Genomic DNA, 56,550 nt, shown 5'->3' with positions numbered 1-56,550 from the left:
CGGCGACGACTACGCCAAGGGGCAGATCGTGCCGGTCCGGGGCGACGCCCCCGAGCACCCGGCCGTCCCCGCCGACGCCGTCACCGCCGGCGGCTCCGGCATCGACCCGCACATCTCCCCGGACTGGGCGCGGTTGCAGGCCGGGCGGATCGCCGCCGCCCGCGGCGTCCCGGTCGACCGGGTCGAGCGGCTGATCGGGGAGCACACCACCGGCCGCGCCCTCGGCTTCATGGGCGAGCCGGCGGTCAACGTCCTCACCCTCAACCTCGCCCTCGACGAGACCGCCCCGTTCCGGGGCTGAGAGAGGAGACAGCCATGGCCAGGGGACGGCTCCGCATCTACCTGGGGGCCGCCCCCGGTGTGGGCAAGACCTACGCCATGCTCTCCGAGGGCCGCCGCAGGGCCGAGCGGGGGACCGACGTGGTCGTCGGGTTCGTGGAATGCCACGACCGGGCCCGCACCCTCGCCCTCCTGGACGGCCTGGAGGTCATTCCCAGGCGCGTCGTGACCTACCGGGGCGCGGAGTTCACCGAGCTCGACGTGGACGCCGTCCTCGCCCGCGCCCCGGAGGTCGCCCTCATCGACGAGCTCGCGCACACCAACGTCCCGGGCGGCGCGGCGGAGAAGCGCTGGCAGGACGTCGAGCGCCTGCTGGAGGCGGGCATCGACGTCGTCTCCACGGTGAACGTCCAGCACCTGGAGTCGATGAACGACGTCGTCGAGAAGATCACCGGGATCCCGCAGCGCGAGACCGTCCCCGACGAGGTGGTGCGCCGCGCCGACCAGGTCGAGCTGGTCGACATGTCGCCCGAGGCGCTGCGCCGCCGCATGGCGCACGGCAACGTCTACGCCGCCGAGAAGATCGACGCCGCCCTGTCCAACTACTTCCGCGTCGGCAACCTCACCGCCCTGCGCGAGCTCGCCCTGCTGTGGGTCGCCGGCAAGGTGGACGACCAGCTCGCCCGCTACCGGGACGACCACGGCATCGCCGGGACCTGGGAGGCGCGCGAACGCATCGTCATCGCGCTCACCGGCGGCCCCGAGGGCGTGACCCTCATCCGCCGCGCCACCCGCATCGCCGCCCGCTCCAAGGGCGCGGACCTGCTGGCGGTGCACGTGACGCGCAGCGACGGCCTGTCGGGGTCCAGGCCCGCCCGGCTCGCCCGGCAGCGCGAGATCGTCGAGGGCCTCGGCGGCACCTACCACCAGGTCGTCGGCGACGACGTGCCGCGCGCCCTGCTGGAGTTCGCCCGCGCCGTCAACGCCACCCAGCTCGTCCTGGGCGTGTCCCGGCGCGGCAGGCTCGCCCAGATGCTGAGCCCCGGCGTGGGGATGGTCACGACGGCGATGTCCGGCTCGATCGACGTGCACATGGTCACGCACGAGCAGGCGAGGCAGGGGCACAAGCGCCCCGTCCGCGACCCGGGGCTGGCCCCGGGCCGCCGGGCCTGGGCGTGGACGCTGTCGGTGCTGGGCCTGCCGCTGCTGACGTTCCTGCTCTACCAGGCGCGGGACGGGCTGACGCTGCCGAGCGACATCCTGTTCTACCTGGCGGCGGTGGTCGGCATCGCGCTGGTGGGAGGCCTGTGGCCGGCGATGTTCACCGCCGTCATCGGGTTCCTGCTGCTCAACTTCTACTTCACCCCGCCGATCGGGCTGCTCACCGTCGCCGAGCCGGAGAACCTGATCGCGCTGGTGGTGTTCGTGCTGGTCGGCTTCGGGGTGAGCGCCGTCGTGGACCGGGCCGCCAGGCGTTCGCGGGAGGCGCTCCGGCTGCACGCGGACTCGGAGGTGCTGTTCGGCCTGGCCGGGAACGTGCTGCGCGGCGAGCACGCCGTGGGCAGTCTGCTGGAGCGGCTGCGGGAGACCTTTGGGCTGGTGTCGGTGACGCTGCTCGAACGCCCGGCCTCCGGATCGGGCTGGCAGGTCGTGGCGACCGTCGGCGGCCGCCCCTGCACCAGCCCCCAGGACGGCGACACCGAGATCCCGATCTCCGACGGCCTCGCCCTGGCCCTGCGGGGCCGCACCCCGGCCGCCGCGGACCGCAGGATCCTGGAGGCGTTCGCGGCCCAGGCGGCGGGTGCGCTGCGCCAGCAGCGCCTGGCCGCCGAAGCCGAGAGGACGCGGCCGCTGGAGGAGGCCGACCGCATGCGGACGGCGCTCCTCAGCGCCGTCAGCCACGACCTGCGCACCCCGCTGTCCTCGGCCAAGGCGGCCGTCGACAGCCTGCACGGCTCGGAGATCGACTGGTCGGACGAGGACCGCGCCGAACTCCTCGACACCGCCGCCCAGTCCCTGGACCGGCTGGACCGGCTCGTGGCCAACCTGCTGGACATGAGCCGGCTGCAGGTCGGCGCCCTGGGCATCGCGGCACGGCCGCTCGCCCTGGACGAGGTGGTGCCGCGCGCCCTGGACGAGATCGGGCCGTCCGCGGAGGGCGTCCTCGTCCAGGTCCCGCACGAGCTGCCGCCCGTCGAAGCCGACCCCGCGCTGCTGGAGCGCGTGCTCGTCAACGTCGTCTCCAACGCCCTGCGGTACGGGCCGCCCGGCCGGCCGGTCCTCGTCACCGCCAGCGCGCACGGGGACCGCGTCGAGCTGCGGGTGATCGACCGAGGCCCCGGCATCCCCCTCGCCGACCGCGACCGGGTCTTCCTCCCGTTCCAGCGGCTCGACGACCGCGACAACCACACCGGTGTCGGGCTCGGCCTCGCCCTGGCGCGCGGCCTGACCGAGGCGATGGGCGGCGAGCTCGTCCCCGAGGACACGCCAGGCGGCGGCCTCACCATGACCGTCTCACTCCACATCCACCCGGGGGACTAGATGATCCGCATCCTCGTCGTCGACGACGAACCGCAGCTCCTGCGCGCGCTGCGCGTCAACCTGCGCGCCCGCCACTACGAGGTCGCCGTCGCCGCCAGCGGCACCGAGGCCCTGCGGGAGGCCGGCGCCTGGCATTTCGACCTGGTCCTGCTCGACCTGGGCCTGCCCGACCTGGAGGGCGTCGAGGTCATCCACGGGCTGCGCGGCTGGACCCAGATCCCGATCATCGTGCTCTCCGGCAGGGCGGGCAGCATGGACAAGGTCGAGGCGCTGGAGGCGGGCGCCGACGACTACGTCACCAAGCCGTTCGGCATCGAGGAGCTCCTGGCCCGCATCAAGGCGGTGTCCCGCCGCGTCCACGTGCGGGACGCGGCACTGGTCGTCCAGGTGGGGGAGCACACCGTGGACCTGGTCGCCAAGCTCGAGCCCGAACCCGCGCGCCCGCGCCACCTCATCACCGAACCCGGCATGGGCTACCGCTTCCAGCCCTGACGGGCCTCGCGGTCAGGGGGCGAAGCGGTAGCCCATGCCCGGCTCGGTGATGAGGTACCGGGGGCGGGACGGGTCGGGTTCCAGTTTGCGGCGGAGCTGGGCCAGGTAGACGCGCAGGTAGTGGGTCTCGGCCGCGTAGGCCGGGCCCCACACCTCGTGCAGGAGCTGCTGCTGGCCGACCAGGCGGCCCGGGTTGCGGACGAGGATCTCCAGCACGTGCCACTCGGTGGGGGTGAGCCGCACGTCGGCGCCGTTCCGGGTCACCCGCTTGGCGGCCAGGTCCACGGTGAAGTCCGGGGTGGCGACGACGGCCTGCTCCTCGGCGGGGGCGGCGCGGCGGAGGGCGGCGCGCATCCGCGCCAGGAACTCGTCCATGCCGAACGGCTTGGTGACGTAGTCATCGGCGCCCGCGTCCAGGGCGGCGACCTTCTCCACGGCCGAGTGGCGGGCCGACAGCACGATGATCGGCACCCGGGTCCAGCCGCGCAGCCCGTGGATGACCTCGACGCCGTCCAGGTCGGGCAGGCCCAGGTCGAGGACGACGAGGTCGGGGCCGTGCCGGGCGGCCAGGTCCAGCGCCGTCCGGCCGTCGGGCGCGGTGTCGACCTCGTAGCCGCGGGCCTTGAGGTTGATGCGCAGCGTGCGGATGATCTGCGGCTCGTCGTCCACCACGAGGATGCGGGTCATCCCGCCTCCCCGGCCCGGGCCACCGGGAGGTCGAAGACCAGGGTCAGGCCCCCGCCCGGTGTGTCCTCCGCGGTGAGGGCGCCGCCCATCGCGCCGGTCAGGCCGCGGGCCACCGCGAGGCCGAGCCCGACGCCCGTGCCGCGGGGCGCGTCGCCGAGCCGCTGGAACGGGACGAAGAGGTGCTCCTTGTCGGCGTCGGACACCCCGGGGCCCCGGTCGGCGATCCGCAGCTCCAGCCGCGCGCCCAGCCCGCTGGCGGTGATGAGCACCGGGGCGCGGCCGTGCCGCAGCGCGTTCTCCACCACGTTGGCCACGGCCCGCTCCAGCAGGCCGGGGTCGGCGTCGGCCCACGGCAGGGTCTCGGGCACGTCCAGCTCGATCCGGTCGGGAGGGAAGGGGCGGACGGCCCGCAGCACGACCTCGTCCAGCCCCACGGGCCTGCGGAGCAGCTGGACGGCGCCGGTCTGCAGGCGCGTCATGTCCAGCAGGTTCGCGACCAGGCCGTTCAGCTGGTCGGCGGACTCCTCGATGGCGGCCAGCAGCTCCGCCTCGTCGCCGGGGTCCCAGACGACGTCACCGGAGCGCAGGCTGCTGACGGAGGCCTTGATCGAGGCGAGGGGGGTGCGCAGATCGTGGGAGACGGCGGCGAGCAGCGCGAGCCGCACCTCGTCGGCCTCCTCGAGCTCCTTCGCGCGCGAGGCCTCCCGGGAGAGCCGCTGGCGCTCCAGTGCGGCGGCGGCCTGGTGGGCGAAGGCCGACAGGACGCGCTGGTCGGAGGCCGGCAGCGTCCGGCCGCGCAGCGCGAGCGCGAGCCCGTCGTCGATCTTGACCAGCAGGTCCGCCCCGTCCGGCGCCGCGCACGCCGCGCCGGCGCGGCCCGCGACCGTCCAGCCGCCGGAGCCGCGCTCCAGCAGGGAGACACCGGTCAGGCCGAACGTCTCCAGAACGCGCTGGAGCAGCGCGGGCAGGGTGGACTCGCCCTTCAGGACACCGGTGGCCAGCATGCTCAGCGTGGCGGCCTCCGCCAGCGGCTCGGCGGCGGCCCGCCGGTCGCGCGCGGCCGAGGCGACCTCGGCGGAGACGGCGCCGCCCACCAGCAGGGACGACACCAGGGCGAGGACGTTCGCGCCGTCGGAGACGGCCAGGGTGCGGACCGGCGGGGCGAAGAACCAGTTCGCCAGCACGAAGCCCGCGACGGCCGCGGCCATCGCGGGCCACAGTCCTCCGATGAGGGCCGCGGCCACCGCCGCGCACAGGTAGAGCATGAGGCCGAAGGCCAGGGGGACGGCCTCGTCGGGCGCGTGCAGCAGCAGCGTCAGGAGGACCGGTCCGGCCAGCGCCACCGCCCAGCCCGCGCCCTGGCGGCGCCGGCCCAGCGCCGGCGCCTTCGCGGCACGCGGTCGTCCGCCCTGCCCGGCCTCCTCGTGGGTGACCAGGTGCACGTCGATGTCGCCGGACAGGTCGGTGACGACACGGCCGACGCCCGGCCCGAAGAGGTAGCGCCAGCTCGGCCTGCGGCTGGTGCCGATGACGATCTGCGTCGCGTTGATCCCGCGCGCGAACTCCAGCAGAGCGGCCGGGACGTCGTCCCCGGCGACCTGGTGATAGGCGCCGCCGAGGCCCTCGACCAGGGTGCGCTGCCGGGCCAGCGTCTGCGGAGACCCCCCGCTGAGGCCGTCGCCGCGGGCGATGTGCACGGCGGCGAGCTCGCCGTGTCCGGCGCGCGCGGCGATACGGGCCGCGCGGCGGATCAGGGTGTCCCCTTCGGGGCCTCCGGTGATCGCGACGACGATCCGCTCCCGCGTCTCCCAGGTGCTGTCGATGCCCTGCTGCTCGCGGTAGCGGGCCAGTCCCTCGTCCACGCGGTCGGCGACCCACAGCAGGGCGAGCTCGCGCAGGGCGGTGAGGTTGCCGACGCGGAAGTAGTTGGACAGGGCGGCGTCGATCTTCTCGGCGGCGTAGACGTTGCCGTGCGCCATGCGGCGGCGCAGCGCCTCGGGCGACATGTCGACGAGCTCGATGTCGTCCGCGTCGCGCACCACCTCGTCCGGAACGGTCTCGCGCTGCTCGACGCCGGTGATGTTGCGCACGACGTCGTTGAGGGACTCCAGATGCTGGACGTTCACCGTGGTCACGACATGGATGCCCGCTTCGAGCAGCTCCTCGACGTCCTGCCAACGCTTGGCGTTGCGGCTGCCGGGCACGTTGGTGTGCGCCAGCTCGTCCACCAGGACGACCTCGGGCGAGCGCCGGAGCACGGCGTCCACGTCCATCTCGGTGAAACAGGCGCCCCGGTACGCCATTTCCCTGCGCGGAACGACCTCGAGGCCGTCGATCAGCTCGCGCGTCCTCGGCCGGCCGTGGTGCTCCACGAGTCCGGCGACGACGTCCGAACCCCGCTCGCGGCGGCGCAGTCCCTCGCCGAGCATCGCGTAGGTCTTGCCCACGCCGGGAGCGGCGCCCAGGTAGATGCGGAGTTTCCCTCTTCCGGTCATGACAGGTCGATTCTTACAGTCGGCCGTGTTCGTACGCGTACCGGGCCGCTCCCGACGGGTTCCGCTCCCGCCGTCAGGCCAGGGCGAAGACCGCGAAGCCCGAGGCGAGCAGGACGGCCATGACACGGCGCGCGGTCCCCGTCCCGGTCCACGGGGTCTCCAGGCGCCGGGCGAAGCGGGCGATGCCGATCAGCAGCAGCGCGAAGAGCGGCAGCCAGGCCAGCCGGGCCGCGATCCAGCCGGCCGTCACCGGCGCCGTGGTCAGGCCGGCGACGGGACCGGCGAACGACGCGGGGATCGCGGCGGCCAGCATCGCGGTCTGGTGCCAGCACAGGATCGTCATCGCCGACAGGTTGACGACCACCACCAGGGCCCAGAGCGCGGGCCGGTCCAGCACGCGGGCGAGGCGGTCGCGCAGCAGGATCGCGGCGCCGGACTGGGCGGCGGCGAGGGCCAGGACGAGGAGCGACGGAGGGTGGGAGTTGGTCCTGGCCTCACCGGGCACGCCGACCATCGACGCCGGGTAGGCGAAGACGAAGACCAGCGCCGCGAAGAGCGCCGCACCGCCGATCAGCAGCACCAGGCCCTCGCGGCGGCCGATCCGCCTCTCCGCCCACCCGGTGCCGAGCTGGTAGGCGAACATCCAGCCGGGGAGGAGGTTCAGCACGCTCAGCCACGAGGGCATGGCGTCGGAGTAGGGGCCGTAGCGGAGGAGGTCGACCACGGCGACCGAGCCGAGCAGCGGGGCGGCGGCCCACGCGCCGAGGCGGCGGGTGGCGGCCAGGCAGTACGGGGTCAGCGCGGTGATGACGGCGTAGACGCCGACGAACCACAGGGGCTGGACCACCAGCGTCGAGGCGGTGTGCAGGGTGGCGACCGGAACGCCGAAGCCGTGGTGGAGGAGGAGCAGGAGCGGGGCCCAGACGGCGGCGACGCCGAGGACCGGGCGGCCCAGCCGCTCCAGGCGGCCCTTGATCCACTCGCCGGGGCGTCCCCGGTGGCGCCGGTAGGAGAGGGCGGAGGCGTAGCCGCCGACCAGGAAGAAGACGCCCAGCATCTGGAGGACCCAGGAGAGCGGGGCGAGGCCGCCGAAGGCGGAGAGCGGGCTGGCGTTGCGCAGCCCGCCGTCGGAGCCGAGGGTGAAGCCGCCGAGGAGCCAGTGGCCGGTGGGGACGCTGAGCAGGGCCAGGGCGCGGAGGCCGTCGACGGCGCGGTCCCGGTGGGCGGGGGTGCTCTCGGTGATCTTCCTGATCGTGCTGGACAGAGCGGTCATCGGGGGTCTCCTCCGGTGGCGATGGCGGCGAAGGCGGCCAGGGTCGTGGTGCCGGTGTCGAAATAGGCGCTGTGCAGGGGGACCCGGGAGGCGTCGAGCGTGCGGGCGCCGAAGGCCGGGTCGGTGGGGTCGGTACCGTGGCCGAGGCCGAGGAACTCGACGTGGGGGATGCGGCGGATCCAGTCCCTGGGGGACGTCGCCGCCCAGACGGTGGCGTCGGTGCGCAGGTCGGCCGCGGTGCCGGCGCGCATGCCGGGCGAGCCCAGCACCACGATGTCGGTGGCGTCGGTGCCGGCGGCGGCCAGCCCGCAGACGACGGATCCGTAGCTGTGGCAGAAGAGGACGGGGTCGGGGGCCCCGATGGCGTCCAGTCCCCGGGTGAAGAGGGTGAGGCGCTCGGCGCCGTCCTCGGCGAGGCGGCCGGTGGCCGCGTCGATGCCGAGCCCTTCGGGAGTGGTGTAGCCGGCCCACGCGATGACGGCGGTGTCCTCGCCCGCCTCCTTCTGGAGGCGTTCCGCCATGCGCTCAAGGCGCCCGAAACGGCTCGAGGCGGAGATGTCCGAACCGGGGACGACGATCGACACATGGGCGGCGGTGGCCAGGTCCCCGATGACGGTGGCGATCCGGCCGCGGCCGCGCGGGTCGTAGGCGAGGACGCCGTCCCGGCCGGTGGCCGCCTTGTTCGCGCGGTAGCGGAGCCCGATCGGCGCGCCGTCGAGGTTGCCGACCACGGCGGGGTGCTCTTCGGCGAGCCGGACCCGCTGCCGCTCCGTCGTCCCGTCGAAGAACGCGGCGATCTCGGCGGGCCCGGCGGTCGACGGGTCCGGGAGCGGGCGTCCCAGGGAGGTGTCGGCGAGCCATGCCTCCACGCCTGGAAGCGGTGCGGTGAGCAGGGTCTGCGCCGAGACCGGGGACCAGCCGAGGGTTCTTCCGACGGCGACGGCCACCAGGGCGAGGGCGGTCAAGGTCCTCTTCAAACGGCGCATCGAAGCCGTCCTTCTTCTCGTCTCACCGCGGGGTCGGTGATGAGAAAGAAGGTAGGAACGAGGGCCTCACGAGGGCATCACGCCAGGCGCCCAAGGTGGGAGTGGTACCCCGGTAGGGGGAGGAGGCCGCGGGGAGGCCCCGGGAGTGAGCGGAAGTCCCCCACCCTCCGGGGGTGACCGGTTCGTTCCCGGCGCTGTTCAGCCGACGCCGCGGCGATCGTGTGGCCGCGGGGGCCGGAAGGAGGGGCCTGCGGGACACCATCGTCCCGCAGGATCACGTAAGCAGCTCTCTGCGGTGTTTCCTGCCTTTCATGCGCCTTTATGGCGCTCAGGAGGGTGGTTCTGACGGGGGTTCACAGGTCCAGGGGATGCTCCCGGTTCACCGACTCGAAGTCCGGGCGGCGCTTCTCGCGGTGGGAGGCCAGGCCTTCGGCCACCTCGTGGCCGCCGAAGCCGAGGAACTCCAGGCCCAGGGAGGTCTCGAAGATGGGGGAGGCGACGCGGTACCAGTGGTTGAGGGAGCGCTTGGTCCAGCTGATGGCGGCGGCGGGGCCCGCGGCCAGGGACGTGGCGACGCGCAGCGCCTCCTCCTGGACCCCGTCGTCCTCGACGCACTTGGAGACCAGGCCGATGCGCTCGGCCTCCTCGCCGGTGAGGGTCTCGCAGGTCAGCAGGTAGTACTTGGCCTTGGCCATGCCGCACAGGAGGGGCCAGCAGAGGGCGGCGTGGTCTCCGGCCGCGACGCCGAGCCGGGTGTGACCGTCGACGATCTTCGCGGAGCGGGCGGCGATCGAGATGTCGGCGAGCATGCCGATGACGAGACCCGCGCCGACCGCCGGACCGTGCAGGGCGGAGACGACGGGCTTGGCGCAGTTGATGACGCCGTAGACCATGTCGCGGGCCTCGCGCATCACCCTGGCGCGCGTCGCGTAGTCCTCCGCCAGCCGTTCGATGAGGTCGAAGGTGCCTCCGGCGGAGAACGCCTTGCCCGCCCCGCGCACCAGTACGGCCCGGGTCTCCTCGTCTCGGTCGATCACCGGCCAGATGTCGGCCAGTTCGCGGTGCGCCTTCGGGTCGACCGCGTTGAGGTTGGGGGCGTCGAAGGTGAGGCGCAGCACGCCGGCGGCGGGCCGGTCGAACTTCAGGGAGGTGAACACCGCGTAGGGATCGGTCACGGGAAATCCTGTCTCACGACGAACAGGGACGGAAGAGATCTTTGCTCACCGCCGTCCGGGACGGGTTCCCGGGGTGGGCGTCGAAGGCGCCGGGGCGATGTCTACGCTGGAGGGGTGGACCAGGTCGAGGTGCGGAGCTCCGCGTCGGCGGAACGGGTCTTCGCCATGCTCACGGACTGGCCGCGGCACCACGAGTGGATGCCCTTCACCCGCGCCGAGGGCGGCACGGGTGTCGGCGCGACGGTCCGGGGCCGGACGGGCCTGGGGCCGGTCGGCTTCGTCGACACGATGGCGATCACCGAGTGGGAGCCGGGCCGCCGTGTGGCCGTGAGGCACACCGGGAGGCTCGTGCGCGGCGAGGGCTGGTTCACCACCGCGCCGCTGCCCGGCGGCGGTTGCACGATCGGGTGGGCCGAGCGGCTGGACCCGCCCCCGCTGGGACCGCTGTGGCCGCTGGCGGCGCCCGCCTTCCGGGTCTTCATGCGGGTGGGGCTGCGCCGCCTGGCCGAGCTGGCCGAGCGGGGATGACCCGGTGGCCGCCGCGGGCGGCGGCCGCCGGATTCAGTGCTGTGCGGAGGCCAGGTCCAGTCTGGCGGGGGTGAGGCGCCAGATGGCGGCGGCCGCCGCGAGGATGATGATCCCGCCGTAGAGGCTCGTCAGCTGCAGGGAGCCGGTGAAGGCGGCCTCGGCCTGGGCCGCCAGCGCGGGGGAGCCGGTCTCGTGGGCGACGGCCAGCGCGCCGCCGAGAGACTCGCGGACCGGGGCGGCGGCGTCCTCGGGCAGGTGGGAGCGGTAGAAGGCCGAGGCCAGGCTGCCCAGGACCGCGACGCCCAGGGTGGCGCCCAGCTCGTAGGAGGTCTCCTCGATGGCGGCGGCGCTGCCCGCCTTCTCCACGGGGGTGCCGGACATGATCACGGCGGAGGCGACGGCGAGCGAGCCCAGGCCCGCGCCGATGAGGAGGAGGGCGAAGGCGACCCACGGGTAGGTCAGGGGAACGGTCCACAGCGCCAGGAAGCCGAGGCCGCTGACGGCGAGGCCGCCCGCCAGCACCGTGCGCGCGCCGATCCGCGCCGCGATGGCGGGCGCCAGCGGGGAGACCACCCCGGCGGCGAGCGCCATGGGGAGCAGCGCCAGTCCCGTCTGGAGGGGGGAGTAGTCGTGGACCAGCTGCATCCACTGGACGAGGATCAGCAGCACGCCCGCCAGCCCGATCGAGCTGGTGAGCGCGGTCAGGGTGCCGGAGGTGAAGGCGCCGTTGCCGAAGAGCCGGATCTCCAGCAGCGGGTCGGGCCGGGTCAGGCACCGCCGGACGAACCAGGTCAGGGCCGCGGCGGCCAGCAGCGCCGCGGCGACGCCCGCGGCGGTCCAGCCGTCGGAGGCCAGGTGCTTGATGGCGTAGACGAGGGCGACCATGCCGGCGATCGACAGCGCCGTGCCCCAGGCGTCCCACCGGCCGGGTTCGGGGTTGCGGGACTCGGGCAGCAGGATCAGCCCGGCGGCGATGGCGACGACCATCACGGGCACGTTGACCAGGAAGGCCGCGTGCCAGCTGAAGTTCTCCAGCAGCAGCCCGCCGGCGATCGGGCCGAGCGCGGCGCCCGCCGAGGCCATGGTCGCCCAGATCCCCAGCGCGGTGGCCCGCTCGCCCGGGTCGGTGAACATGCTGCGGATCATCGACAGCGTCGAGGGCATGATCATCGCGCCGCCGATGCCGAGCAGCGCCCGCACCGCGATGACCTCGGCCGGGCCGTCGGCCCACAGCACCGCCACCGAGGCCAGCCCGAAGACGGCGAAGCCGGCCAGGAGCATGCGCTTGCGGCCCCAGCGGTCGCCCAGCGCGCCGGCGGTCACCAGCAGGCCCGCGACGACCAGGGAGTAGACGTCGACGATCCACAGCAGCTGCACCGCGTCCGGCCGCAGGTCGGCCGAGATCTCCGGCAGCGCCACGTTGAGGATGGTCATGTCCATGGCGACGAGCAGCAGGCTGGCGGACAGGACCGCCAGTGCCGCCCAGCGCCGGGGATGCGGCTCGGTCGGCCGAGGGTTCATTGAAGCAATCCCGTCTGGTTTGAGAGCTTATTGTCTCAGTTGGGACAGGATATCGCCGTCCGGACGGGTGCCCGCCGGGGCGGGACCGCTCAGGACGGGGCGGCCAGACCGGGCAGCAGGGTGCGCTGCACCTTGCCCATCGCGTTGCGCGGCAGGGCGTCGACCTGGGACCAGATCTCGGGGACCTTGTACGGCGAGAGCTCGCGACGGCAGTGCGCGGCGAGCGCCCCCGCGTCGAGCGGCGGACCGGCGCTCTGCACCAGGGCGGCCACCCGCTGCCCGAGGCGGTCGTCGGGGACGCCGCACACCGCGGCGGCGGCGACGTCCGGGTGCGTCGAGAGCACCCGTTCGACCTCCAGCGGGTAGACGTTCGCGCCGCCGCGGACGATGACCAGCTTCTTGCGGTCCAGCACCGTCAGCCATCCGTCGCCGTCGACGGTGCCGACGTCGCCGGTGGGGACCGGGCCGGGCTCCGCCGGTCTGACGCGGCCCTGCTCCCAGTACCCGAGCAGCGGCCGCCACGCTCCCGCCCACGGCCCCGAGGCGGCTCCGCCCAACCGCAGCTCACCGAGCTCACCGGCGGGAAGGCGGCGGTTCTCGTCGTCGTAGGCCGCGACTTCGTAGTGAGGCAGCACCAGCCCGCTGGCGCGCGGGCGCCACGCGGTCCCCGGCGGGTCGATCGACACGACGGTCGGCGCCTCGGTCAGGCCGTAGGTGGTCCGGGGGACCAGGCCGTGCGCGTCGGCGAACTCCCGGCGCAGTGCGTCGGTGGTGTCGCCTCCGCCGCTCCAGACCTCCCGGAGCGAGCGGAGGTCGAGTTCCGGGCGCCTGGCGAGGTCGTAGAGCTGGGCGGGGGCGCCGTTCCACACGGTGACGCGCCGGGTGGAGATCCAGTCGGCGACGCCCCCGGCGTCCCGCCGGTCCATCACGACGGAGCATCCGCCGGTCTGGGCGGTGAGCAGGGTGGACAGGACCATGAGGTTGAGGATCGTCAGCGGGAAGCTGTCGCCTTTGCGCAGCTCCGGCCCCCAGCCCCGGGTGGCGGCGAGGACCGCGCCCGGCAGGAGCAGGTTGCGCTGGCTGTGCACGACGGCCTTCGGGCGCCCCGACGTCCCGCTGGTGAACGCGATCCCGGCCGGGGCGGCGGGGTCGGCGTCGATCCGCGGCGCCGTCTCGCCGCGGGCCATGAGCTCCGCCCAGCGGTCGGGGCCGACGCGGCCGGGCACGTCCAGCAGGCAGCGCGGTCCGGCCAGCACGACGGCCGGCTCGCACAGGTCGTGCAGCCCCTGCTGCTCGCCGGCCGGGAGCGCCTCGCCGACGCCCGCCCAGACGGCGCCGATCCGCTGCGTCCCGTGGAAGGCGGCGACGATGTCCAGGTCGTTGGGCAGGCAGGCCGCGACGCGGTCGCCGGGCCGGACGCCGAGCGACCACAGGGCGCCGGGCGCCCGCCGCGCCCGGTCGTCCAGCTCGGCGTACGACCAGGCACCCGAGGCCGCCTCGACCGCCGCGGCGTGCGGTCGCGACGCGAGCGCGGCGTCCAGCACCCGGGCGACGGTGCGGGGGAAGGACGCCGCGCGTCGGGGGGTTTCATCCTCTCCCTCTACGGAAACCACATTCTCAATATCGCTCATGACGTCTTGCTATCACCATCCTTATAAGTATTCAATGTATGCCGATGGACATCCGGTAGGGAGGCGGTCATGCCAGGCGGACACGCACACCACACCCCCGCGGGCCCGCTGTCCGGCGTGCGCGTCCTGGACCTGACGACGATGGTCATGGGCCCCTACAGCACGCAGATCATGGCCGACATGGGGGCGGACGTGATCAAGGTCGAGTCCCCGGCGGGCGACAACACGCGCTACATCTCGGTGGGACCGGAGCCCGGGATGGGCGGGGTCTTCGTCAACGTGAACCGCGGCAAGCGCAGCGTGGTGCTCGACCTGCGCTCGGCCGGGGGCGCCGCGGTCCTGCGGGAGCTCGTCGTGCGCAGCGACGTGTTCATCCACTCGATGCGCGCCAAGGCGATCGCCCGGCTCGGGTTCGACTACGCGGCGGTGGCCGCGCTCAACCCGTCGATCGTCTACACCAACTGCTACGGCTACGGGCGCCGCGGCCCGGACGCCGACCTCACCGCCTACGACGACACCATCCAGGCCGAGTGCGGGCTGCCGTCCGCCCAGGAGCGGCTGACCGGCGAGGTCGGCTACGTCGGCACGATCATGGCGGACAAGGTGGCCGGGATGACCGCCCTGTACGCGACGCTGCTGGCGCTGTTCCACCGCGAGCGGACCGGGGAGGGCCAGGAGGTCGAGGTCGCCATGTTCGAGACCATGGCCTCGTTCATGCTGGTCGAGCACGCCAACGGCGCGATGTTCAGCCCTCCGCTGGGCCCCGCGGCCTACCCGCGCGCGGTGACCCCCGACCGGCGGCCCTACCGCACCCGGGACGGCCACCTGTCGGTGCTGGTCTACAACGACAAGCAGTGGACGGCGTTCGTCGAAGCGGTGAAGCCGCCCTGGGCGGGCGAGCACTTCGCCACCCTCGAACGGCGGGCGCGCCGGATCGACGAGGTGTACGCGCTGCTGGGGGAGACCTTCCGGGAGCGCACGACACGGGAGTGGCTCGACCTGCTGCGCTCCCTCGACATCCCGGCGGCGCCGGTCCGCACGCTCGACGAGCTCTTCGACAACCCGCACCTGAACGAGGCCGGCTTCTTCGAGACGGTCGACACCCCCAACGGCCCGGTGCGCTTCCCCGGCATGCCCGCCTGGTTCTCGCGCACGCCCGGCCGGGTGGCCGGGCCCGCCCCCCGGCTCGGCGCCCACACGCAGCACGTCCTGGACGAGCTCGGCATCACCTGACGTCCGGGCCGTCCCCTGTCGCTTCTCGTGAAAAGGATGAGGTACGTGGATTTCTCCTTCACGGCGGACCAGCAGAGCGTCCGCGACGCGGTCCTCGACTACTGCACCTCCAGATTCCCCGACCGGTACTGGCTCGACCGCGACCGCGAGGGCGTCTTCCCGCACGACTTCCACAAGTCGATGGCCGAGGCCGGCTGGCTGGGCATCGCCATGCCCGAGGAGGTCGGCGGCTCGGGCCTCGGCATCACCGAGGCGGCGATCATGATGCAGGCCGTCGCCGAGTCGGGCGGCGGGATGACGGCGGCCTCCAGCATCCACGGGCCGGTGTTCAGCATGCAGCCGGTCGCCCTCTTCGGCACCGAGGAGCAGCAGCAGCGCATGATCCCGCCCGTGCTCGGCGGCGACGACCTCATCTGCTTCGCGGTGACCGAGCCCGACGCGGGCCTGGACACCACGAGGCTGCGGACCCGCGCGGAGCGGCGCGAGGGAGGCTACCTGGTCAACGGGGAGAAGATCTGGATCTCCGTCGCCCAGGAGGCGCGCAAGATGATGCTGCTCGCCCGCACCACGCCCCTGGAGGAGGTGGAGCGCAAGACCGAGGGGCTGTCGCTGTTCTTCACCGACCTGGACCGCGACAAGGTCGAGATCCGCAGGATCCCGAAGATGGGGCGGCACGCCGTCGACTCCAACCTGCTGTTCTTCTCCGACCTGTGGATCCCCGAGGAGGACCGCATCGGGGCCGAAGGCGAGGGCTTCCGGATGATCCTGCACGGCCTCAACCCCGAGCGCATCCTGCTCGCCGCCGAGGCGGTCGGGCTCGGCCGCGCCGCCCTCCGGCACGCCTCCCGCTACGCCAGGGAGCGCGTGGTCTTCGACCGCCCCATCGGCCAGAACCAGGGCATCCAGCACCCGCTGGCCAAGTGCTGGGCCCAGCTGGAGGCCGCGAACCTCATGGTCATGAAGGCGGCCACGCTGTTCGACGACGGCGTGGAGTGCGGCGTCGAGGCCAACGCCGGCAAGTACCTGGCAGCCGAGGCGGGCTTCGAGGCGTGCCACACCGCGATGCTGACCCTGGGCGGCATGGGCTACGCGCAGGAGTACCACGTCGAGCGCTACCTGCGCGAGATCCTCATCCCGCGCACCGCCCCCGTGAGCCCGCACATGATCCTGAACTTCCTGGCGGAGAAGGTGCTCGACCTTCCCAAGTCCTACTGAGGCCGCGGGATGACGAACGAAGACGGAGAGGCCTTCGGCGCGCGCTCCTGGCTGTTCGCCCCGGGCGACAGCGAGCGGAAGACGGAGAAGGCGGCCGCCGGTCCGGCGGACGTGGTCGTCCTCGATCTGGAGGACGCGGTGGCCGAGGAGGGCAAGCCCGGCGCCAGGTCGACGGTCGCGGCCTTCCTGGCGGAGCGGCCCCTCGCGGAGCGGGACCGGCTGTGGGTGCGGATCAACCCCCTGGACGGCCCCCACGCGCTGGCCGACCTGGCGGCGGTGGTCCCCGCGCGGCCGGGCGGCGTCATGCTCCCCAAGGCGCGCGGCCGCGGCGACGTGGAGGTCCTGGACCACTACCTCTCGGCCCTGGAGGTCGCCGCGGGCGCCGAGCGGGGATCGACGAAGGTCATCGTCCTGGTGACCGAGACGGCCGAGGGCATGTTCACCACCGGCACGTACAAGGGCGCGCCGCGGATGGTCGCGATGACCTGGGGCGCGGAGGACCTCGCCGATGCGGTGGGAGCCAGCGAGAACCGCGACGCCGACGGCGGTTACGGCTTCACTTACGAGCTGGCCCGCAGCCTGTGCCTGCTGGGCGCTTCGGCCGCCGGAGTCGCGGCCGTCGAGACCATCCACGGCGACTTCAAGGACACGGAGGGGCTGCGCAGGCGGGCCGAGAAGGTGCGCCGCGACGGCTACCGCGGCATGCTGGCCATCCACCCGGCCCAGGTCGAGGTGATCAACGAGGCCTTCACGCCCACGGAGGCGGAGCTGGCCGCCGCCCAGGAGATCGTCGACCTGTTCGCCGCCCACCCGGGGGCCGGGACCATCGGCCACAACGGCGCCATGCTCGACCGCCCCCATCTCGCGCGCGCCCGCGCGCTGCTGGCCTCGGGAGGCCGCGCGTGAGGGTCGCGGCGGCCGACCTCGACCTCGGCCGCTTCCTGCGCCACGGCGACGCCGTCGTCATCGGCCAGGCCTGCGGCGAGCCGACCACGCTGGTCGAGGCGCTGATCGAGCAGGGAGCCGCGATCGGCGGGCTCTCGGCGTTCATCGCGACGAGCTTCTCCGGCCTGTTCACCCCCGGCACGGCGGACGCCTTCGCGCTGTCCAGCATGGGGGCGATCGGCGCCCTGCGCGCGATGGCCCGGGAGCACCGGCTCGGCGTGATCCCCTGCCACGTCAGCCAGGTCGGCCCGATGATCGAGGCCGGGACCATCCGGTGCGACGCCGCCTTCGTCCAGGTCAGCCCGGCCGACGCGAACGGCGACCACAGCCTCGGCCTCATCAGCGACTACGTGAAGGCCGCCGTCTCCCGCGCGCGCGTCGTCATCGCGGAGGTCAACGAACAGGTCCCCTTCACCCGCGGGGAGCTGCTGCCCGCCGCCGCGATCGACTGCGCCGTGCACGTCTCGCGCCCGCCGGTCGAGGTGCCGCCGGCGAGGATCACCGCGACCGACGAGGCCATCGCGCGGCACGCCGCCGCCTACATCGAGGACGGCTCGGTCCTGCAGACGGGCGTCGGCGCCGTGCCGGACGCCGTCCTGCGGCTGCTGCACGACCGCAGGGACCTCGGCGTGCACTCCGGAATGCTGGGCGACGGCCTGGTGGAGCTGGTCGAGGCGGGCGTCGTCACCAACGCGCGCAAGCCCATCGACCGCGGGGTGTCCGTCAACGGGGCGCTCATCGGCACCCGGCGCCTGTACGCGTTTGCCGACCGCAATCCGGCGATCCGCATGTGCGCGACCTCCTACACCCACGACCCGGGCGTGCTCGCGCGGCTGGAGCGGCTGGTGACGGTCAACTCGGCGATGGAGGTCGACCTGACCGGCCAGGTGAACGCCGAGCAGAGCGGCGCGGCCTACCTCGGCGGCACCGGCGGCCAGGTGGACTTCGTCCGCGCCGGCGCGCGCTCGCCGGGCGGCCGCGCCGTCATCGCCCTGCCCGCCACCGCCAAGGGCGGCACGGTCAGCCGGATCACCGCCGGCCTGTCGGGACCGGTCACCACCGCGCGCAGCGAGGTGGACGTGGTCGTCACCGAGTTCGGCGCGGCGGAGCTGAAGGGCAGGACCCTGGCCGAGCGCGCCCGCCGCCTGGCCGCCATCGCCCACCCGGACTTCCGGGAGGACCTCGCGCGCCGGGCGCACGCCATCGGCCGGCGCGGGTTCTGAGGGGCCGCCGAATTCACCTTTCGATCATGAAATGAGAAAGCCGCGGCGAGGCAGCCGTTAATGGCCGCGCCATGGATCGGCGGAAGGTTGACGCCGGACGTGCGTCATGTAAGGATGCGAATCCCGTGAGAATGTCATTCTCAATTCTAAAGAATCTTCTTACTGATAGGGGTGCGAACACTTCATGTTCTCCGCGATCCTCCTGGAGAAAGACGAGTCCGGCCAGCGGGTGGAAATTGCCGAACTGGCCGAGGAGCGGCTCCCCGACGGGGACGTCACCGTCGAGGTGGAGTACTCCACGCTGAACTACAAGGACGCCCTGGCCATCACCGGCTCCTCGCCCGTGGTCCGCGGGTTCCCGATGGTGCCCGGCATCGACCTCGCGGGCGTCGTCACCGGGAGCACGCACGCGGACTGGGAGAAGGGCGACCGCGTGGTGCTCAACGGCTGGGGCGTGGGGGAGTCCCACTGGGGCGGCCTGGCCCAGCGCGCCCGCCTCAAGGGCGACTGGCTGGTGCCGCTCCCGTCCGGCTTCACCAGCTGTGAGGCGATGGCCATCGGCACCGCCGGCTACACCGCGAGCCTGTGCGTGGACGCCCTGTTGGCCCACGGCACGCGCCCGGAGCAGGGCGAGGTCCTGGTGACCGGCGCGACCGGCGGGGTCGGCAGCGTCGCGATCGCGCTCCTGGCCGAGGCCGGGTTCCAGGTGGCCGCCGTCACCGGCAAGCCCGCCGAGGAGGGCTACCTCCGCTCGCTCGGCGCCGCGACGGTGCTGGACCGCGCCGGGTTCGCCGAGCGGGGCAGGCCGCTGCAGAAGGAGCGCTGGGCCGCGGTCGTGGACACCGCGGGCAGCCACACGCTGGCCAACGCCTGCGCCCAGACGCGCTACGGCGGCGCGGTCGCCGCGTGCGGCCTGGCCCAGGGCATGGACCTCCCCGCCAGCGTCGCCCCCTTCATCCTGCGGGGCGTGTCCCTGCTGGGGATCGACAGCGTGATGGCGCCCAAGGCGCGGCGCCTGGCCGCCTGGAAGCGGCTCTCCCGCGACCTGGACGTGCGGGTGCTCGACTCGATCGCCCGGGAGGTCGCGCTGGGCGAGGCGATCGCCGCCGCGGACGAGCTCATGGCGGGCACCGTACGGGGCCGCATCGTTGTCGACGTCAACCGATAGCCAGGGAGTGCGCATGAGCGAGAAGGACACCGGGAGCCTCGGCCTCGACCTCTCCGACGTCGACCACCGGGTCGGCAAGCCGGTCGGCGGCGGGCAGCTGTGGGACCCGTGCAGCTCGTCCGACATCCGCCGCTGGGCGATGGCGATGGACTACCCCAACCCGCTGCACTGGGACGAGGAGTTCGCCCGCGAGTCGAAGTTCGGCGGCATCGTCGCGCCGCAGTCCATCGCGGTGGGCCTGGACTACGGGCACGGCGCGCAGCCCGCCTGCGTGGGCCGCATCCCCGGCAGCCACCTGATCTTCGGCGGCGAGGAGTGGTGGTTCTACGGCGCCCGCGTGCGGCCCGGCGACAGGCTGCTCCAGGAGCGGCGCTTCCACGACTACAAGGTGGCGGAGACGAAGTTCGCCGGCCCCACCATGTTCTCCCGCGGCGACACCGTCCACACCAAGCAGGACGGCACCCCGGTGGCGCGCGAGCGCTCGACCGCGATCCGCTACCTGTACGCCGAGGCCAAGAAGCGCGGCATGTACGAGAACCGGCTCGGCGAGATCAAGCGCTGGTCCGAGGCCGAGCTCGCCGAGGTCTCCAGGATCCGCCACGACTGGCTCCTGTCGAACCGGCTGGGCGTCTCGCCGCGCTTCGACGAGGTGAAGGTCGGCGACACGCTGCCGCGCCGGGTCATCGGCCCGCACAGCATCGCCAGCTTCACCACCGAGTACCGCGCCTTCCTCTTCAACATCTGGGGCACCTTCCACTGGACCGCGCCCCCCGGGATCGCCGACCCCTGGATCAACCAGGACCCCGGCTGGGGTCCGGGCTTCGGCTTCGACGAGGAGGGCGCCAGGATCGACCCGCGCCTGCGCGACGGGCTGTACGTGGGGCCCTCGCGCGGCCACATCGACCAGGAGCGGGCCGGCGAGGTCGGCATGGCGCGCGCCTACGGCTACGGCGCCACGATGGGCGCCTGGTGCACCGACTACCTCGCCCACTGGGCGGGCCACGACGGCATGGTGCGCCACTCCAAGGCGGACTTCCGGCTCCCGGCCTTCGAGGGCGACGTCACCTACTTCGACGCCGAGGTCGTCGGCAAGGAGGCGTCGTCGGCGTGGGGGGTGCCGCTCGTCCAGGTGAGGCTGCGGCTCACCGACCAGAACTTCGGGGTGCTGGTGGACTGCACCGCCGAGGTCGAACTTCCCTTCTGATGCGTCCGGACACCCCAGATACCCCAGAAGACAGGTGAGTCATGAGCGCTGAAACCGCCTCGAAAACCGTACTTTCCCTGGTGTCCGGACCGCCGCTCGACGCCGAGCCCGGCCTCGGGGCGCTCACGCTGCCCGGTTTCCTGCGCGAGGTGACGGCCGAGTACGGCGGGCGCGAGGCGGTCGTGCTCCGCTCCCCGGAGGGCGACACCCGCTGGACGTACGCCGAGCTGTGGGAGCGCGCGACCGAGGTGGCCCGCGCGCTGCGGGCCTGCGGCCTGGACAAGGGCGGCCGCGTGGGCGTCCTGATGACCAACCGCCCCGAATGGCTCGCCGCGGTATTCGGCACCTCGCTGGCCGGGGGCGTGGCCGTCGCGCTCAGCACGTTCTCGACCGCGTCCGAGCTCGACGACCTGCTCCGCATCTCCGGCGTCTCGGCGCTCCTGTTCGAGCGCGAGGTGCCGAAGACCGACTTCGCCGACGTGCTGACCGGGCTGGAGCCGCAGATCGCCGAGGCCGCGCCCGGCGCGCTGCGGTCGGCGCGGTACCCGTTCCTGCGCCACCTCGCGGCGGTCGGCGACGCGCCGTCCGCCGCGGGGATCGAGGGCTGGGCGGACTTCCTGGCCCGCGGCGGACGGGTGCCGCGCGAGCTGGTCGAGGCGACGGCCGAGGCGGTGCGCCCCAGCGACCCGGCCGTGCTCTTCTTCTCGTCGGGCTCGACCAGCAGACCCAAGGGGATCATCAGCGCGCACCGCGGCGTGGCCGTCCAGATGTGGCGGTTCCGGCGCATGTTCGGGTTCGGCCCTGAAGACGGCGTGCGCTGCTGGACCGCCAACGGCTTCTTCTGGTCGGGCAACTTCGCCCAGGCGCTCGGCTCGACCCTGGCCGCCGGGGGCGCCCTCGTGCTGCAGCGCGTCTTCGCCGCGGGGGAGGCGCTGGAGCTCATGGAGGCCGAGCGGGTGAACTTCCCGGTCGCCTGGCCGCACCAGTCGGCGCAGCTGGAGTCCGCGCCCGGCTGGGCGGACGTGGACCTGGGCGCCCTGCGGTTCGTGGACACGGCCGGCCCGCTGGCGCGCCACGCCACGGTGCGCACCGACTGGACCGAGCCGGGACGCGCCTACGGCAACACCGAGACCTTCACGATCACGACGTGCTTCCCGGCGTGCACCCCGCCCGAGGTGCACGCGGGCAGCAGCGGCGAGCCGCTGCCCGGTGTGACCGTCAAGATCGTGGACACGCTCACCGGCGCGGTCGTCCCGCGCGGCGAGCACGGCGAGATCTGCGTCAAGGGCCCCACGCTCATGCTGGGCTACGCCGGCACGCCGCTCGACGAGACGCTCGACGCCGACGGGTTCTTCGCCACCGGCGACGGCGGCCGCCTCGACGCCGCCGGCCGGCTCTTCTGGGAGGGCAGGCTCACCGACATCATCAAGACCGGCGGCGCGAACGTCTCGCCGCTGGAGGTGGACGAGGCGCTGGCGGCGCATCCCGGCGTCAAGGTCGCCAAGACCGTCGGCGTGCCGCACGAGACGCTCGGCGAGGCGGTCGTGGCCTGCGTGGTCGCGCACGGCGGCGCGCGCCCGGACGCCGAGGAGCTGCGGGCGTTCGCCCGCGAGCGCCTGGCGAGCTACAAGGTGCCGCGCCACGTGCTGTTCTTCGCCGAGGACGACCTCGCGCTGACCGGCAGCGCGAAGATCAAGTCCGGTGACCTGCGGGAGCTGGCGGCCCGGCGGCTGGCCCCCTGACCGGGGCGCCGCGGGCCGGGGCGCCCTAGGCCGCCCCGGTCAGGACGTCGGCGGCGGTGCCCCGGCCGAGCGAGGCCAGGCCCAGGAGGAGGTGCCTGCAGCAGATCGGGCTCTCCTCCCGGGCCGCCAGCTCGTGGGCGGCGGTCAGGGCCTTGCGGGTGTAGGGGGTCCAGGCGATGCGCTCCACGGCCTGGGACGCGCCCATGACCAGGGAGCCCTGCGCCCTGCTCCGCAGGGAGTCCGCCGGGATCCCGAGCGCCACCAGGTGGCGGACGGCGCTGTTGTCCTCGGTGAGCAGCCCGTAGAGCACGTGCTCGGTGCCGATGAAGTTGTTGCGGTGCGCCAGCGCCGCCTGCCTCATGTGGGTCACCGCCGCGCAGACCTCCTCGGCGAACTCGTCGGGTCCGTACCTGCCGCGGGGCGTGATGTAGCGCTGCTGGGCGGCCTGGCGGGTGATGCCCAGCGCCTCCCCGACCTGCGCCCACGAGCAGCCCTGGAGGCGGCTGTGCTCGACGTAGCCGTCGACGAGGTCGTCGGCCAGCCCGCGCAGCCGCTCGGCCAGGGACACCGCGGCGCGCAGCGCGGCGATGCGCTCCCCCCGGTCCGGCGCGGCCGCCCCGCCGGCCCCGCCGCGCGCGCGTTCGACTTCGGCGATGAGCGCGTCAAGATCAGGAATGGCCATGCGTCGATTCTCTGTCCCCTTCGTGGAACTGTCAACGGGCGCTGGACAGATGAAAATTGTCAATCGCACCTGACAAATATGCGCCCGGCGATGCGGGTATTGACATCGAATGGTGTGAGTAGAATCATTATTCTTGTATTTGGAGAGCGCTATTCTCATTAGTGGCATTCCATCCCGTGACGATTTCTGCTGGGAGCCCGCCATCATGTTCACGCACGGGTCGCGCCATGTCGGCGCCGCATCCACGACCCTGGCCCGGGGGTGGAGCCTGGAGAGGCTGACCCCGCCGAGCCGGCTCTTCGGCGCCAACGGCCTGCGCACCGGCCCGGACGGCCGCGTCTACGTGGCGCAGGTGGCCGGCAGCCAGATCAGCGCGCTCGACGTCGACACCGGCGCGCTGGAGACCGTCAGCGCCCAGGGCGCCGCCATCGTGGCCCCCGACGACCTGGCCTTCGACGCCCGCGGCGACCTCTACGCCACGGAGTACTACGACGGGCGGGTGAGCGTGCGCGGGGCCGACGGCACCACGCGGGTGCTGCGCGACGACCTGCCGGGCGCGAACGGCATCACCTTCCACCAGGGCCGCCTCTTCATCGACGAGTGCCGCATCGGCGGCCGCCTCCTGGAGCTCGACCCGGGCGGCGGCGCGCCCCGGGTCCTGGTGGAGAACCTGCCGATGCCCAACGCCCTGGAGGCCGGGCCGGACGGCAAGCTGTACTACCCGGTGCTGGGCACCAACGACATCTGGCGGATCGACCCCGACGGCGGCGAGCCCGAGCGGGTGGCGGGCGACCTGGGCGTCCCGGACGCGGTGAAGTTCGACGCCGAGGGCCACATCATCTCCACCCAGGTGGCCACCGGGGAGGTGCTGCGGATCGACCCCCGCAGCGGCGACCGCACCGTCCTCGCCACTCTCGCCCCCGGCCTGGACAACCTGACGTTCGTGGGCGACCGCCTGTTCGTCTCCGGCTTCACCGGCACGGTCACCGAGATCCTCGGTGGCGGCCGCACCCGCGAGGTGCTGCCGAGCGGGCTGACCTGGCCGCTGGACCTCACCACCGGAGCCGACGGCACCCTCTACGTCTCCGACGGCACCTACTTCTACTCCCACACGCCCGGGGCCGGCCTCCAGGTGCTGGGGATGCTCTTCAGTCCCGGTTGGCCCGGCTACATCCGCGGGGTGGCCGCCGCGGGCGACGGCGAGTTCGTCGTCGCCACCTCCAACGGCCAGATCGCGCGGTGGCGGCCCGCGAGCGGCGAGCACGAGGTGCTGGCCGGGGAGACCGAGCCGCTCGACCAGCTCTACGGCGTGGCGATCGCGCCCGGCGGCGGCGTGGTGGCGGCCGAGCTCGGCACCGGCCGGGTGCTGGCGGTGGAGGGAGGCACGGGCACGGCGCTGGCCTCCGGCCTGGACCGGCCGATGGGCGTGGCGTTCACCGCGGACGGCGCCTGCCTGGTGTCGGAGTCCGGCGCGGGACGCGTCGTCTCGGTCGGCGGCTCCGGCGTGGACACCGTGGTGGACGGCCTGGAGGCGCCGCAGGGCATCCTCGTCCGCGGCGGGCGGCTCCTGATCGTGGACGCCGGCGCGAAATCCCTCGTCGAGGTCGACCTCGCCACCAAGGCCCGTACCGTCATCGCCCGCGACCTCCCGGTGGGCGCCCCGCCCGGCGTGGACCTCAAGCCCCTCAAGGGGCTGCCTCCCTTCACCGGGCCGCAGGGCCTCTTCGCGGGCATCACCGCCGGAGCCGACGGCACGGTCTATGTCTCCGGCGACGCCGAAGGCAGCGTCCTGGCGTTCCGGAAGGCGGGGTGAGCCGCGCCATGAGCCAGCACCTCCTCGGCCTGGACGGACGCGTCGTCATCGTCTCCGGCGCGGGCGGCGGCGGCATCGGCACCACGGTGACCGAGACGGTCGCTCGCGCCGGGGCCACCGTGATCGCGGTGAGCCGCTCCCGGGAGAACCTCGACACCCACGTCGGGCCCTTGGTGAAGGAGGGCCTGCCGGTCGTGCCCGTCGCCGCCGACGCCGCCACCGACGAGGGCATCGCGACGGTGATGGAGCGCGCAGTCGCCGCCGACGGCGAGCTGTACGGGCTCGTCAACGTCGCCGGGGGAGCCGCGCCCTCGGACTGGCGGCCTTCGACCCGGGTGACCCGCGAGTCCTGGCGCGCGCTGTTCACCCAGAACCTGGAGACGATGTTCTTCATGAGCCAGGCGGTCGCCGCCGAGCTGAAGACGCGGGGCCGTCCGGGTTCGATCGTCTCGATCTCCTCCATCAGCGGCATGAACACCGCGCCCTTCCACATCGGCTACGGCACGGCCAAGGCGGCGCTGGTGGCCGCGACCCGCACCATGGCCGTCGAGCTGGCCCAGGACGAGATCCGGGTGAACGCCGTCGCGCCCGGCGTGACCGCCACCCCCGCCTCGCGCACCTACGTCGAGGAGGACCCCGAGCGGGACCGCCGCGCCATCGCCATGGGCCGCCGCGGCCGCCCGGAGGAGCAGGCGGGGGCCATCCTCTTCCTGCTGTCGGACCTGTCGTCCTACATCACGGGTCAGACCCTCCTGGTGGACGGCGGCCTCAACCTCAAGTGGACGTGGCTGGCCGCCGACAACACCTCGCTCTTCCTCAAGGACGAGTCGTTCCGCGCCGAGATCACACGCTTCTGACCCTCTGGAGGCATCCATGAGCGAAACCACCGAGACACCCGCCGCGGCCGAGGAGCTGTCGCAGCCGCTCACGATCGGCGTGGAGGCGTACATCTCCGAGGAGTACGCCCGCGCCGAGCGGGACAGGCTGTGGCGCAAGGTGTGGCAGCAGGTCGGCCGGGTCGAGGAGATCCCCGAGGTCGGCGACTTCCTCACCTACGAGATCCTCGACGACTCCCTCATCATCGTGCGCACCGCGCCGGAGGAGATCCGCGCGTACTACAACGTCTGCTCGCACCGGGGCCGTCGGCTCGTCGACACCCCGCCGGGCGCGCGGGACGGCCGGGGCAGCGGCCGGCAGTTCGTCTGCGGCTTCCACGGCTGGCGCTACAACCTCGAAGGCCAGTGCACCCACGTGCCCGAGCGCGAGGACTGGCAGGGCCGCCTGGGCGACGAGAAGATCCGGCTCGGCGCGGTCAAGACCGACACCTGGGGCGGCTGGATCTGGATCAACATGGACCCGGACTGCGAGCCCCTCCTGGACCACCTGGGCCCCGCGGCCGTCCTGCTCGCCCCCTTCCAGCTGGAGAGATTCCGCTACCGGTGGCGCCGCTGGCTGGTCTTCGACTGCAACTGGAAGGTCGCCCTGGAGGCCTTCAACGAGACCTACCACGTGCCCTACACCCACCCGGAGTTCATCCCCTTCGGCGCGTTCCTCGGCTGGTCCCGGGCCCAGGGCAGGCACAGCAACATCGGCTACGACGCGCCCAAGGGCCAGGAGGGCGACCAGGGCAAGCTGCGGATCGGCGGCGGCACCGACGCCCGCGTCTCGACCGCCGAGATGCAGAACTTCATCTGGGAGAACGCCAACACCAACACCACCGAGACGCTGGTGGAGGTCGCCAACCGGCTGGTCGCCGAACTGCCGGAGGGCACGCCTCCCACCGAGGTGGCGAGGTACTGGCTGGAGACGGCGCGGCGCGAGGACGCCGAGCGCGGGGTGGTCTGGCCGACCATCGACCCGCAGGCCGTCGCCGCGAGCGGCACCGCCTGGCAGGTCTTCCCCAACTTCCAGATCGGGCACGGCCAGAACAACATGCTGTGCTACAGCGCCCGCCCCCACGGCTACGACCCCGACAAGTGCGTCTTCGAGGTCGCCGTCTACCAGCTCTACCCGCCGGGCGAGGCGCCCCGGACCGAGTGGCTCCACACCCCGCCGGACGACCCCGACTGGCGCACCGTCCTGCCGCAGGACTTCTCCAACATGGCCGCGGTCCAGCAGGGCATGAAAACGCGCGGTTTCACCGGCACCAAGCCCAACCCCTACCGCGAGCGCGCCGTGGCCAACCTGCACCGCAACCTGGCCGAGTACATGGGCACGGGCGAACCACGCGACCTGGCCTGAGAGGACCTCCCCCCATGCAGCACTGCGAACCCACGCGGACACCCGAGGTCGACGCCGCCGCCCTCAGGGAGAAGTACCTGGCCGAACGCGACAAGCGCCTCCGCCCCGAGGGCCAGAAGCAGTACCTGGCCACCGAGGAGGGCTTCGAGGACTTCTACGAGGCCGACCCGCACACGCCGGTCGAGCCGCGGGAGCCGGTCGTGGAGGACACCGACGTGGTCGTCCTCGGCGGCGGCTTCGCCGGGCTGATCGCCGGGGCGCGGCTCACGCAGGCGGGCGTCACCGGCTTCCGGATCCTGGAGCTGGCCGGCGACTTCGGCGGCGTCTGGTACTGGAACCGCTACCCCGGCATCCGCGTCGACTCCGACAGCTACTGCTACCTCCCGCTGCTGGAGGAGACCGGCTACATGCCCAAGGAGAAGTACTCCCACGGGCAGGAGGTCTACGAGTACTGCCAGATCATGGGCAGGCACTTCGGCCTCTACGACAAGGCGCTGTTCCACACCCTCATCCGCTCGGCGGAGTGGGACGAGGAGATCGGCCGCTGGCGGATCGGCACGAACCGGGGCGACGAGATCCGCGCCCGCTTCGTCGTGATGTGCCAGGGCCCGTTCAACAAGCCCAAGCTCCCCGGCATCCCCGGCATCAAGGAGTACCGGGGGCACACCATGCACACCGCGCGGTGGGACTACTCCTACACCGGCGGCGGCGTCACCGGCGGCCTGGACGGGCTCGCCGGCAAGAAGGTCGCCGTCATCGGCACCGGAGCCAGCGGCGCCCAGGTGATCCCGCACATCGCCCGCTCCGCCGAGCACCTCTACGTGTTCCAGAGGACGCCGTCCTATGTGGACGCGCGCGGCAACACGCCGACCGACGCCGAGTGGGTGAAGACCCTCCGACCCGGCTGGCAGGCCGAGCGGCAGCGCAACTTCCACACCGCGGCGTTCGAGGCGTTCGCCCCGGGCCAGCCGGACCTCGTCTGCGACATCTGGACCGAGGTGAGCCGCAACCTCGCCGCCCACCTGGACGAGACGAACGGCTGGGCCGCGCTGGCGGACCCGGCGAAGTTCATGGAGCTGCGCGAGCTCATGGACTACCGGGCGATGCAGCGCCAGCGCGACCGCATCGGCGAGATCGTCGAGGACCCGGAGACGGCCGAGAAGCTCAAGCCGTACTACCGCTTCCTGTGCAAGCGGCCGCTGGCCAGCGACGACTACCTGGAGACCTACAACCGCCCGAACGTCACGCTCGTGGACGTGTCGGAGACCAAGGGCGTCGAGCGCATCACCGAGAAGGGGGTCATCGTCGGGGGCGAGGAGGTCGAGGTCGACTGCATCGTCTTCGCCAGCGGCTTCGAGATCACCACCGACCTCGACCGGCGGCTCGGCATCCGGCCTTTCACCGGCCGCGACGGCCTCTCGCTCTACGACCACTGGCGCAGGAAGCCGCGCACCCTGCACGGTCTGATGACCGACGGCTTCCCGAACCTGATCTTCACCGGGTTCGTCCAGGGCGGCGTTTCGGCGAGCACGACGCTGATGTTCGAGCAGCAGGCCGACCATTTCTCCTACCTCGTCAAGGAGGCGCTGGACCGCGGCACGACGGTCGTGGAGCCCACGGCCGAAGCCGTGGACGGCTGGTGCCGGACCGTCGTGGAGACCGCGGTCGACAACACGAACTTCCAGCGCGAGTGCACGCCCGGGTACTACAACAACGAGGGCGAGCAGGAGATCCGGTCGCACCTGGGCGAGCCGTACTGGCCCGGTTTCTACGCGATGGGGGACCTGCTCCAGGCCTGGCGCGAGGCGGGCGACCTGGAAGGCCTCGTCCTGGACGGGTCCGATGGCTGAGCTGCGCTTCGACGACCGCGTCGCCGTCATCACCGGCGCGGGCCGCGGCCTCGGCCGCGCCTACGCCCTGCTGCTCGCCTCCCGGGGCGCCAAGGTGGTCGTCAACGACCCCGGCGGCAGCCTGACCGGAGAAGGCGACGACCCCGGACCCGCCGAGGAGGTGGTCCGGGAGATCACCAAGGCGGGCGGCGAGGCCGTCGCCTGCACCGCGTCCGTGGCCACCGCCGAGGGCGGCAAGGCGATCATCGACACGGCGGTCGAGCAGTACGGCCGGATCGACGTCCTCGTCCACAACGCCGGGATCGTGCGGTCGGCTCCGCTGACGGAGATGACGTACGAGGACTTCGACGCCGTCCTGGACGTGCATTTGCGCGGGGCCTTCCACGTCGTGCGGCCCGCGTTCCCCCTGATGAAGGCGGCGGGCTACGGCCGCATCGTGCTCACCTCGTCGATCGGCGGCCTGTACGGCAACCACAACGTCGCCAACTACGGCGTGTCCAAGGCGGGCATGATCGGCCTGTCCAACGTCGTCGCGCTCGAGGGCGCCGGCGCGGACGTCAGGTGCAACATCATCGTCCCCGGCGCCGTGACGCGGATGGCCGAGGGCATCGACACCTCCGCCTACCCGCCCATGGGAGCGGAGCTGGTGGCGCCGGTCGCGGGCTGGCTCGCGCACGAGTCCTGCTCGATCACCGGGGAGATGCTCGTGTCGATCGCGGGCCGCGTCGCCCGCGCCTTCGTCGCCGAGACGCCGGGCGTGCACCGGCCGTCGTGGACGGTCGAGGAGGTCGGCGAGCACCTCGGCGCCATCCGCGACACCGGCGACCCCTGGATCCTGCCGGTCGTGCCCTCGGCCCACGTCGACCACATCCGCAACAGCTTCGCCATGGCCATGAAAGGGCAGTGAGCATGCCGGTCAAAGTCTACGAACGCATCCTCGACCTCTTCGAGGCCGAGGGCATCAACACGATCTTCGGCATCCCCGACCCGAACTTCGTGCACCTGTTCCACCTCGCCGAGGAGCGCGGCTGGACCGTCGTCGCCCCGCACCACGAGGCGTCGGGCGGCTTCATGGCCGAGGCCGTGTCGCGGATGACGGGCAGGCCCGCCGTGTGCATCGGCACGCTGGGCCCGGGCATGGCGAACCTGGCACCGGCCATGATGTGCGCCCTGGTGGAGAACTCCCCGGTGATCTTCCTGGGCGGGCAGCGCGCCCGCGTCACCGAGCAGCGGGTCCGCCGCGGCCGTATCCAGTTCGTCAAGCAGTCCCCGCTGTTCGAGGCCTCGGTGAAGTACAGCGCCAGCCTCGAGTACGCCGACCAGACCGACGAGGTCGTCCGCGAGGGCATCCGCAGGGCCGTGTCGGGAACGCCCGGCCCGGTCTACATCGAGTACCCCTCCCACGTGATCCTGGAGGAACTCGACGTCCCGGAGGCGCTGCCGCCCGCGGCCTACCGCCTGGTCGGCCAGCAGGCCGGCCCCGGCCCGGTCACCCTGGCCGCGGAGGCCATCCGCGCGGCCGAGCAGCCGATCCTCCTCGTCGGGCACGGCGTCCACACCTCCCGCACGGGGGAGGCGGTCCGGGCGCTCGCCGAACTGATGGCCTGCCCGGTCATCCAGACCTCCGGCGGCACCTCCTACATCGAGGGCCTGGAGGACCGCACCTTCCCGTACGGCTTCTCGCCGTCGGCGATCGACGCGGTGGTCGAGTCGGACCTGTGCCTGGCCCTGGGCACCGAGCTCGGCGAACCCGTCCACTACGGGCGCGGCCGCCACTGGGTCGCGGGCGAGGCCGGACGCACCTGGATCCTCGTCGAGCAGGACGCCGAGGCGATCGGCGTGAACCGGCCGATCGACATCCCCCTGGTGGGCGACCTGCGGGCGGTCGTCCCGCAGCTCGTCGAGGCCCTCAAGGACACCCCGCGCGCCGCGTCCCCGCAACTCGCCGGATGGATCGAGCAGGACGCGGCACGGCTGGCGGAGCTGGCGGAGACGGCGCCGTCGGGAAGGTCCCCGGTTCACCCCTCCCGCCTGATCGTCGAGGCGACCAAGGCCTTCCCCGCCGACGGGATCATGGTGCGCGACGGCGGCGCCACGACCATCTTCGGCTGGACCTACTCCCAGGCCAAGCCGCACGACGTCATGTGGAACCAGAACTTCGGCCACCTCGGGACCGGGCTGCCCTACGCGGTCGGCGCGGGGGTCGCGGACGGCGGACAGCGCCCCCTGATGCTCATCACCGGGGACTCCTCCTTCCAGTTCCACATCGCGGAGCTGGAGACGGCCGCCCGCCTGAACCTGCCGCTCGTGTGCGTCGTGGCCGTCGACTACGCCTGGGGCCTGGAAGTCGGCGTCTACAAGCGCACCTTCGGCCAGGGTTCGCGGGAGACGGGCACGCACTGGAGCACCGAGACGCGCTTCGACAAGGTCGCCGAGGGCTTCGGCTGCCACGGCGAGTACGTGGAGTGCGAGGAGGACATCGCGCCCGCCATCAAGCGCGCCTACGCCAGCGGCAGGCCGGGCGTCATCCACGTGACGGTCGACCCGAAGGCCAACTCGGAGGAGATGCCGAGCTACGACGAGTTCCGTACCTGGTACGCGGAAGGGACACAGTGATGCGCGAACACCTGAAGTTCTACATCGGCGGCCAGTGGGTCGACCCGGCCGAGACCGGGACCATGGACGTGGTGAACCCCGCGACCGAGGAGGTCTGCGGCAGGGTGGCGGCGGGTTCGGCCGCCGACGTGGACCGGGCCGTCGCGGCCGCCCGCGCCGCCTTCGACGGCTGGGCGTCCACCGGCCGCGAGGAGCGCCTCCAGGTCCTCCAGAACATCCTCACCGAGTACCAGAACCGTGCCGGAGACCTCGCCGCGGCGCTGACCGAGGAGATGGGCGCGCCCGCCGCGCTCGCCGGAGGCTTCCAGGTCGGGCTCGGCGCGGGCCACCTGACCACCGCGATCGAGCTGCTCAAGGGCTTCGTCTTCGAGGAGCAGCGCGGCGCGACGCTCGTCGTCAGGGAGCCGATCGGCGTCTGCGGCCTCATCACGCCGTGGAACTGGCCGCTGAACCAGATCGCGGTGAAGGTCTTCCCCGCGCTGGCGTCCGGCTGCACCGTGGTGCTCAAGCCGTCGGAGCAGTCGCCGTTCACCGGGCAGATCTTCGCCGAGATCCTGGACGCCGCGGGCGTGCCCGCCGGGGTGTTCAACCTCGTACAGGGCGACGGCCTCGGCGTCGGTGTGCCGCTCTCCAGCCATCTCGGCGTCGACATGGTCTCCTTCACCGGCTCGACGCGGGCGGGCGTGGAGGTCGCGCGGAACGCCGCGCCGACCGTCAAGCGGGTGACGCAGGAGCTGGGCGGCAAGGGCCCGAACATCGTCCTGGACGACGAGGCGTTCGCCGCGAACGTCGCGCAGGGCGTCGGCGACATGATGGGCAACTCCGGGCAGACCTGCAGCGCCCCTTCGCGCATGCTGGTGCCCGCCGCGCGCATGGCGGAGGCCATCGGCATCGCCCGGGAGGCCGCCGCCGCCATCACCGTCGGCGACCCCCGGGGCGAGTTCGTGATCGGCCCGGTGGTCTCAGGAGCCCAGTTCGAGAAGATCCAGGCGCTGATCCAGAAGGGCATCGACGAGGGCGCCACGCTGGTGGCCGGCGGCACCGGCCGCCCCGAGGGGCTGGAGCGCGGCTTCTACGTGCGGCCCACGGTCTTCGCCGACGTCACCAACGACATGACCATCGCCCGCGAGGAGATCTTCGGGCCGGTCCTGACGATCCTCGGCTACGACGGCGTGGACCACGCCGTCGAGATCGCGAACGACACCGAGTACGGCCTCGCCGGCTACGTGGCGGGCGCCGACCTGGCCCAGGCCCGTGCCGTGGCCCGCCGCATCCGCGCGGGCTGGGTTGTGATCAACGGCGGATTCGACTTCAACTGCCCGTTCGGCGGTTACAAGAAGAGCGGCAACGGCCGCGAGTGGGGCGAGTTCGGCTTCCACGAGTACCTGGAGACCAAGGGCATCCTCGGCTACGCCCCCGAGGAGGCGGACGCATGAGCGCGATCGCGACGAGGAGCCTGGGCGGCGCCCTCGGGGCCGAGGTCCTGGACGTCGACGTCGAGCGGCTGCTGGGCGACGGCGGACTGCCCGAGGCGTGCATGGAGGCGCTGGAGGAGCACGGCGTGCTGCTCTTCCGCGAGCTGCACGCCGACGACGACGCGCAGGTGGCGTTCTGCCGCAGGTTCGGCGAGCTGGCCAGGTTCCCCAAGTACGCCGACCAGCACGTCATGGAGATCAGTTTCGATCCCGGCAACCCGAACGCCGAGTACTTCGCCAGCAACGACCACTGGCACATCGACGGCGCGCTGGACGACATCCCGGCGAAGGCGTCGGTGCTGAGCGCCCACGTGACGGCGGGGCAGGGCGGCGAGACGGAGTTCGCCAGCACCTACGCGGCCTACGACGATCTCACCGACGAGGAGAAGGAGCGGTACGCCGATCTGCGGATCGTGCACACCTTCGAGGCGATTCAGCGCCTGACCTACCCCGACCCCACGCCCGAGCAGCTCGCGGAGTGGGCGTCGCGGACCGTCCGGGAGCTGCCGCTGGTGTGGGAGCACCGGACGGGGCGCCGCTCGCTGGTGTTCGGGGCGACCGCCTCGCACGTCGCCGGGATGGACGTCGAGGAGGGCCGGGCGCTGCTCGCCGGCATCGAGCGGCGCGCCACCGCGCCGGACAAGGTGCTGCGGCACGGCTGGACGGTCGGCGACATGGTGATGTGGGACAACCGGGGCCTGGTGCATCGGGCGTGCCCTTTCGACCGGAGCGAGCCGCGCCGGATGCACCGCACCACCCTCCTCGGCGACGAGGCGATCAAGTGAGCGCGCGCACGGCGATCGTCACCGGCGGGGCCTCGGGCATCGGGGAGGCCATCAGCCGCCGCCTGGCGGCGGACGGCGTCCTGGTGGCGGTCTTCGACCGCGACGGCGCGGCGGCCGAGGAGGCCGCCGCAGCGATCGAGAAGGACGGCGGCCGCGCCGTCGGCCTCGCCGTCGACGTGACGGACCGGGCGGCCGTCGACGCCGCCGTCGCACGGGTGGGGGAACTGCTGGGCCGGCCGGTGATCCTGGTGAACAGCGCCGGGATCACCGCCTTCGGACCCTCCCTGGAGGTCTCGGCCGAGCTGTGGGACCGCGTGCTGGCCGTCAACCTGACCGGCACGTTCGCCTGCTGCCAGGCGGTGCTCCCCGGCATGGTCGAGGAAGGCTGGGGGAGGATCGTCAACATCTCTTCTTCCAGCGTTCACAGCGGCTCGCCCGGCATGGCCGCCTACGTGGCGTCGAAGTCGGGCGTCCTGGGCCTCACCAAGGTCCTGGCCCTGGAGTTCGCCAAGAAGGGCGTCACGGTCAACACGATCCCGCCCGGCTTCATCGACTCGCCCATGCTGCGCGACACCGCGAGCGGCGGCCGCCTCGACGTGGCGCAGCAGATCGAACGCACTCCGGTCGGCCGCATCGGCCTGCCCGAGGACGTCGCCGCGGCCTGCGCGTTCCTGGTGGGCGAGGAGGCCTCCTACATCACCGGTCAGGTCATCGGCGTGAACGGCGGGCGCAACACATGAGCGGGGAGACGCCACGGATCCCGCCCCTGCCTCAGGCGGAGTGGCCCCCGGAGCTGGTGGAGTCCGTCTTCGGTTTCCGGTCCGCCGTCCGGAGCGACGGCCCGGAGGAGGAGCGCCAGTCCGGCTCCCACCTCCTGGGCACCCTCGCCCGCCACCCGTCGCTGACCCAGGCCTTCCTCACCTTCAACGGCCACCTCTTGTCCCGCAGCACCCTGACGTCCGCCCACCGGGAACTCCTCATCCTGCGGGTCGCCCACCTGCGCCGCTGCGACTACGAGTGGGCGCAGCACGTGATCCTCGCGGAGAAGGCCGGCATCCGCCCGGCGGAGATCGCCCGGATCCCCGCCGGGCCGGACGCTCCGGAATGGTCGCCCTTGGAACGGGCCCTGCTGGCCGCGGCCGACGAACTCCTCGCCGACGGCACGGTGGGCAATGGCACCTGGAAGGCGCTCGCCGCCGAATTCGACGACCGGCAACTTATGGACGTCGTCTTCACCGTCGGCGCCTACGAACTGCTGGCCATGGCCCTGCGCTCCTTCGGCGTACAGCCCGAGCCCGCCCTCGCTCCGTATCTGTCCTGTCATAGGCCGTAGCGGGCGAGCACGTCCTCCCTGCGGGGGAGGAGGAACTTGCGGGCCATGCGGGCGCTGGTGAGCCAGGCGACGGCGTCGCCGTTCCTGGTGCTGGCGAGCATCCTGTCGACGAGATGGGGGGCGACCTCGTCGACGTGGTCGCACAAGATGTTGAGGATCCGGCGCTGGGCGGCGACCTGGTCGGGCGCGGCGGCGGCCTCGCGGAGCCAGCCGTCGGTGATGAGGATGCCGGGGCTGACCCGGCCGACCCGCACGCCGGTCCCGGCCACCTCCTTCACCAGCGCGCTGGTGAAGGAGTCCAGGCCGCGCTTGGTCGCGGAGTAGACGCCCATGCCGGGGCGGATGCGGCCGTCGCTGCCGCCGCCCAGGACGTTGAAGACCTGGCCGCCGCCGGCGGCCCGCATGCCGCGGACGGCGACCTGGGATCCGTGGACGGTGCCGAGCATGTTGGTGGTGACCATCGTGCGGACGGCGTCGGGCGTGGTCTCGACGATGGGCCTGGTGGTGTGGGCGACGCCGGCGTTGTTGATCCACAGGTCGACTCCGCCGAGTGCGTCCGTCGCGGCGGTCCACAGCTCCTCGACCTGCGCGGCGTCGGCGACGTCCAGGGCGTGCCCGTGGACCACCGCATCTTTTGCGGCTTCCGGCCGCAGCCTCGCGACGGCTTCGTCGACGGTCGTCCGGGCGCGTCCCGTGACGGCCACGGAGTGCCCGCGCCGGAGGAGTTCGCGGGCGAACGCGAAACCGATGCCCTTGGTGCTGCCGGTGATGACGGCCTTGCGCATGATCGCTCCTGGGAGAGGTGAGGGTGCGGGGGATCCCCTCGCACTCACCGGTACGCGCCTCCCGGTATGGCCGCGATCCTATGCCGCCTCCTCCCGGCTGAACACCCCTGTTCCGCATGAGAAACCGGTGTTTCCAAGGAAGGGGTTCGGTTTCCCGAACCCCCGGTTCGGGTGCGGGCACGATCGATCTTCGCGCCCCGTCCGCCGAGGATGAGGCCATGACGGAGATGACAGCGGATATCGGGACGGGATCGGTCGTCCGGGCGGTGGACCTGCACCGGGAGTACGGGCGCGCCGCCGCCGTGCGGGCGCTGCGCGGGGTGTCGGCGGCCTTCGCGCCCGGGACGTTCACGGCGGTGATGGGGCCGTCGGGCTCGGGCAAGACCACCCTGCTGCACTGCCTCGCGGGGATGGACCGGCCCACCCGGGGCTCGGTGCGGTGGGGGGACGCCGAGGTGTCCCGGCTGCCGGAGCGGCGGCTGGCGGAGCTGCGGCGCAGCCGCGTCGGGTTCGTGTTCCAGGCGTTCAACCTGATGCCGGCGATGACGGTCGCGCAGAACGTCGAGCTTCCCGGCCGGCTGGCCGGTGAACGGTCCGACCGGGGGCGGGTGCTGGAGGCGCTCGCCCGGGTGGGGCTGGCCGGGCGAGAGCGGCACCGGCCCGGCCAGCTGTCCGGTGGGCAGCAGCAGCGGGTGGCGATCGCGCGGGCGCTGGTCTCCCGGCCCCCGGTGCTCTTCGCCGACGAGCCGACCGGCGCGCTCGACCGGGCCACCGGACACGAGATCCTCGCCCTGCTGCGCGCCGGGGTGGACGCCGACCGTCGGACCTGCGTGATGGTGACCCACGATCCGGTGGCCGCCGGATACGCGGACCGGGTGCTGCTGCTCGCCGACGGCCTGGTGGCGGACGAGCTCCATCACCCCACCGCCGCCCAGGTCGGCGAGCGGCTGAGCAGGCTGGGGGAGGGAAAGTGATGGCCTCGATCGCCCTCGGGCAGATGCGCCGGCGTCCGGCCGCCTTCGCCGGGACGGCGGTCGCGCTCTTCCTCGCCGTCGCCACCATGACGCTGTTCGGCCTGCTGTTCGCCACCGACGTCACCACCCCGGAGGCCGTCCGGAAGGAGGCCGCCGGGCCCGGACTGATGGTGATCGCCGGTGCCTTCGGCGAGATCGCCGTGCTGATCGCGTTCTTCGTGGTGGTCAACGCGCTGGGCTTCGCGCTGCGCCAGCAGCACCGCGAGCTGGCCCTGCTGCGCACCATCGCGGCGACGCCCCGCCAGACGCGGCGGCTGGTGCGCGGCCAGGTCGTCGCGACCACGCTGCTGGCGGCCATACCGGGCTGGGTCATCGGTGCACTGGCGGCCCGCGGCCTTCTCGACGAGCTGCAGCGGCGGGGAATGGCGGCGCCGGACGCGCCGGTGCCGGTGGTCCCGTTGCCGATGCTGATCGCGCTGGCCGCCGCGCTCGCCGTCGGCCTGGCGGCCGCGGCCGTCGCGGCCCGGCGGATCTCCCGGATCGCGCTCGCCGACGCCCTCACCGCGAGTTCGACCGAGCACGGGCGGACGGGAGCGCCGCGCCTGCTCGCCGGGATCGGCGCGCTGGCGGGCGGCGGCCTGCTGCTGAACCTGGCCGCGACACGGCCGGCCGAACAGCTGGACAAGGCAGGGCAGGCGGCGCTGCTGGGTTCGCTGGTGCTGCTGGTCGCGGTCGCCCTCACGGGGCCGCTCGCGGCGCGCCTCCTGGTCGCCGCGCTGGGCGCGCCGGTACGGGCTCTGGCACCCGGTGCGGGATGGCTGGCCGACGCCAACCTGCGCGGTTACGCGCGGCGGTTGTCGTCCGCCGTGGTGCCGGTCGCGCTGCTCGTGGGATTGTCGGGCACCATGACGATCATGACGAGCACCGCCGGGCACGCCGCGGGCGGGACGGCGAGCAGCGTCACCTCCGACACGGACGTGTGGCTGCGCCAGGCCGAGCTGGTGCTGCTGACGTGCTTCGCCGCCGTCTCCACCGTCAACACCCTGATCGCCGTGACCGCCGACCGGCGCCGCGAGTTCGCGCTGCTGCGGCTGCTCGGCGCGACCCGGCCGCAGCTGCTGCGCATGCTGACCGCGGAGGCGGTGCTGACCGCGGCGGTGGGCGTCCTGCTCGGCGCGGCGGTCGCGGTCGCGGCGTCGGCGGCGTTCAGTTCGGCGGCCACCGGTTCGGCGGTGCCGCACGTACCGGTGGCCGACTGCGGGTGGATCGTCGCGGGCGCGGTGGCGCTGACCGTCCCGTGCATCCTGGCCACGGGGCTGCGCGCGGTGCGCGGCCCGGCAGCGGATCTGGTGGGCGGCAGTCGTGACTGAGCGGCGGCGGTACTTCTCCATCCGGGGCGGCGAGTGGGTCTTCGCCGTCGCCGGGCTGCCGATCGCGCTGTTCGGCGGCCTCTACGCCGTCGCCGTCCTGTACGCGGGGGTGCTGCTCTCGCTCACCGTACTCGGCCTGCCGTTCGTGGTCGCCGCGCTGCTGGGCGCGCGCGGTCTCGGCGCGCTGCACCGGCACCTGGTCCGCCGCCTGCTCGGCGAGGACGTCGAGGCGCCCGCCGGGCCGCCCCGCCCGTCGGGCGCGATGGCCCGCGGCCGTGCCGTGCTGACCGACCCGGTCGCCTGGCGGACGCTGCTGTACCTGGTGCTGCGGCTGCCGCTCGGCGTGCTCGGGTTCGCCGCCGCCGTGCTGCTCCCCCTCGGCTGCGGCTGGCTGATCGGTTTTCCGCTCTGGGGCCGTCTGCTGGAACCGGACCTGGGGCCGGCCACCTGGCTGGACGCCGCCTCCGTCGTGCTGGGCCTGGTCCTGGCGCCCGCGGTACCCGGCGCGGTCCGGGCGTTGAGCGGCGTGAACCGGCGGCTCGCCCGGCTGCTGCTCGGCCCGGCCCGCGCCCAGCAGCGCGTCCGGGAACTGGAGACCGCCCGCGCCACCCTGCTCGCGGGGAACACCGACGAACTCCACCGCCTGGAGCGCGACCTGCACGACGGCACCCAGGCCCGGCTGGTCGCCCTGGCCATCACCCTCTCCCTGGCCGACGACGCGCTCGCCCCCGCCCCGGACCTCGAAAGGCTGGGCGCCCTGCTGGACCGCGCCCGCGGCCAGACCGACGACACCATCGCCGAGCTGCGGCGGCTCACCCAGGGCATCAACCCGGTCGCGCTGGACGGCGGCCTCGGGGAGGCGCTGCCGGGCCTGGCCGCCGCCTCGCCGGTGCCCGCCACCGTCCGCCTGGACCTGCGGGAACGCCCGGACCAGGCGGTCGAACGGGCGGTCTACTTCTGTGCCGCCGAGCTGCTCACCAACGTCGCCAAGCACAGCGGGGCCCGCTCGGCCGAACTCGCGGTGAGCGCGGCGGGCGCCCAGGTCCGCCTGACCGTGCGCGACGACGGCCGCGGCGGCGCGGCTCCCGGCTCCGGCACCGGCCTGACCGGCCTGGCCGGGCGGCTCGCGGCGGTGGACGGCGTCCTGCGGGTCGACAGCCCGCCCGGCGGGCCCACGGCGGTCACCGCCGAGCTGCCGGCACGCCTGTGAAGATCAGCCCTCGTCCGCCAGGTAGGCCAGAACCGCCTTCACCCGGCGGTTGTCGGCGTCCGTCGCCCGCAGGTCGAACTTGGTGAAGACGGCGGCGACGTGCTTCTCCACCGCCCGCTCCGAGACCACCAGCAGCCCGGCGATGGAGCGGTTGGAGTGCCCCTGCGCCATCAGCTCCAGCACCTCGCGCTCACGCGGCGTCAGAGCCTCCACCCGGCTGCGCCGTCCACCGCGCATCAACCGGTCGACCACCTCCGGATCGAGCGCCGTGCCCCCGTCGGCGACCCGGTGCAGCGCGTCCACGAACTCCGAGGTCCGGGCGACGCGCTCCTTCAGCAGGTACCCGACGCCCGACGCCCCGCCCGCCAGCAGCCGGGAGGCCCAGACGGTCTCGACGTGCTGCGAGAACACCAGAATGCCGACCTCGGGCATCCGCCCCCGGATCTCCACGGCGGCCCGGATGCCTTCATCGGTATGCGTCGGCGGCATCCGGATGTCCACCACCGCCACGTCCGGCCGATGCTCCGCCACCGCGGCGAGCAGCCCGTCCGCCGTCCCGGCGGTCGCCACCACCTCGCACCCGCGGACCTCGAGCAACTCGACCATGCCGTCGCGGAGCACCACGGAGTCCTCGGCCAGTACCACGCGCAGCCGCCTGTCGATCACCCGGCCATTATCGCCCCCGACGCGCGGTACTAGGATGCGCGAGTGAAATGCCCTGAGTGTTCTGCTTTGGTGCAGGTCGACGAGGGCTTTCCCCTCTGGTGCGCCGCCTGCGAGTGGGGGCTTCCGGAGAACGCGACGGAGCGGAACGAGAGCACGCCCGCGGTGCGGCGGAGCCGGATCGATCCCGCCCGGTTCGATCCCGCCAGGTTCGGGGCGTACGTGCTCGCGACGGTGGTGCACGTCCTTCCGCCTGGACTGCTCGCCTCCGCGACCGCCCTGGTCATCCTTGGGCGCAGTGTCGTGGCCTATGTGATGGCCGCGGTCCTCGTCGCCGTCACGGTGACGCTCAGACCCCGGTTCGGACGGCTCGATCCCGACGCCGAGACCCTGAACCGGGAGGGCGCCCCGCACCTGTTCGGCCTGTGCGACGAGGTGGCCGCCGGGCTCGGAGGCAGGCCGGTGGACGTCATCGTGATCTCTCCCGAGTTCAACGCCGCCTACGCGGTACTCGGGCTGCGTCGACGGCGTACCCTGCTGCTCGGCCTGCCGTTGTGGCGGACCCTCACGTCCGGTCAGAAGGTCGCGTTGATCGGACATGAGCTGGCCCACGGGGTGAACGGGGACTGCCGACGCGGGCTGTACGTCGGGTCGGCCCTGGACGTTCTCACAACGCTGCACCGTACGCTCCATCCGGACCAGCTTTTCGGCGCTGAAGACGGCTTCATGTACGTGAGCCGTCTGGTGCTCACCCCTGTCCTGTGGGTGTGCCGCGGGGCGGTCGCCCTTCTCCGCCGCGGTCTGGAGCTTCTCACCGCGAGCTCCGGCCGCCGTGCCGAGCACCACGCCGACGAGCTCGCGGCACGCGTCGCCTCGTCCGAGGCGGTCGCCGGTCTGCTGGAGGCGATGACCGTGCTCGGCCCGACCGTCGAGTTCGCGGTACGGACCTCGCCGACGGTCCGCTCTCCGCTGCCCCTGTGGGAGCGCGTCGACCAGGCCGTCGCGGCGCTGCCCGACGGCGAACGCGAACGGCGGCTCAGGCTCGCCGCGCGGGAGGGCGCGCGGGTGGACGCCACCCATCCTCCGACCCGGCTGCGCATCGCCCACGTTCGCGCCTTGGGCTTGGCCGAGCCGCGCGTACGGCTGTCGCCGGAGACCGAGGCACGGATCGACGGTGAACTTGCGGCGGTCTCCGCCCGGATCGAACGGGACCTCGCCGAGACCGCCGAAGCCGCCCTCTACTTCTGACCGGAGGATCCGTACGCGGTGCTCATGGCGCCGTCTGTCGCAGGCGCTGCCGCAGCTTTTCGCCGACGTGGCGGTAGTCGCCCGGATCGACGGGCAGGAGCCATTGCAGGGCCTTGGTCGTCCCGCTCACGTTGAGGTCGAGGTCGTCCAGGACCTCGTCGATGTTGTGCATGGAGAACGGGATGACGTTGGTGCCGCGCGCGTGGCGGCCGCGGGTGCGCTCCTCCATCCAGGCCAGCCGCTCGGAGACGGCGCGCCGCCGCTCCTCGGCGGGAGGGACGGTGTGCAGGCCGGCGAGGTGGGAGGCGATCCACACCGCCGACATCTCGGCGGACAGCGGGCTGAAGAAGGAGGAGTTGTAGCCGGCGAAGGTCAGGTTCGGCACGTCGTGCGGGAGGATGTGGCGGTAGAGCGCGAAGTTCCCCCGTTCGTCGGTGAGGCGCCGCTGCACGTCCTCGTCGAGGAAGGGCACCTGCTGGCGGAAGCCGGTGGCGCAGACGATGAGGTCGCTCGGCACGAGGGAGCCGTCCGCCAGCTCCGCGTACGGAGCGCCGTCCTTCTCCAGGAGCCGGGCGATCGTCGTGTCCCGGGCGACCTTGACGCGGCCTTCGGCGACGGCTTCGAAGAAGCCCTCGGTGACGAGGCCGACGGTGCTGCAGGCGATGTCCTCGAAGGAGCCTCCGGGCACCAGGCCGAGGGCGGGGAGCCGGTACTGCCGGGACGCCACGGCCTGGACGCCGCGGATCATGGCACGGCGGAGCCCGTCGCCTCCACCGTGCAGGAAGCGCTCCGGGGCGGTGGGGGCGATGTAGCGGAACATGCCCTCGCCCAGCCGGGTGAGGAGCAGGTACTTGTAGTTGAGGAGGCCGCCGATCCTCCGGGGCGTCTTCCACAGGAGCCCGCGCGCCACGACCGTCGTGGTGGCGGCGACCCCGGCGATCTCGACCGCCACATCGCAGGCCGACTTGCCGTAGCCGACCACCACCACGTGCTTGCCGACGGCGTCGACCAGGTCGCGAAAGCCGCTCGCGGCGAGGATCCGCCCCCCGGCGGCCTCCAGCACCTCCACCCCCTTGAACGGCGGGATGAACGGTTCGGAGAAGATCCCGTTGGCGACCACCAGGTGGTCGAAGGGCTCGGTGCTCCCGCCCGCCGTGACGTCCCAGCCCGTCCCGTCCTCCCGGAGCGCGGCCCGGGTGACCTCGGTCGAGAGCCGCAGCGACGGCGCGAGGGCGAAGCGCTCGACGTACAGCTCCAGGTAGCGCTGCACCTGCTCGCCGGCCGGCCACTCGGGATAGTCGCGAGGCATCGGCAGCTCGGAGAACGCGTAGGTGCCCTTGTCGTTCTGGGTGCGCAGGCCCGGATAGCGGCGGGTGGCGCTCCAGACACCGCCCACGTCGGGGGCCTTCTCGAAGACGGTGACGTCGTGGTCGAAGTCGCGGAGCACTTTGGCCGTGCCCAGGCCGGCGAAGCCTGCGCCGATGACGGCGATCCTCATGGGTCCTGCCTTCGGTGTCGCGGATCGCTTCGAGCCTAGGAGCGGAAAGCCGCCATCGCCGCGCGCAACAACCGCGACTCACCATCCGGTCACCGAGTTGTCACCGAAGGTAATGGTGGTGGAGTGCCGGTCCCGCTCACCCGGTGTGCCCGGGGGCGCGGATGCGGCAGTCGATCAGCTCGTGCAGCTGGGCGCGGAAGTAGGCCAGGGCGGGGGAGTCGTCGGAGTGCGCCCGCCCCGTCTCGCAGGGCAGGCCGGTGCCGGCGAATCCCATGACCTGCCAGATGACGGTCCAGGCGAGGAAGCGGAAGTCCACGTCGTCGCGTACGCCCGTCCAGGTGCGGGAGGTCAGCGCCGTCTCGAGCCCGGGGGTGAACCCGTCGGGGAAGTCGAGGTCGATGGCGTCCTTGAGCGCGCGATGCCCCCACACGGCGTTCACCTCCGGGTAGGCGACCGTGAAGTCCACGGCCGCGTCCACCAGGCGGTGCACGCCTTCGACGCCGCCGGGGGCGTCCTTGGCGGCGGTCTCGAAGTACGTCTCCTCCAGCGTGCGGAAACGGTCGAAGACGGCGCGGTAGAGGAGCGGTTTGCCGTCCCGCAGGAGCCTGGACTCCCGGGCCTCCGCTCCTGCGGCGTGCGCGATCAGATCGAGACTCGTCGCGTCGTATCCCAACTCCGCGAACAGTCTGATGGCCGTGTTCAGGACCCGTTCGTCAGCCTCGGTCCCGTCGGCGGTTCCGTCGTCCCACACCCTTCCGCCCTCCCTGCCGGTACAACGCCTACAACGCCGGGGCCGTGCGCCGCCCATCCGGTGCGAGGGAGATCGTGGGTCTTGCCGGGGTAAGGACTTCGTTGCCCGGCGGCTCCGGAGAGCCGCCGGGCTCGGGGATCAGTACTTGATCATGCCGCGGATGTTCTTGCCGTCGCGCATGTCCTGGTAGCCCTGGTTGATCTCGTCGAGGGTGTAGGTGTTGGTGACGAGGTCGTCGAGGTTGAGCTTGCCGTCCTGGTAGAGGCGCAGGAGGCGGGGGATGTCGCGGCGGGGGTTGGCGTTGCCGAAGATGCAGCCGACCAGCTCCTTGCGCTGCATCGCCATGTCGAACAGGTTGAGCTTGACGTCCTCCTGGAGGATGGGCGCGACGGCGGTGAGCACGCCGCGGCCGCCCTTGGCGACCATGCCCATCATCGGGCCGATGAGCTCGCCGGTGGCCACGCCGGTGGTGAGGATGACCTTGTCGGCCATCGCCCCCCAGGAGATCTCGCCGACCAGGGCCATGGCCTCCTCGATGGAGGCGGCGGTGTGGGTGGCGCCGAAGTGCGGTGCCTTCTCGCGCTTCCACTCCACCGGGTCGACGGCCACCACGTGGCGGGCGCCGGCCAGGGCCGCGCCCTGCACGGCGTTCATGCCCAGGCCGCCGATGCCGATCACCACGACGGTCTCGCCCGGCCGCACGTCGGCGGCGTTGACGGCCGAGCCCCAGCCGGTGGTGACGCCGCAGCCGACCAGCGCCGCCTTGTCCAGCGGGATCCAGTCGTCGATCTTGACGCAGCTGCTCTCGTTGACCACGGTGTAGGGCGAGAACGTGCCGGTGCAGCACATGATGCCCAGGTCCGTGCCGTCCGCCGCGTGGTGGCGGGCGGTCATGTCGCCGATCTGCCGTCCGGCCAGCAGCACCGCGCCGTGGTCGCACAGGTGCTGGCGGCCCCGGGCGCAGGAGGGGCAGCGCCCGCACGCCGGGATGAAGGACAGGACGACGTGGTCGCCCTCCTTCAGCGTGGTCACGCCCGGCCCGACCTCGACGACCTCGCCGGCGCCCTCGTGCCCGCCGACGAGGGGGAACTGCTCCAACTGCATCAGTTCGGCGATGCCCGGGTCCAGGACCATGTCCCCGGTGACCATGTGCTCGTCGGAGTGGCACAGGCCCGAGGCGGCGAGCTTGATCTTGACCTCGCCGGCCTTCGGGTCGTCGAGCTCGATGTCCTCGACGCTCCACTCGCTGTTCTGCTTCCACAGGATCGCTGCGCGGGTCCGCATAGGGGGTTCCTCCTCGGGGAGAGGGGTGGTCAGGAGGCACTTACTGGTGGCCCAGCATGGCACTTCCCTACGATGGGAACAATAGGCAGGTCCGGGGGCATGGGGCACGGACCGGACGGCAGTGCGGCGAGGAGGCGGAAAGATGCCCAGACCGGCGCCGCAGCGGGTGACCCGGGTGGTGCTCACCCGTGAGCTGATCGTGCACACCGCGGTGGAACTGGTGGAGCGCAGCGGCCACGACGCCCTGTCGATGCGCGCCGTCGGCGAGGAGCTGGGCGTCAGCGCGATGGCCATGTACCGGCACGTGGCGAGCAGGGACGAGCTCGTCGCGGGCATCGCCGAGTACGTGATGGAGACCCTGGACGTGCCCGAGGAGGAGGCCGGGGACTGGCGGGAGGGGGCGCGGAGCCTCATGCGGTCGTTCCGGGCGACCGCGCGGGAGTACCCGCGGAGCCTGGCGCTGGCCCTGGAGTGCAGGACGGGCATCCCCGTCGCGTTGAAGGCGATCGAACGCGCCCTGTCCCTGTGCGCGCGGGCCGGGCTGGACGAGGCGACGTCCGTGCACGTCATGCGCTCCCTGATGGCCTACGCCCTCGGCACCCAGCTGCGGGAGGCGGGGATGGGCAGGCTCCTGGCCCGCCAGGAGGAGGATCCGGCCGACACCGTGCGCTCCCTGGAGCCCGCGAGGTTCCCCCACGTGGTGGCGCTGCCCGACGAGCTGGTCGACCACGGCTCGGACGCCGACTTCGAGTTCGGGCTGGAGCTGTTCCTCTCCTCGGTGGAGCTGATGGGCGGGCGCTGAGCCGCCCGGGGGCGTCAGGCGCGGGACCGGGGCAGCCGGTCGAGCGCCGACAGCAGCATCTCCAGCCCGATCTCGAAATCGGCCTCCGGATCGATCCGCATGAGATGGGGGGCCATGGCGATGACGTGGGGGAAGCTCCCCGGGTCGTCCTGGACGGTCTGGAACGCGGACTCGGGGGTCTGGTCGGGGGTCCGGAGGGCGCCGTTCTCCATCATCTGGGAGCCGATCGCATACGACATCAGCGCGCGCAGCACCCGGACCGAGGTCTCCCCGTCGAACCCGGCCGCGGCCAGGAGCTCCAGGGCGCGTTCGGCGGCCCGCCAGCTGAACTCCAGGTCGAGCCTGCTGGTGAGGACGAGGTACATGCTGCGCGGATAGGCGCGGGCCGCGCCGCGGAAGGCGCCGATCATGGCGCGGGCGCTGGCCTTCCAGTCCTCGCCCGTCTCCCCTTCGGGCAGGTCCAGACCGGACAGCACCGTCCGCGCCATGTCCGCCAGGAGGGCGTCCCGGTCGGGGACGTGGTTGTACAGGGACATCGTGCCGACGCCGAGCTCGGCGGCGACCCTGCGCATCGTCAGGGCCTCGGCGCCGTCCCGTTCGATGAGCGTGACGGCCGCCCGCACGATCGACTCCCGGGTCAGCGGCGGCCGCCCGGTTCGGGCCGCTGCGTTCCTCGCCATCCTCGTCCTCTTTCGGATCAGCCGTCGGCGCCGACGATGCGCAGCGCCACTCGGACGTAGCGGTCGGCCACGTCCTCGGGCGACCAGTCGCCGTCCTCGCGGTACCAGCGGGCGATGTCGACGCCCAGGGAGAGGAGGGCGGTGGCGGCGGCCCGGGGGTCGGGGACGTCGAAGACGCCGGCGGCCGCGCCCCTTTCCACCAGGGAGCGGAACTCGCGGCTGACCGCGCGGCGGAGCTCCCGGATCTCGGCCAGGTGCTCGGGGCTGAGGGCCGCCAGCTCGTAGTTGACGACGCGGGCGCGGACGTTCCCGCGGGCGTGGTGGACGGCGAACTCGCGGACCAGCCGGCGCAGCGCCTCGGCGGGGTCGTCGCAGGAGGCGGCCGTCTCGCGGACCAGGCGGAGCGTGCCCTCGTGGCCGGTGCGCGTGATCAGGTAGAGCAGCTCCTCCTTGGACCGGTGGTGCACGTAGAGGGCGGCGGGGCTCATCCCGGCGGCGGTGGCGATGTCGCGGGTCGTCGTGCCGTGGAAGCCCTTCTCGGCGAACGCGCGGACGGCGGCCTCGAAGAGCCGGGCGCGGGTGGCGTCGGCGCGGGCGGAACTGGAGGCATCGGTCGTCACCCGTCCATTCTTCCCCGGATCGCGGTATGCCGGTACCCTGAACTGACTAAGCGCTTAGTAATCCAAGGGAAGGTGCACCAGGTGAAGGTCTTCCAGAGCATCGAAGAGGTGGAAGGCGCGATCGGCGCCCACCTCGGGTACTCCGCGTGGCACACCGTCACCCAGGAGCAGATCGACACCTTCGCCAGGGCCACGGGCGACCACCAGTGGATCCACGTGGACCCCGAGCGGGCCGCCGGAGGGCCGTTCGGCACGACCATCGCGCACGGCTACCTCACGCTGTCGCTCGTGCCGATGCTCGTCTGGCAGGTCTACAAGCTCGAGGGCCTGAAGATGAGCGTCAACTACGGCGCCGACAAGCTCCGCTTCCCTTCCCCGGTGCCGGTGGGCTCCCGGGTGCGCGCCGGGGTGGAGCTGCTCTCCCTGACGCCCGGTAGCGGCGGCCACCGGCTGAAGGCGCGGGTGACCATCGAGCGCGAGGGCGGCGGCAAGCCGGTCTGCGTCGTCGAGTCGGTCAGCGTCCTGGTGCCCTGAGAAGAGGAGAACGATGACCGACGAGACGACCGTGCGCGAGGACCTGCGGCGGAGGGCCGCCGACTTCCTGGCCGCCCACGACCCCGCAGCGACCGAGCCGCTGGCCTTCCTGCGGGCCCGCTACGACGCGGGGCTGGCCTGGGTGAACTTCCCCGAGGGCCACGGCGGCCTGGGTCTGCCGCGCGCCCTGCAGCCCGAGGTGGACCGGCTCTTCGCCAGGGCGGGCGCGCCCGGCAACAACGTCCGGGGCAACGGCATCGGCCTGGGCATGGCCGCGCCGACGATCCTGGCGTTCGGCACCGAGGAGCAGAAGAAGCGCTTCCTGCGCCCGCTGTGGACCGGGGAGGAGATCTGGTGCCAGCTGTTCAGCGAGCCCGGCGCCGGCTCCGACCTGGCGGGCCTGGCCACCCGCGCGGTGCGCGACGGCGACACCTGGGTGGTCGACGGCCAGAAGGTGTGGACGTCGCACGCCCACAACGCCCGGTTCGCGATCCTGGTCGCCCGCACGAACCCCGACGTCCCCAAGCACCAGGGCCTCACCTACTTCCTGTGCGACATGGCCGACCCGGGCGTCGAGGTCCGTCCCCTGCGGCAGATCACCGGTGAAGCCGAGTTCAACGAGGTGTTCCTCACCGGCGTGCGCATCCCCGACTCCTACCGGCTCGGCGCCGAGGGCGACGGCTGGCGCGTGGCCAACGCCACCCTCAACAACGAGCGCGTGGCCATCGGCAGCGGCGGCGGCACGCCCCGCGGCGGCGGGATGGTCGGCGTGGTCTCCGACACCTGGCGCGAACGCCCCGAACGCCGCACCCCCGAGCTGCACGACCGGCTGCTGAAGCTGTGGGTGGAGGCCGAGGTCGCCCGGGTCACCGGGCAGCGGCTCGGCCAGAAGCTGCGCCAGGGCCAGCCCGGCCCCGAGGGGTCGGCCATGAAGCTGACCTTCGCCCGCCTCAACCAGCAGCTGTCCGGCCTGGAGGTGGAACTGCTCGGCGAGGACGGCCTGCGCTACTCCGACTGGACGATGGTCCGTCCCGACGGCGTCGACTTCACCGGCCGGGACGCCGGCTACCGCTACCTGCGCGCCAAGGGCAACTCCATCGAGGGCGGCACCTCGGAGATCCTGCGCAACATCGTCGCCGAACGCGTCCTGGGCCTCCCGCCCGAGCACCGCGTCGACAAGCACGTCCCCTGGAAGGAGCTCGACAAGTGAGCGAACTCGACCTGCTCTACACCGACGTCGAGGACGACCTGCGCGCCTCCGTCCGGGCCCTGCTCGCCGACCGGTGCGGTGCCCCGGGGGTGACGGCGCTCTACGACGGAGACCGCTCGATCGTCTCCGGCCTGTGGAAGGCGCTCGCCGCCGACCTGGGCCTGGCCGGGCTGCTGGTCCCCGAAGAGCACGGCGGCGCGGGCGCCTCGGCCCGCGAGGCGGCCGTCGTCCTGGAGGAGCTCGGCCGCTCCGTGGCGCCCGTGCCGTTCCTCACCAGCTCGGTCGTGGCGACCGCCCTCCTCCTGGAGACCGGCGCGGCGGGCGCCGCCCTCCTGGCGGGGCTCGCCGCCGGGGAGCGGACCGCCGCCCTGGCCGTCCCCCTCTCGGCCGCCCCGCAGGACGCGCCGCGCACCACGGTGCGGGCCGAGGGCGGACGCCTGACCGGCACGGTGACGAGCGTGGCAGGAGCCCTGGAGGCCGACGTCCTGCTCGTCCCGGCCCGCGCCGGCGAGACCGTCGCGCTCTACGCCGTGCCCGCCGCCGAGGCCGTCCGCACCCCGGTCGTCTCCCTCGACATGACCCGCCAGCTCGCCGACCTGGCCTTCGACACGGCCTCCGGTGAACCGCTCCTGACGGACGCCGCACCCGCGATCGGCCGGGCCCTGCTCACCGGTGCGGCCCTCCTCGCCTCCGAGCAGGCGGGCCTGGCCCAGTGGTGCCTGCACGCCACCGTCGCCTACCTCAAGGAGCGCAAGCAGTTCGGCCGCGTCGTCGGCGGTTACCAGGCGCTCAAGCACCGCCTGGCCGACCTCTTCACCGACGTCGAGTCCGCCGGTGCCGCCGCCCGCCAGGCCGCGGCCGCCCTCGCCGCCGGAGACCCGGACGCCGAGCTCGCCGCCGTCGTGGCCCAGGCCTACTGCGGCGACCTGGCCGTCCGCGCGGCGGAGGAGGCGGTCCAGCTCCACGGCGGCATCGGCATGACGTGGGAGCACCCCGCCCACCTCTACCTCAAGCGTGCCAAGGCCGACCAGATCGCCCTCGGCACCCCGGCCGCCCACCGCGCCCGCCTCGCGGTCCTGGCAGACCTCCCTCCCGCCCCGTGAGAAGCGGTTGCCGCCGTCCCCGTCCGGGGACGGCGGCGACCGCGAGGGTTGTGGGACCGCCCGACGGGGTGCTAGAACGATAATCTATATACAATATGAATTATCGTGAGAGGCGCGCATGGGTGAGGGACGGGTGCGGCTGGACGTCGACGGGCCGGTCGCGACGATCACCAACGACCATCCGGACAAGCACAACGCGTTCGACGACGCGATGGACCTGGCGCTGTTCGAGGTCCTCGGCGAGCTGAAGGAGCGGCACGACGTGCGGGCCGTGATCTGGCGGGGGGAGGGCAGGTCCTTCTCCTCCGGCCGGGACGTCGGGTCCCTGGGCGGGGGGCGGGTGGAGCTGACCCACCACGAGCTGATGAAGCGGGGGCACCGGGGGATCCAGCAGCTCTTCGAGATCGAGGCGCCGGTGATCGTCGCCATGAAGGGGTGGTCGATCGGCGCCTCGTTCCAGCGGGCGCTGCTGTGCGACATCCGGGTGGCGGCGCAGGGGGCGCGGATGATGCTGCCCGAGGTGGGGCACGGGGTCATCCCGGACACCGGCGGGGTGGGGCGGCTGTTCCAGATGTGCGGGCACGGGGTGGCCGCCGACCTGGTGCTGACCGGGCGGCCGATGGGCGCCGACGAGGCGCTCGCGCACGGCGTGGTCTCGCGGGTGGTGCCCGAGGAGGAGCTGGACGCCACCGTGCGGGAGATGGCCGAGAAGATCGCCTCCGCGCCGAAGGTGACGGTGAACACGGCGCGGCGCGTCCTGGCCCGGCTGGCCGAGCCGGAGATCCGCTCCTCGATGGCGGACGAGCTGGTGGGCCAGACGTTCGTCAGCACCTCCCACGACCTGGCCGAGATGCGCCGGGCCAGGGCCGAGAACCGCACGCCGAACTACACCGGGAGCTGACCATGACGGACATCCTGCGCGGGCTGCCCGAACCGCCGCCCGCCGGAGCGGGCGCGCTGCCCGAGGGGACCTTCGCGGGCACGGCGGTGCTCGTCACCGGCGGAGGGACCGGCCTGGGCCGGGCGATGGCCGTCGAGTTCGCCAGGCTGGGCGCTGACCTGGTCATCGCCAGCCGCGAGAGGGAGCACCTGGACCAGGGCGAGGCCGCCATCAAGGAGGCGGGCGGACGCGTCCTGGCCGTCGAGTGCGACATCCGCGACCCCGCGGGGATCGCCGCGGCCTTCGACGCCGCCGTGGAGGCGTTCGGGCTGCCGGGGGTGCTGGTCAACAACGCGGCGGCGAACTTCCCGGTGCCCGCCGAGGACATGTCGCCCAACGCGTGGCGGACCGTCGTCGACATCACCCTCAACGGCACGTTCTTCTGCGCGCGGGAGTTCGCCCGCCGCCACATGGCCGCCGGAACGCCCGGATCGATCATCAACGTCGGCGCCTCCTACGCCTGGACGGGAGGGCCGGGCTTCGCCCACTCGGCCGCCGCCAAGGCCGGCGTGAAGAACATGGTGGAGACCCTCGCGGTGGAGTGGGGCCCGTACGGCATCCAGGTCAACGGGCTGGTGCCGGGCATGTTCCCGCACGAGGACATGACCGCCGACATCAAGGGCAACCTCGACCGCACGAACGACAAGGACGCCTGCCAGCCCGCGATGCGCGTGGGCCGCCCGCGCGAGCTCGGCTGGGCGGCGACGTTCCTGGCCTCGCCGTACGCGCGGTTCGTCGCCGGCCACACCCTGGTCGTGGACGGCGCCAACTGGCAGCGGAGGAGCCTGACGAACCCGCCCGTCGTCACCGTCCGGGACCAGATGGGAAAGGGCCGGTTCCAGCCATGACGTCCCGTGAGGCCTTCGATGGACGCACGTCTCACCGATGAGCAGCGGATGCTGCAGCAGGTGGCCGCGGCGATCGCGGACGACCGGTCCGGGGGCTGGACGGCCCTGGCCGGGGCCGGGCTCGTGGGCCTGCACGCCCAGGCCGGGACCTGCGGCGCGGTGGCGGCGGCGCTCGTCGCCGAGCGGCTCGCCACGGCGCGGACCCCGGTGCCTTACGTGGGCGCCGGAGTCTGGGCACCGGCGCTCCTGGCCGCATCCGGGGCCGACGAGGCGCGAACGGCAGTGGAAGAGGGAGAGCTGCGGCTCGTCCCGGTGCTTCGCCCCGACCTGTCGGCTCCGGCCCGCGACGGAGAAGAGGGCGTCGCCTTCGACGCCGAGGGCGCCGACGCCGGCCTCGTCATCGCCGCCGACGGCCGCCTGCGCGCCGTGGCCCTCGGGGGCCCCACCAGGGGCGCGGACCTCACCAGGACGCTGCGCCGGGTCCCGGCCGACGCCGCGGATCGGGATCTGCCGCTCGGCGGACCGCTCACCGCCCGCGACCGCGTCCGCACCCAGGCGGTCGTCCTCGCCGTCCTGGCGGCCGACCTCCTGGGCACCGCGCAGCGCGCCCTGGACGACGCCGTCGCCCACGTCCGGGAACGCAGGCAGTTCGGCGTCCCCGTCGGCTCGTTCCAGGCCGTCCAGCACCTGGCGTCACACGCCGCCGTCCTCCTCGAAGGCGCCCGCAGCGCGATGTGGCACGCCGCCTGGGCCGCGACCGAGCTGACCGAGGACGAGGCGCTCCTCGCCGCCCGCCAGGCCAAGGCCGCCTGCTCCACGGCGGCCAGGGACGCCGCCGAGACCGCCGTCCAGCTGTTCGGCGGCATCGCCCTGACCTGGGAGCACCCCGCCCACCTCCGCCTGCGGCGCATCCTGCTGTCCAGGGCGGTGCTGGGCGACGAGTCGGCGCAGTACCGGGCCATCGCCGCCCGCAGGCTGGCCCCGGCGGGAAGGGACTGATGGACTTTCGCGACACCCCCGAGGAGGCGGCTTTCCGCGAGGAGCTGCGGGCATGGCTCGCCGCCCACGCCCCGGCGGGGCCGCCCGCCGACCCCGACGAGCGGGCGGCGTTCCTCCACGGATGGCACCGGGCGCTGGCCTCCGCCGGATACACGGGCCTGGCCTTCCCCGCCGAGTACGGTGGGCGCGGTCTGGCGCCCACCTACGAGGCGATCCTCAACGACGAGCTGGGGGCCGGCGGCCACCCGCCGCCCCCGGCCATCGGCCACATCACCAACGCCGTCCGGATCTTCGGCACCGCCGCGCAGAAGAGCCGCCACCTGCCGGTGATGCTCGCCTGCACCGAGCGCTGGTGCCAGGGCTTCAGCGAACCCGAGGCGGGCAGCGACCTGGCGGCCGTCCGCACCCGCGCCACCCGCGAGGGCGACGCCTACACCGTCGTCGGCCACAAGATCTGGACCAGCGAGGCGCTGTGGTCGCACTGGTGCCTGCTGCTGTGCCGCACCGAACCCGGACGGGAGGCCCACCGAGGCCTGTCCATGCTGCTCGTCCCCCTGGACACCCCCGGCGTCGAGTGCCGCCCCATCGTCACGGCCTCCGGCACCCGCGAGTTCGCCGAGGTCTTCTTCGACGGCGCCCGCGTCCCCGCCGCCCACCTGCTGGGGGAGCCCGGCCAGGGCTGGGAGATCGCCATGCGGCTGCTCGGCTACGAGCGCGGCCCCGCCGACATCGGCTGGGTGGCGCGCCTGTCCCGCATGCTCACCCTCCTGGAGAACGACATCCGCGACGGCTCCGTCGCGGCGGGCCCGAGCGCCCGCGAGGCCGTGGCCCGCGCCTGGGTCTCGCTGCGCACCCTGCAACTGCACGTCCGGCGCACGCTCTCCGCCCGCCTCGACGGCTCCCTCCCCGGCCCGGAGGGCTCCGTCGACAAGCTCCTGCTCACCGAGGCCGACCAGCTCCTCAACCACGTGGTCATGGACGTCCGCGGCGCCGCGGCGCTGGTCGAGGAGGACGCGGCGCTCGACGCCTACTTCTGGTCCCGCGCCCAGTCCGTCTTCGGCGGAACCCGGCAGATCCAGCACGACATCGTCGCCCGCCGCGTCCTCGGCCTCCCCGACGGCCGCGCCTCCCGCTGAGCGTCCGCGCGACCGGCACGGGTCAGCAGGCGTGCGACTCGGGGACGGCGGCCGTCCGGCGGTGGGGGAAGGCCGACAGCGCCTCGGGGCGCGACTCGCCGGTGGCCCGCAGGAGGTCGACGGTCAGGGAGCGGAGCTGGGCCAGGACGGCGTGGGCGGACAGGCCCAGGACGGGCGGGACCGCGGGGTCCAGGCGGGCGGCGGTGCGCAGCAGCGCCTTGCGGGTCAGGGGGAGCGCGCCGCCCTGGGGGAGCTCCTCGCTCAGGCGGGCCACCGAGCGGGACAGCTCGGCCATGCCCTCGGTGAGCATTTCGGGCACCTCTTCGCCCTTGTCGATGACGGCGACGGCGTGCCGGAGCATCACCCGCAGGTTGCGCAGGGCGTGGTCGAGGGGCTCGGCGGCGGTGAAGTAGGGGGCGAGGTCGCTCCGGTGGTGGAGCGGGGAGAGCGCGGCGTTCTCGTGGGCGGTCTGGAGGGCGCTGCTGTAGCCGTCCACGGTGCGCTGGGCGGCGCGGGCGCGTTCCAGGGCCGCGTCGGCGAGGGCGGGGTCGCGGTCGCGCAACGCGGACGCGGCGGTCTCGAGCGCCGCGCCGAGCTCCTCCAGGAGGCCGCGGACGTGCCGGGCGGCGAGCGCGGCGGGGTTGGCGGGCAGAAGCGCGATCACGGCCAGCCCGATCAGCCCGCCCAGGAGCGCGTCGGCCATGCGGTCGATACCGCCGGTGCCGCCGGGCGGGAGCAGCGTCGCCACCAGCACGGCGGACGAGGCGGCCTGCAGGGCGATCAGGGCGCCGCTGTCGAGCAGTACCGAGACGGACATGGCCAGGACGATGACGAGGGCGATCTGCCACGGGCCGCTGCCGATGGCCGAGATGAGGAGGTCGCCGACGCCGACGCCGACGCTGACCCCGGCGACCAGTTCGAGGACGCGGCGCCACCGCCGTCCGGCGCCCACCCCGATGCACAGCACCACGGCGATGGGGGCGAAGAAGGGCGCGGCGTGGCCGAGGACCTGTGTGGCGACGACCCAGGCGAGCGCAGCGGCGAGCGCGCACTGCACGATCGGCCGCGCCATGGTGCGCAGCCGCCCCGCCCGGGTCCTGAGACTCTCTTCGAAGGCTGACATGGCTCCACCATGATCCGCCGAACGGTATACGTCAAAGACATTGCTTGACCGGATTCCATAGAAGATATGTATAAGGCCTGCTCTAGGATGAGCCGGGTGAGCTTTCGCCAGATGGTGTACCTCGTCACAGTGGTCGAGGAGGGTTCGTTCACCGCCGCCGCCCAGCGCCTCGGGGTCAGCCAGCCGACGCTGTCCCACCAGATCCGCGCCCTGGAGCGGGAGGTCGGGGTCCCGCTGCTGGAGCGCGCGCCCGGCCGGGTCCTGCCCACCCCCATGGGACGGGAGTACCTGCCGCACGCCGAGGCGGCGCTGCGCGGCGCGCGGCTCGCCCGCCGCGCCGCCGCGGGGGAGAGGGGCCCGCTCCTGCTGCGGCTGGGCACCATGTACTCCATCGCCCTCGGCATCGTGCCCCCGGCCCTGCGGGCGTGGCTGGCGGCCGAGCCCGGCGCCGAGGTGGAGGTCGCGGAGTTCGCCTCGAACACCGCGCTGGAGGACCACGTCGCGTCGGGCGCCGCCGACCTCGGGGTCGGCCCGACGCCCGCCCGCTGGGCCGGTCCGGTGCACGCGCTCGGCGAGGAGGAGCTCCTCCTGGTCCTGCCCGAGGGCGACCCCCTCGCCGCGGACGGCTGTCGCGTTCTCGACCTGCGCGCGGCGGCGGACCGCCCGTGGGTGCTGTACGACGAGCGCAACGCGCTGGCCCCGCTGGCGGCCCAGGCCTTCGCGCAGGCGGGTTTCACCCCGCGCGCGGCGGTGCGCACCCGGCACACCGCGACCGCGCTGCAGCTCGCGGCGGCGGGGCTGGGGCCCGCGCTGATCCCCGAGAGCGTGCTGGAGCCCGGCCTGCCGGTGGCGGTCCTGCGCCCCGACCCGCCCGTCCACCGGACGCTGGCGGCCTACCTGGCGGGAGACCCCTCGCCCGCCGCCGCGGGCTTCCTCGCCGTCCTGCTGGGCGGCGCCCTTCAGCTCCCCGGGTCTCCCCGGTCCTGAGCGCCGGCCCGCCCGGCGAGCAGTTCGGTGAAGGCCAGTGCCGCGGGCGAGGGCTCGGCGCGGGTGAACGCCACGAGCCCGCGCACGATCGGCTCGGCGGGCCGCAGCACGTACGCGGCGTGCCGGGCCCGGACGACGTCGCGCGGGACGAGGGCGGGGCCGAGCCCGGCCGAGGCCAGCTCGACCGCGGTCGCCGTGTGGTGGACCCGGGCCGCGGCGCGCGGGGTGAAACCGGCGCGCGCGCAGGCCCGCAGGACCAGCGGGGCGAGCCCGAAGTCCGGCGCGTACAGCACCCACGGGCGGTCGGCCAGCGACTCCAGCGGGATCCCGCTCCGCCGGTGCCGCTCCAGCAGCGGGTCGTCCGGCGGCAGGACGACCAGCAGCTCCTCCTCGCCCAGCGGCCGGAGGGGGCCCGGCCACCCCTCGGGTTCGGTGCCGACCGCGATGTCGGCCTCCCCGCGCGCCATCGCCTCGACCAGCAGGTCGATGTGCGCGAACTCCGTCAGCTCCACGTGCACGGCCGGATGGGCGCGGCGCCAGGCGCCGATCGCGGGAGGCACGATGCCCATCGCCATCGAGTGCAGCGCCGCCACCCGCAGCTCCCCGGCCTCCAGGCGTGACGCCGCCCGCGCGGCCTCGATCGCCGCCCGCG

The 56,550-nt window shown here is 73.2% G+C and carries 51 protein-coding genes (1 of these 51 only partly in view); 34 read left to right on the top strand and 17 right to left on the bottom strand.

Annotation, left to right across the window (positions count from 1 at the left end; genetic code table 11):
• The 3 genes in view from ABD140_RS25010 to ABD140_RS25000 are tightly spaced (at most 14 nt apart) and all read left to right on the top strand, a layout consistent with a single transcriptional unit that may run on beyond the window.
• Positions 1-301, top strand: the end of a protein-coding gene (locus ABD140_RS25010) for a potassium-transporting ATPase subunit C (protein WP_344243409.1). Its footprint begins 572 nt before the window's first position; only the last 301 of its 873 coding nucleotides appear in the window; its start codon lies beyond the left edge, outside the window; the stop codon is at positions 299-301.
• 14 nt (positions 302-315) lie between these two features.
• Complete coding sequence (locus ABD140_RS25005; RefSeq protein WP_344243408.1) at positions 316-2,820, top strand: DUF4118 domain-containing protein; 2,505 nt, start codon at positions 316-318, stop codon at positions 2,818-2,820.
• Positions 2,821-3,312, top strand: coding sequence for a response regulator transcription factor (locus ABD140_RS25000; RefSeq protein ID WP_344243407.1), 492 nt, complete (start codon positions 2,821-2,823; stop codon positions 3,310-3,312).
• A 12-nt stretch (positions 3,313-3,324) separates the two neighbouring features.
• Here the strand turns inward: ABD140_RS25000 and ABD140_RS24995 are convergent, their stop codons facing one another.
• The 5 genes from ABD140_RS24995 to ABD140_RS24975 form a co-directional block, all read right to left on the bottom strand.
• Positions 3,325-3,999 (bottom strand): response regulator, encoded by a 675-nt coding sequence (locus ABD140_RS24995; protein ID WP_344243406.1) that lies wholly within the window; start codon positions 3,997-3,999, stop codon positions 3,325-3,327.
• Entirely contained in the window at positions 3,996-6,494 is a 2,499-nt protein-coding gene (locus ABD140_RS24990) for a DUF4118 domain-containing protein (protein ID WP_344243405.1), read from the bottom strand. The genes ABD140_RS24995 and ABD140_RS24990 overlap by 4 nt, the downstream gene beginning before the upstream one ends.
• A 73-nt stretch (positions 6,495-6,567) precedes the next feature.
• Positions 6,568-7,767 (bottom strand): acyltransferase family protein, encoded by a 1,200-nt coding sequence (locus tag ABD140_RS24985; protein ID WP_344243404.1) that lies wholly within the window; start codon positions 7,765-7,767, stop codon positions 6,568-6,570.
• The gene (locus ABD140_RS24980) at positions 7,764-8,753 is read right to left on the bottom strand and encodes an alpha/beta hydrolase (protein ID WP_344243403.1); all 990 of its coding nucleotides are present in this window, start codon (positions 8,751-8,753) and stop codon (positions 7,764-7,766) included. The genes ABD140_RS24985 and ABD140_RS24980 overlap by 4 nt, the downstream gene beginning before the upstream one ends.
• Before the next feature lie 353 nt (positions 8,754-9,106).
• On the bottom strand, positions 9,107-9,928 hold the full coding sequence (locus tag ABD140_RS24975) for an enoyl-CoA hydratase/isomerase family protein (protein ID WP_344243402.1): 822 nt from the start codon (positions 9,926-9,928) through the stop codon (positions 9,107-9,109).
• Between the two features lie 114 nt (positions 9,929-10,042).
• Here ABD140_RS24975 and ABD140_RS24970 point away from each other — a divergent pair, with 114 nt between their 5' ends.
• Positions 10,043-10,456, top strand: a complete 414-nt coding sequence (locus tag ABD140_RS24970; protein ID WP_344243401.1) for an SRPBCC family protein — start codon at positions 10,043-10,045, stop codon at positions 10,454-10,456.
• Positions 10,457-10,489: 33 nt separating this feature from the next.
• On the opposite strand, the gene ABD140_RS24965 is transcribed toward ABD140_RS24970, so the two are convergent.
• Both ABD140_RS24965 and ABD140_RS24960 read right to left on the bottom strand, forming a co-directional pair.
• The gene (locus ABD140_RS24965; protein ID WP_344243400.1) at positions 10,490-11,977 is read right to left on the bottom strand and encodes an MFS transporter; all 1,488 of its coding nucleotides are present in this window, start codon (positions 11,975-11,977) and stop codon (positions 10,490-10,492) included.
• A gap of 89 nt (positions 11,978-12,066) precedes the next feature.
• Positions 12,067-13,590 carry a class I adenylate-forming enzyme family protein gene (locus ABD140_RS24960; RefSeq protein ID WP_344243399.1) on the bottom strand — a complete coding sequence of 508 codons (1,524 nt, stop codon included), beginning with the start codon at positions 13,588-13,590 and terminating at the stop codon, positions 12,067-12,069.
• A gap of 87 nt (positions 13,591-13,677) precedes the next feature.
• On the opposite strand from ABD140_RS24960, the gene ABD140_RS24955 reads away from it, so the two are divergent.
• The 7 genes from ABD140_RS24955 to ABD140_RS24925 all read left to right on the top strand — a co-directional run bounded on the left by ABD140_RS24955 (position 13,678) and on the right by ABD140_RS24925 (position 22,338).
• Positions 13,678-14,841 carry a CaiB/BaiF CoA transferase family protein gene (locus ABD140_RS24955; RefSeq protein WP_344243398.1) on the top strand — a complete coding sequence of 388 codons (1,164 nt, stop codon included), beginning with the start codon at positions 13,678-13,680 and terminating at the stop codon, positions 14,839-14,841.
• A gap of 36 nt (positions 14,842-14,877) precedes the next feature.
• Entirely contained in the window at positions 14,878-16,056 is a 1,179-nt protein-coding gene (locus ABD140_RS24950) for an acyl-CoA dehydrogenase family protein (RefSeq protein ID WP_344243397.1), read from the top strand.
• Positions 16,057-16,065: 9 nt separating this feature from the next.
• The gene (locus ABD140_RS24945; protein WP_344243396.1) at positions 16,066-16,962 is read left to right on the top strand and encodes an HpcH/HpaI aldolase/citrate lyase family protein; all 897 of its coding nucleotides are present in this window, start codon (positions 16,066-16,068) and stop codon (positions 16,960-16,962) included.
• Complete coding sequence (locus ABD140_RS24940; protein ID WP_344243395.1) at positions 16,959-18,224, top strand: acetyl-CoA hydrolase/transferase family protein; 1,266 nt, start codon at positions 16,959-16,961, stop codon at positions 18,222-18,224. Before ABD140_RS24945 ends, ABD140_RS24940 begins: the two co-directional genes overlap by 4 nt.
• Positions 18,225-18,408: 184 nt before the next feature.
• Positions 18,409-19,392, top strand: a complete 984-nt coding sequence (acuI, locus tag ABD140_RS24935) for an acrylyl-CoA reductase (NADPH) (protein WP_344243393.1) — start codon at positions 18,409-18,411, stop codon at positions 19,390-19,392.
• Positions 19,393-19,405: 13 nt separating this feature from the next.
• Complete coding sequence (locus ABD140_RS24930) at positions 19,406-20,596, top strand: MaoC family dehydratase (RefSeq protein WP_344243392.1); 1,191 nt, start codon at positions 19,406-19,408, stop codon at positions 20,594-20,596.
• Positions 20,597-20,637: 41 nt separating this feature from the next.
• Positions 20,638-22,338 carry a class I adenylate-forming enzyme family protein gene (locus tag ABD140_RS24925; protein ID WP_344243391.1) on the top strand — a complete coding sequence of 567 codons (1,701 nt, stop codon included), beginning with the start codon at positions 20,638-20,640 and terminating at the stop codon, positions 22,336-22,338.
• A gap of 25 nt (positions 22,339-22,363) precedes the next feature.
• On the opposite strand, the gene ABD140_RS24920 is transcribed toward ABD140_RS24925, so the two are convergent.
• Positions 22,364-23,020 (bottom strand): Clp protease N-terminal domain-containing protein, encoded by a 657-nt coding sequence (locus ABD140_RS24920; protein ID WP_344243390.1) that lies wholly within the window; start codon positions 23,018-23,020, stop codon positions 22,364-22,366.
• A 205-nt stretch (positions 23,021-23,225) separates the two neighbouring features.
• On the opposite strand from ABD140_RS24920, the gene ABD140_RS24915 reads away from it, so the two are divergent.
• From ABD140_RS24915 to ABD140_RS24870, 10 genes are read left to right on the top strand one after another with little or no spacing between them, the layout of a single operon-like run.
• Positions 23,226-24,833, top strand: coding sequence for an SMP-30/gluconolactonase/LRE family protein (locus tag ABD140_RS24915; RefSeq protein WP_344243389.1), 1,608 nt, complete (start codon positions 23,226-23,228; stop codon positions 24,831-24,833).
• A gap of 8 nt (positions 24,834-24,841) precedes the next feature.
• The gene (locus tag ABD140_RS24910) at positions 24,842-25,690 is read left to right on the top strand and encodes an SDR family NAD(P)-dependent oxidoreductase (RefSeq protein ID WP_344243388.1); all 849 of its coding nucleotides are present in this window, start codon (positions 24,842-24,844) and stop codon (positions 25,688-25,690) included.
• A 16-nt stretch (positions 25,691-25,706) separates the two neighbouring features.
• Entirely contained in the window at positions 25,707-27,074 is a 1,368-nt protein-coding gene (locus tag ABD140_RS24905; RefSeq protein WP_344243387.1) for an aromatic ring-hydroxylating oxygenase subunit alpha, read from the top strand.
• Between the two features lie 14 nt (positions 27,075-27,088).
• On the top strand, positions 27,089-28,924 hold the full coding sequence (locus tag ABD140_RS24900) for a flavin-containing monooxygenase (protein ID WP_344243386.1): 1,836 nt from the start codon (positions 27,089-27,091) through the stop codon (positions 28,922-28,924).
• Complete coding sequence (locus tag ABD140_RS24895; RefSeq protein WP_344243385.1) at positions 28,917-29,831, top strand: SDR family NAD(P)-dependent oxidoreductase; 915 nt, start codon at positions 28,917-28,919, stop codon at positions 29,829-29,831. Before ABD140_RS24900 ends, ABD140_RS24895 begins: the two co-directional genes overlap by 8 nt.
• A gap of 2 nt (positions 29,832-29,833) precedes the next feature.
• A complete protein-coding gene (locus ABD140_RS24890; protein WP_344243384.1) occupies positions 29,834-31,540 on the top strand; it encodes a thiamine pyrophosphate-binding protein in 1,707 nt (568 codons plus the stop codon).
• Positions 31,540-32,976, top strand: a complete 1,437-nt coding sequence (locus ABD140_RS24885) for an aldehyde dehydrogenase family protein (protein WP_344243383.1) — start codon at positions 31,540-31,542, stop codon at positions 32,974-32,976. Before ABD140_RS24890 ends, ABD140_RS24885 begins: the two co-directional genes overlap by 1 nt.
• Positions 32,973-33,800: a TauD/TfdA dioxygenase family protein gene (locus ABD140_RS24880; RefSeq protein ID WP_344243382.1), complete on the top strand. Its 828-nt coding sequence runs from the start codon at positions 32,973-32,975 to the stop codon at positions 33,798-33,800. Before ABD140_RS24885 ends, ABD140_RS24880 begins: the two co-directional genes overlap by 4 nt.
• Entirely contained in the window at positions 33,797-34,540 is a 744-nt protein-coding gene (locus tag ABD140_RS24875) for an SDR family NAD(P)-dependent oxidoreductase (RefSeq protein WP_344243381.1), read from the top strand. Before ABD140_RS24880 ends, ABD140_RS24875 begins: the two co-directional genes overlap by 4 nt.
• On the top strand, positions 34,537-35,133 hold the full coding sequence (locus tag ABD140_RS24870; protein WP_344243380.1) for a carboxymuconolactone decarboxylase family protein: 597 nt from the start codon (positions 34,537-34,539) through the stop codon (positions 35,131-35,133). Before ABD140_RS24875 ends, ABD140_RS24870 begins: the two co-directional genes overlap by 4 nt.
• Here the strand turns inward: ABD140_RS24870 and ABD140_RS24865 are convergent.
• Complete coding sequence (locus ABD140_RS24865; RefSeq protein WP_344243379.1) at positions 35,121-35,918, bottom strand: SDR family NAD(P)-dependent oxidoreductase; 798 nt, start codon at positions 35,916-35,918, stop codon at positions 35,121-35,123. The two genes, ABD140_RS24870 and ABD140_RS24865, sit on opposite strands and share 13 nt — an antisense overlap.
• 218 nt (positions 35,919-36,136) lie before the next feature.
• Here ABD140_RS24865 and ABD140_RS24860 point away from each other — a divergent pair, with 218 nt between their 5' ends.
• From ABD140_RS24860 to ABD140_RS24850, 3 genes are read left to right on the top strand one after another with little or no spacing between them, the layout of a single operon-like run.
• Positions 36,137-36,892 (top strand): ABC transporter ATP-binding protein, encoded by a 756-nt coding sequence (locus ABD140_RS24860; protein WP_344243378.1) that lies wholly within the window; start codon positions 36,137-36,139, stop codon positions 36,890-36,892.
• Positions 36,892-38,262 (top strand): FtsX-like permease family protein, encoded by a 1,371-nt coding sequence (locus tag ABD140_RS24855; protein WP_344243376.1) that lies wholly within the window; start codon positions 36,892-36,894, stop codon positions 38,260-38,262. The genes ABD140_RS24860 and ABD140_RS24855 overlap by 1 nt, the downstream gene beginning before the upstream one ends.
• Positions 38,255-39,472, top strand: coding sequence for a sensor histidine kinase (locus tag ABD140_RS24850; protein WP_344243375.1), 1,218 nt, complete (start codon positions 38,255-38,257; stop codon positions 39,470-39,472). Before ABD140_RS24855 ends, ABD140_RS24850 begins: the two co-directional genes overlap by 8 nt.
• A 3-nt stretch (positions 39,473-39,475) precedes the next feature.
• Here the strand turns inward: ABD140_RS24850 and ABD140_RS24845 are convergent, their stop codons facing one another.
• Entirely contained in the window at positions 39,476-40,138 is a 663-nt protein-coding gene (locus ABD140_RS24845; protein ID WP_425544147.1) for a response regulator, read from the bottom strand.
• A 69-nt stretch (positions 40,139-40,207) separates the two neighbouring features.
• Here ABD140_RS24845 and ABD140_RS24840 point away from each other — a divergent pair, with 69 nt between their 5' ends.
• Entirely contained in the window at positions 40,208-41,383 is a 1,176-nt protein-coding gene (locus ABD140_RS24840; RefSeq protein ID WP_344243374.1) for a M48 family metallopeptidase, read from the top strand.
• A gap of 22 nt (positions 41,384-41,405) precedes the next feature.
• Here ABD140_RS24840 and ABD140_RS24835 read toward each other — a convergent pair whose 3' ends face one another.
• From ABD140_RS24835 to ABD140_RS24825, 3 genes are all read right to left on the bottom strand, one after another.
• On the bottom strand, positions 41,406-42,881 hold the full coding sequence (locus ABD140_RS24835; RefSeq protein ID WP_344243373.1) for a flavin-containing monooxygenase: 1,476 nt from the start codon (positions 42,879-42,881) through the stop codon (positions 41,406-41,408).
• 136 nt (positions 42,882-43,017) lie between these two features.
• A complete protein-coding gene (locus tag ABD140_RS24830) occupies positions 43,018-43,632 on the bottom strand; it encodes a TetR/AcrR family transcriptional regulator (RefSeq protein ID WP_344243372.1) in 615 nt (204 codons plus the stop codon).
• Positions 43,633-43,770: 138 nt separating this feature from the next.
• On the bottom strand, positions 43,771-44,916 hold the full coding sequence (locus ABD140_RS24825; protein ID WP_344243371.1) for an NDMA-dependent alcohol dehydrogenase: 1,146 nt from the start codon (positions 44,914-44,916) through the stop codon (positions 43,771-43,773).
• Positions 44,917-45,058: 142 nt separating this feature from the next.
• On the opposite strand from ABD140_RS24825, the gene ABD140_RS24820 reads away from it, so the two are divergent.
• Positions 45,059-45,718, top strand: coding sequence for a TetR/AcrR family transcriptional regulator (locus tag ABD140_RS24820; RefSeq protein WP_344243370.1), 660 nt, complete (start codon positions 45,059-45,061; stop codon positions 45,716-45,718).
• A 14-nt stretch (positions 45,719-45,732) separates the two neighbouring features.
• Here ABD140_RS24820 and ABD140_RS24815 read toward each other — a convergent pair whose 3' ends face one another.
• A complete protein-coding gene (locus ABD140_RS24815) occupies positions 45,733-46,398 on the bottom strand; it encodes a TetR/AcrR family transcriptional regulator (protein ID WP_344243369.1) in 666 nt (221 codons plus the stop codon).
• Positions 46,399-46,415: 17 nt separating this feature from the next.
• Positions 46,416-47,018: a TetR/AcrR family transcriptional regulator gene (locus tag ABD140_RS24810; protein ID WP_344243368.1), complete on the bottom strand. Its 603-nt coding sequence runs from the start codon at positions 47,016-47,018 to the stop codon at positions 46,416-46,418.
• 81 nt (positions 47,019-47,099) lie between these two features.
• Here ABD140_RS24810 and ABD140_RS24805 point away from each other — a divergent pair, with 81 nt between their 5' ends.
• From ABD140_RS24805 to ABD140_RS24775, 7 genes are all read left to right on the top strand, one after another.
• Positions 47,100-47,552, top strand: a complete 453-nt coding sequence (locus ABD140_RS24805; protein WP_344243367.1) for a MaoC family dehydratase — start codon at positions 47,100-47,102, stop codon at positions 47,550-47,552.
• Between the two features lie 13 nt (positions 47,553-47,565).
• Positions 47,566-48,762 carry an acyl-CoA dehydrogenase family protein gene (locus tag ABD140_RS24800; RefSeq protein WP_344243366.1) on the top strand — a complete coding sequence of 399 codons (1,197 nt, stop codon included), beginning with the start codon at positions 47,566-47,568 and terminating at the stop codon, positions 48,760-48,762.
• Positions 48,759-49,865, top strand: a complete 1,107-nt coding sequence (locus ABD140_RS24795) for an acyl-CoA dehydrogenase family protein (RefSeq protein ID WP_344243365.1) — start codon at positions 48,759-48,761, stop codon at positions 49,863-49,865. The genes ABD140_RS24800 and ABD140_RS24795 overlap by 4 nt, the downstream gene beginning before the upstream one ends.
• A gap of 118 nt (positions 49,866-49,983) precedes the next feature.
• Entirely contained in the window at positions 49,984-50,766 is a 783-nt protein-coding gene (locus tag ABD140_RS24790; RefSeq protein ID WP_344243364.1) for an enoyl-CoA hydratase/isomerase family protein, read from the top strand.
• A 2-nt stretch (positions 50,767-50,768) separates the two neighbouring features.
• Positions 50,769-51,653, top strand: coding sequence for an SDR family oxidoreductase (locus tag ABD140_RS24785; protein ID WP_344243363.1), 885 nt, complete (start codon positions 50,769-50,771; stop codon positions 51,651-51,653).
• Positions 51,654-51,671: 18 nt separating this feature from the next.
• Entirely contained in the window at positions 51,672-52,652 is a 981-nt protein-coding gene (locus ABD140_RS24780; RefSeq protein ID WP_344243361.1) for an acyl-CoA dehydrogenase family protein, read from the top strand.
• Entirely contained in the window at positions 52,652-53,788 is a 1,137-nt protein-coding gene (locus ABD140_RS24775; RefSeq protein WP_344243360.1) for an acyl-CoA dehydrogenase family protein, read from the top strand. The genes ABD140_RS24780 and ABD140_RS24775 overlap by 1 nt, the downstream gene beginning before the upstream one ends.
• Positions 53,789-53,810: 22 nt before the next feature.
• Here ABD140_RS24775 and ABD140_RS24770 read toward each other — a convergent pair whose 3' ends face one another.
• The gene (locus tag ABD140_RS24770; protein ID WP_344243359.1) at positions 53,811-54,911 is read right to left on the bottom strand and encodes an FUSC family protein; all 1,101 of its coding nucleotides are present in this window, start codon (positions 54,909-54,911) and stop codon (positions 53,811-53,813) included.
• 96 nt (positions 54,912-55,007) lie between these two features.
• Here ABD140_RS24770 and ABD140_RS24765 point away from each other — a divergent pair, with 96 nt between their 5' ends.
• On the top strand, positions 55,008-55,898 hold the full coding sequence (locus ABD140_RS24765; RefSeq protein WP_344243358.1) for a LysR family transcriptional regulator: 891 nt from the start codon (positions 55,008-55,010) through the stop codon (positions 55,896-55,898).
• On the opposite strand, the gene ABD140_RS24760 is transcribed toward ABD140_RS24765, so the two are convergent.
• Positions 55,871-56,550: LysR family transcriptional regulator substrate-binding protein (locus ABD140_RS24760; RefSeq protein ID WP_344243357.1), on the bottom strand; the 680-nt coding region annotated here is incomplete at its 5' end. The genes ABD140_RS24765 and ABD140_RS24760 overlap by 28 nt on opposite strands.

Source organism: Actinocorallia libanotica (assembly GCF_039525175.1).
GTDB lineage: Bacteria > Actinomycetota > Actinomycetes > Streptosporangiales > Streptosporangiaceae > Actinocorallia > Actinocorallia libanotica.
This window is presented reverse-complemented; position numbering and strand designations above follow the sequence as displayed.

Bases quoted from the DNA above. Each gene is read 5' to 3' on its own strand.
- ABD140_RS24930 (WP_344243392.1), top strand. From the start codon at position 19,406: ATGAGCGAGAAGGACACCGGGAGCCTCGGCCTCGACCTCTCCGACGTC.
- ABD140_RS24865 (WP_344243379.1), bottom strand. From the start codon at position 35,918: ATGCGCAAGGCCGTCATCACCGGCAGCACCAAGGGCATCGGTTTCGCG.
- ABD140_RS24965 (WP_344243400.1), bottom strand. From the start codon at position 11,977: ATGAACCCTCGGCCGACCGAGCCGCATCCCCGGCGCTGGGCGGCACTG.
- ABD140_RS24910 (WP_344243388.1), top strand. From the start codon at position 24,842: ATGAGCCAGCACCTCCTCGGCCTGGACGGACGCGTCGTCATCGTCTCC.
- ABD140_RS24815 (WP_344243369.1), bottom strand. From the start codon at position 46,398: ATGGCGAGGAACGCAGCGGCCCGAACCGGGCGGCCGCCGCTGACCCGG.
- ABD140_RS24985 (WP_344243404.1), bottom strand. From the start codon at position 7,767: ATGACCGCTCTGTCCAGCACGATCAGGAAGATCACCGAGAGCACCCCC.
- ABD140_RS24895 (WP_344243385.1), top strand. From the start codon at position 28,917: ATGGCTGAGCTGCGCTTCGACGACCGCGTCGCCGTCATCACCGGCGCG.
- ABD140_RS24920 (WP_344243390.1), bottom strand. From the start codon at position 23,020: ATGGCCATTCCTGATCTTGACGCGCTCATCGCCGAAGTCGAACGCGCG.
- ABD140_RS24860 (WP_344243378.1), top strand. From the start codon at position 36,137: ATGACGGAGATGACAGCGGATATCGGGACGGGATCGGTCGTCCGGGCG.
- ABD140_RS24800 (WP_344243366.1), top strand. From the start codon at position 47,566: ATGACCGACGAGACGACCGTGCGCGAGGACCTGCGGCGGAGGGCCGCC.
- ABD140_RS24915 (WP_344243389.1), top strand. From the start codon at position 23,226: ATGTTCACGCACGGGTCGCGCCATGTCGGCGCCGCATCCACGACCCTG.
- ABD140_RS24890 (WP_344243384.1), top strand. From the start codon at position 29,834: ATGCCGGTCAAAGTCTACGAACGCATCCTCGACCTCTTCGAGGCCGAG.
- ABD140_RS24855 (WP_344243376.1), top strand. From the start codon at position 36,892: ATGGCCTCGATCGCCCTCGGGCAGATGCGCCGGCGTCCGGCCGCCTTC.
- ABD140_RS25000 (WP_344243407.1), top strand. From the start codon at position 2,821: ATGATCCGCATCCTCGTCGTCGACGACGAACCGCAGCTCCTGCGCGCG.
- ABD140_RS24770 (WP_344243359.1), bottom strand. From the start codon at position 54,911: ATGTCAGCCTTCGAAGAGAGTCTCAGGACCCGGGCGGGGCGGCTGCGC.
- ABD140_RS24835 (WP_344243373.1), bottom strand. From the start codon at position 42,881: ATGAGGATCGCCGTCATCGGCGCAGGCTTCGCCGGCCTGGGCACGGCC.
- ABD140_RS24885 (WP_344243383.1), top strand. From the start codon at position 31,540: ATGCGCGAACACCTGAAGTTCTACATCGGCGGCCAGTGGGTCGACCCG.
- ABD140_RS24990 (WP_344243405.1), bottom strand. From the start codon at position 6,494: ATGACCGGAAGAGGGAAACTCCGCATCTACCTGGGCGCCGCTCCCGGC.
- ABD140_RS24995 (WP_344243406.1), bottom strand. From the start codon at position 3,999: ATGACCCGCATCCTCGTGGTGGACGACGAGCCGCAGATCATCCGCACG.
- ABD140_RS24820 (WP_344243370.1), top strand. From the start codon at position 45,059: ATGCCCAGACCGGCGCCGCAGCGGGTGACCCGGGTGGTGCTCACCCGT.
- ABD140_RS24870 (WP_344243380.1), top strand. From the start codon at position 34,537: ATGAGCGGGGAGACGCCACGGATCCCGCCCCTGCCTCAGGCGGAGTGG.
- ABD140_RS24980 (WP_344243403.1), bottom strand. From the start codon at position 8,753: ATGCGCCGTTTGAAGAGGACCTTGACCGCCCTCGCCCTGGTGGCCGTC.
- ABD140_RS24925 (WP_344243391.1), top strand. From the start codon at position 20,638: ATGAGCGCTGAAACCGCCTCGAAAACCGTACTTTCCCTGGTGTCCGGA.
- ABD140_RS24825 (WP_344243371.1), bottom strand. From the start codon at position 44,916: ATGCGGACCCGCGCAGCGATCCTGTGGAAGCAGAACAGCGAGTGGAGC.
- ABD140_RS25005 (WP_344243408.1), top strand. From the start codon at position 316: ATGGCCAGGGGACGGCTCCGCATCTACCTGGGGGCCGCCCCCGGTGTG.
- ABD140_RS24900 (WP_344243386.1), top strand. From the start codon at position 27,089: ATGCAGCACTGCGAACCCACGCGGACACCCGAGGTCGACGCCGCCGCC.
- ABD140_RS24945 (WP_344243396.1), top strand. From the start codon at position 16,066: ATGACGAACGAAGACGGAGAGGCCTTCGGCGCGCGCTCCTGGCTGTTC.
- ABD140_RS24880 (WP_344243382.1), top strand. From the start codon at position 32,973: ATGAGCGCGATCGCGACGAGGAGCCTGGGCGGCGCCCTCGGGGCCGAG.
- ABD140_RS24905 (WP_344243387.1), top strand. From the start codon at position 25,707: ATGAGCGAAACCACCGAGACACCCGCCGCGGCCGAGGAGCTGTCGCAG.
- ABD140_RS24790 (WP_344243364.1), top strand. From the start codon at position 49,984: ATGGGTGAGGGACGGGTGCGGCTGGACGTCGACGGGCCGGTCGCGACG.
- ABD140_RS24950 (WP_344243397.1), top strand. From the start codon at position 14,878: ATGAGGTACGTGGATTTCTCCTTCACGGCGGACCAGCAGAGCGTCCGC.
- ABD140_RS24775 (WP_344243360.1), top strand. From the start codon at position 52,652: ATGGACTTTCGCGACACCCCCGAGGAGGCGGCTTTCCGCGAGGAGCTG.
- ABD140_RS24780 (WP_344243361.1), top strand. From the start codon at position 51,672: ATGGACGCACGTCTCACCGATGAGCAGCGGATGCTGCAGCAGGTGGCC.
- acuI (WP_344243393.1), top strand. From the start codon at position 18,409: ATGTTCTCCGCGATCCTCCTGGAGAAAGACGAGTCCGGCCAGCGGGTG.
- ABD140_RS24955 (WP_344243398.1), top strand. From the start codon at position 13,678: ATGCCAGGCGGACACGCACACCACACCCCCGCGGGCCCGCTGTCCGGC.
- ABD140_RS24785 (WP_344243363.1), top strand. From the start codon at position 50,769: ATGACGGACATCCTGCGCGGGCTGCCCGAACCGCCGCCCGCCGGAGCG.